Genomic DNA, 57,671 nt, shown 5'->3' with positions numbered 1-57,671 from the left:
GGGTTTGAGTATACCTTTGCTGTTGTTGCCCGGAATGTTCTCTGGAGATCTCTACCTATATATGTTCTATGGTAGGATAATAGCCAAGTACGGAGATAATCCCCTGATAGTTCCCCCTAATAATTACCCGGGAGACTTTCAGCTCTACTGGATCTACTGGAAATGGCTGCCATCGGCTTATGGCCCGGTCTGGTTGATGCTTTCAGGAGCTCTAAGTGCCTTTGGGGGGGATGGATTATGGTCAAATATATTCTCTTATAAGATAGCCGTTCTTATATTGCATGCTCTAACTACGGTGGTGGTTTGGTTATGTGCAAGATCGGTTACTCCCGAACATGCTAGTTGGGCTGCTGTATTTTATGGTTGGAACCCACTGGTGTTGCATGAAACTGTGGGCAGTGGGCATAACGATGTGATGGTAGCTCTGTTTGTATCTCTTGCCGTGCTTTCAGTGCTACGCAAGAGATGGTTGTTTGCTGTTTTCTTTCTAGTGGCAGGAAGCATGGTCAAGCTTACGACAATTGTTCTCCTTCCGCCTTTGCTGCTTGTATGGCTGATGGGGTTAGAAAGCAAAAGGGAAAGACTCCTCGCATTGAGTAAGGGGACTGTGGTCGCTCTTGTTTCTGGTTGGATATTGTACGCCCCATTATGGGCGGGTACAGCCTTGTTCACCAATTCTCTGAATAATCCTGCAGCCCAAAGATACTTGAATTCATTGTGGGAACTCATATTAATGCCCACTATGAGGGATTATTTCCCACCGCCCACCCTGGACACCCTGTTTGACATAATAAGAAACTTGCTGTTTGCTGCCTTCTTCTGTTGGATGCTCTTTCTAACTGCCAAGAAGAGAAGCCTGCAGTGGTCTTGGATCTGGCTCTGGTTTGGTTATTGCCTGACGCTTTCTTGGATATGGCCATGGTATTTCTTGCTCTTAATCGCCGTTATTGCGGTCTATAACGGGGATCTAGAGTCATCCCTCGGCGTTGCCTTGACACTTGGAGGCTTTCTGTTTTGGATGGGTTGGCCCGACCCACCGCTCCCAGCTGCTCCCTGGCTTTACTATTTTCGCTCCGTGATTCTGCTGGGTCCCGCTATCGCAGTGGTTATCATACCAAGGGTCCAGAGGTTTATGATTACCCTTCTAGGAACAAGACAAGTACAATAAGAGTATTAAAATCAGTTGAAAGTTTTTGTTAGATTGGCTAACGTCAACCTAATGTTTTAGCCTCTAGCTAGATTGGGTAAAACTAGAGAGACAGGAGGTTGGTTTTGTCTGAACAAACTTCTAATGGAAGGATTGGTGAGCCCATAGGCAGGTTGTCCAACAAGGGCTATCTGATAGCGATGACCGTTTACATGTTGGTTGTCTCGGCCTTTACCTTCAAGGCTGGAGGATTTCTCAGACTAGATACCGTGCTCCTCTTTATGCTCATAGGTGGGGTGATTATAGGTGGAGGGCGTACTTTCCTTCGTGACTGGGTGCCCTTCGTTGTGCTGTTTCTGGCCTGGCAGATGTTGGCTGGTTATGCAGATAATGTGGGATTCAAGGCGCATAATGAGATCCTTGTAAGGGCAGAGAGATTTATAGGGTTCGGGCATATACCTACTGTGGTGCTGCAAGAGCATCTCTATGTGCCAGGAAAGATCCACTGGTACGATATAATGGCAACTACTTTCTGGGCCTTTCACTTTGTTCTCCCTATTTTGTATGCGTTCATGCTTTGGGTAAACAGAAGAGATCTGTACTGGAAGTTTGTTAACTCGCTGTTGCTGCTATCTTTTGCAGGATTCTTGACTTACATGCTATTTCCCGCAGTACCTCCTTGGTTGGCATCCTATTGGGGAACTATTCCTCAGAGAATCTATCTGATCAGGGACATAGTGCTAAGTCAGCTCCACTTTGGTGGTATGTCCTTATCTATGCTGATCAAGCATGGTAACCCTAATTATGTAGCTGCTATGCCCTCTTTACATGCTGCCTATCCCACGCTGGTGTTCGTATTTAGTTTGTTCCATTGGAGGAAGTTTGCTCCTATAGCTCTCCTATATTGCTTTGGCCTGTGGTTCAGCATTATATATATAGGAGATCACTATGTTATAGACACTCTCGCAGGTATCGCTTATGCAGTAGCATCTTTCATAATTGTCTCGCTTATTTATCGCTACCTTGAGAAGAGGCGTGAGAAACTAGTCCTAGAGACATCACAAGCTGTGGAGGCTGCGGGCTAATAATGGATCCATTCGCTGACCTTATTGCTAGTCTAAGTACCGATCATGATGAGCGTGCAGGTCAACCTGCTCGAGTTGATCTGCATCGTCAATCACGTAAGGGCATACCCGAGGTCATATACGCTCCTGGTAAGACCATCGAAATAATATTTCGGAGCATGGAAGAGCTTCTTAGTCATTCAGGTAGAGCCATAGTTAGCAGACCATCATCTGAGATCAGAGAGAAGATAATTGCACGTTACAGCCATAGATATCATGTTATTGGTAATTGGTCTGTGGCTATTGAAGATCCCAATATTCCTCTCCCAACACTAGATGCCACAGTGGGGATAATCACCGCTGGCTCGTCTGATTGGCCTATAGCTGAGGAAGCTCAATTAGTAGTTCGACACATGGGATGCAGAATTATAGAGGCTAGAGATGTCGGAGTTGCCGGTATACATAGGTTGTTCCCTCCCTTGCGTGAGATGTTAGATCGAGGTGTAGATGTTATCATAGTTGTAGCTGGCATGGATGGCGCTCTACCCTCAGTTGTCTCGGGATTAGTAGATGTTCCCGTGGTGGGAATACCTACATCTACCGGATATGGAGCCGGTGGACGGGGATGGGGGGCACTACTGTCTATGCTTCAGACCTGTGCTCCTGGACTATCGGTGGTTAACATAGACAACGGGGTTGGCGGTGGCGCCGTTGCAGGAATGATAGCCAGACAAGTATCTAAAGCAAGGAGGGAAAATTCTAGCAATGGTAAATGAAGGTAATGTTGCACCCGACTTTACATTGCCGGATGAGAATGGTAATCAAGTTACTCTAAGTCAGTTTAGAGGACGCAAGGTTATACTGTATTTTTATCCCAAGGACGATACTCCGGGTTGTACAACCGAAGCCTGCGGTATAAGGGATAGTTTTCCTAACTTTGAAGCCTCCGGCGCCGTTGTACTTGGTGTCAGTCCAGACTCTGTAGAAAGTCACAAGAAGTTCAAGGAAAAGTACAATCTACCGTTTACACTCTTGGCAGATACTGATCACAGGGTGGCTGAGATGTATGGTGTTTGGGGCACTAAAAAGATGTATGGCCGAGAATTTACAGGTGTTCTTCGCACAACTTTCCTGATAGATGAAGAAGGCAAGGTGCAGAAGGTCTTCAAGAATGTCAAACCGGATGTGCATGCTCAGGAGCTAGTTGAAGCTCTGGCTTCCTAAGTGGGCATTAGTATAGTCCACCACAGCCACCAAAAGCTTCCTACCGCGTATAGTAAAGCTATGTATATTCGGTACCTTTCATTCCAGGATATAGCCAGCAAGGCAAATCCTGGAATGAGGTACCAAGGGTAAGCCGTAAGAAACAGCATCGGAAGAAGGGACATTGTACTTCCCCACGCAAATGCTTCTTTCTCTAAGCATGTTTTTTTGTCCTTATAAATGACAAAGGACTGTAGCAATACCCACAACATGAGTAATGCCACGCCTATCTCTGAAGCCAGTGTGCTGAAGTAGTAGGCCTTGTCAAAGTCGTAGAAGGGGGCTGTATACCTAAGCACCTGATCCCTGACTAGTAGAGGCACGAATCCTGTTACGAATAGCCTCTGCCTATCTAAAAATGCTGGAAAGGCTTTCCCCTGCCAGTAAGGCAAATATGTTGCTGCAGCCAAGAAGATGAATATACCCATAAGGAGGAATGTTCTCTTTAGTCTGTTTCTAGAGACCTCCATCTTGATTTGCGATACAAAATTGATCAGTAATAGAGGAGCAGTTGTGAATTTGGTCAGAAAAGATACCACCAGTAATATCCACCCAGTTAGGCAGCTTTTATGTTTATAGATTGCAAACAAACCTAGGACCACCAACAATCCTACAAATGCATCTAAGTGAGCATTAGCAGGACCCTCAAACAGGACCAATGGATTCCATGCGAACAAAGCTGTTGCAAATCTTCTGCTCTCACTGTTTTTGAGAAGATGCCAGATAAGGTAAGCGGTGGCGAGAACCGAAAACCCTCCCAAAAGCTTAAATCCCATGCTTGCCGCTAAGGGTGAGTTGCCAGTAATGAGGATAACTAACGCCGACAGACTAGTCCATATAGGTCCATAGACAGCTTTCAGATCTATCCAATAATTGAAGGGCAGTAATGGGCTGTTAGGTAGGTCTGCCGGAACCGTCAGGTACGGGTTAAGTCCGTGTAGTGCAAGTGATTCTCCGCTTATACCGTAGTAAAAGACGTCGGTAGAGAATAACGGTGGCGTAATGGTAGCAGCAAGTACCAGTAATACTATTGAAATCCAGAGCCAGATTCTGTTTATTCTGCTCGCTACAAAAATCAAAGATAGAACATATAAAGACCATAGGGCTATGTACATGCTCTCAAATAATGGCCAGAATTCCCACATAGAGCCAAAATCGATTGGAGGTATGAGCAGGCTACTTCGGTAGATACGTGAGATCTCTATAGAGTAGTACGGTAATCTATCACGGCCGGCCCAGGGCTCAATAAAGTCATAAGGTATATTAAACTGCATCAGACAGATTATCAGGAACACTAAGATGAAGAGAGAGAGGATGATCGTCCTTCTGTATCCTACTCCCCTGTAAGTATCTGCATATCTGCTATATCTACTGGGATAGCCAACTGTCACTTGATATCATCAAGATCCGGAGCTAAGTTTTGAGCATATAAAGTTCAAAAGCGTAGACGCTGCTGCCCTAGGCTCAAGTTCCCTATTTGCCACCTTAGCTACTAGGTCTATTGCTTCAGGATATTGAAGAGCTATCATCCCATAGTTTCTAACTGCTTCTTGGAGCAGCAAAAGCATCTCAGATTCTATCGAAGACTTGGCTCTGTTCGCTATCTCACCACTATTGTATAGGTGCTCCTTATGCTTCTGAATCTCATCAACTAACTCAGATATACCTTCTCCAGTCGTTGCTATCGTTTTCTTAATGGGTACCTTCCAGCCCCCGGGTGATGGCTTTGATAGCGAAAGCATCTGCCTTAAATTATTTGCCAGCTCCTCTACTCCTGGCATATCTGCTTTATTTATTACGAGTATGTCCGCTATCTCCAGGATACCTGCCTTGATTGTTTGGACATCGTCCCCCATTCCCGGCATATTCACAAGGACTATCGTCTGTGCTGTCTTAGCGATGTCCACTTCGTCTTGCCCGACCCCTACGGTCTCTATGATAACCACATCCTTGCCAGCTGCATCCAAGACACGTACAACATCCCTGGTGGATTTGGTTAGTCCACCTAGATTGCCTCTTGTAGCCATGGATCTTATGAATACGCCAGGGTCGGACTGCATCCGCAGCATTCGGATTCTATCTCCTAGGATAGCTCCACCGGTTATGGAGCTGGATGGGTCAATAGCTACTACTCCTACGGTGAGTCCCCGCTTTCTGTACTCTCTTATTAGCTCCTGAGTAATGGTGCTCTTTCCAGAGCCTGCAGGTCCAGTTATACCAACGATATGCGCTCTACCTGTGTGAGGATATAAAGCACTAATGATGGTCCTAGCCTGAGGAGCATCATCCTCGATCATGGAGATCAGACGAGCTATTGCAAGTCTGTCACCTTTAAGTACTCGATCAGCTAGCGATGTGTCTACGGTTCGTGTTGACGTTTGCTCTGATGAATTCAACTATCTCCCTCAAACTACTACCTGGCCCAAAGATTCCCTTTATGCCTATCTCGTGGAGCTTGGGTATGTCTTCTGCTGGAATAATTCCACCTGCAACCACTAATACATCTTCTAGGCCATTTTCTTTCAGCAGTTCCATGATACGAGGAAATAGGGTCATGTGTGCACCTGATAGTATAGAAAGTCCGATAACATCTACATCTTCCTGGATAGCAGCCTCGACTATCATTTCAGGAGTCTGCCTTAGTCCAGTGTAGATGACTTCCATGCCTGCATCTCTTAGGGCTCGAGCTATGACCTTAGCTCCTCTATCGTGACCGTCAAGTCCAGGCTTAGCTACGAGCACCCTAATACGATGTTCCTGTGAAGGTAACTCCTGATAGGCAAAGGAAGTTGCTGCTTCGCTCAATTTTATACTCCTTTACCTTGGTGGTAACTTTGGGCCTAGCTTTGTAGTATTTCTAGGCTCCTAATTCTACATTCTCTAGTTATAGAGATTGTTTTCTCTTTTGTAAAGCTTATCCCTTTACTTCTAGTCTTAGACTATTATCTGTTCGTTGTAAGTACCAAAGATATCTCTGAGCACGTCAGTGATCTCCCCTAGGGTAGCATCTGCATTGGCGGCTTCAATCAGGAAAGGCATAAGGTTCTCGCCTGTCTTGGCTGCCTTCTTTACTCTATCGAGCGATTCCCGCCATGCATTCTTGTCTCTACTACTTCTGATCTCCTTCAGCCTTTCTCTCTGTAGTTGCTCCCCCTTGGGATCTATTTTCAGGATAGGTGGTTGCCAGTTGTAGTCATCATCTTGGTATGCGTTCACTCCTACTATCTTCCGCTCTCCGGATTCCAATTCCTGGTTATAACGATAAGCGCTCTCGGCTATTTCCCGTTGTGGGAATCCTGCCTTTATAGCCTCGATCATTCCGCCCATGTCTCTTATCTTTTGTATGTACTCACGTGCTGAGAATTCTACCTGGTTAGTAAGCGTTTCCAAGAAATAGCTGCCTCCAAGAGGATCTACGGTGTTAGTCACGCCGCTTTCTTCTGCGATGATCTGCTGGGTTCTCAAGGCTATCTTTGCAGCTAGTTCGGATGGTAGCGCAAGGGCTTCATCCAAGGAGTTGGTATGTATGCTCTGTGCTCCGCCCAACACCGCCGCGAGGGCTTGTAGCGTGGTACGTACTATATTGTTTGCAGGTTGCTGGGCTGTGAGAGAGCATCCTGCTGTCTGGGCGTGAAATCTCAACCTCCAAGATCTGGGATCTTTGGCACCGTATCTATCTCTGACTTCATAGGCCCATATCCTGCGCGCAGACCTGAACTTCGCTATTTCCTCGAATAGATCATTATGTGAATTGAAGAAAAAGGATAATCTTGGGGCAAAATCATCTATCTTCAGTCCTCTCGCCAAAGCATGTTCTATATAGGTGAAGCCATCGCTTAGCGTGAATGCTAGTTCCTGGATTGCAGTAGAGCCTGCCTCCCTTATGTGATATCCGCTGATGCTAATGGTGTTCCATTGAGGCATCTCTTTCATGCCAAACTCTATAGTGTCAGTAACAAGCCGCATCGAAGGCTCTGGGGGGAAGATGAACTCTTTTTGTGCTATATACTCCTTGAGTATATCGTTCTGCAACGTCCCCCTTAGCTGAGATCTGTGGTAACCAAAGCGTTCTGCAGCAGCTATAAACATAGCCCAGATTATGGCTGCCGGCCCATTGATGGTCATGGATACACTTACTTTATCCAGTGGCAATCCTTGTAGGAGAATCTCCATATCACGTCTAGATGATATGGCTACTCCACATTTCCCAAATTCCCCTTCGGCCAGCGGATGATCAGTATCATAGCCGTACAGGGTGGGTAAATCGAATGCTATAGATAGTCCCGTCTGTCCATTCCTTAGCAGATAGTGGAATCTGCGATTGGTCTCCTCGGCTGTACCGTAGCCTGCAAACATTCTCATAGTCCAGAGCTTGGACCTGTACATTGTGGGATGTATACCACGCGTGTAAGGGAACTCACCCGGCAGTCCTAATGCCTGGTTATAAGAGATATCTTTGGTATCTAAAGGTGTGTAAGTGGCCTTGATTGGGATACCTGAAAGGGATATAAAGCGTTCTTTGCGCTCAGGTATTCTTCTAATTGACTCTGGGAGGGTTTTCTCAAGCCAGTGATTATATGCTTCCTCTAAGTCTGATTGATGCTGCAAGTCACCTGCTGGGTAAGTGCTACCTTCTTCCACCTTCATGTCCCCTCGCCCCCTTTCTTGCTCACTAAGGAGCACTTTACATAGGGTTATTTACACCTAAAAGGGGAATAAGTCCAGACTCAAGGAATGGTGGTCTTTATCTACAGGTAGTCATAGAAGCCACTACCTGTCTTTCTGCCAAGCTTACCAGCAGCAACCATCTGTCTAAGCAATGGACAAGGCCTGTATTTAGGGTCCCTGAATCCTTCATAGAGGACATCAAGTATATAGAGGCAAACATCTAAACCTATGAAGTCTGCTAGCTCTAGAGGCCCCATGGGGTGGTTCATACCAAGCTTCATGACCTTATCTATATCATCTCTCGAAGCCACCCCTTCGTAAAGGGCAAATATAGCTTCGTTGATCATCGGCATTAGTACTCTGTTGGACACGAAGCCCGGAAAGTCCCTCACTACTACTGGTTCCTTCCCTAGTCTATGTGCTTCATCTATGATCTTTTGGCACGTTTCGTCACTGGTCTTTAGCCCTCTTACTACTTCTACCAACTTCATTACGGGTACCGGATTAAAAAAGTGCATACCTATAAATTTGTCTTCTCTGCTGGTAGAAGCTGCCAATCGGGTTATCGATATTGAAGAGGTGTTTGATGCAAATATGGTATCAGATGGAAATAGCTCGTCAGCCAAACTAAAAAGCTCAAGCTTGGCCTCTACATTCTCGTAGATGGCTTCAATTAGCAGATCGGCTGAAGATACCTGTCTGATATCCGACAAGGCAACTATATTGGAGAGCACACTTTGCTTTTGCTCCGGAGTTATCCTACCCTTTTGTACCGACCTTTCTAGATTCTCAGAGATCGTCTCTAATCCAAGTGATAGTTGCTTTGGATCTACCTCTACTAGATACACCTTGTCTCCCGCTTGAGCAAAAACCTGGGCGATACCTCGCCCCATTGTGCCAGCTCCCACGACAACTATGTCTGCCACTTCTCCGCTCCTTACAGAAGTCTAGGTTTGCTCCTGTCGGCGGAATAGTATCACAGAAAGGCCACCAAGTATTACTACATACAGAATAAGCGTGATAACAGCTCTCTCCGTACTAACGGATAGCACAGATCCTGGCGCTGAGTTATCAGCTAGCTGTTGTCCAAACGTCGAGCTGACTTGGCTGGCGTTGATACCTATAAGTATCTTGACAAATTCCCTTATCTGTGAAACTGATTGAGCTACAAGCTGCATTATTGTCTCGAGTGCGAGTGAGTAGATTAGTCCAAGTCCTACAGCTAGGGCTGTTCCTTTGAAGAGGGTTGCAAGGAAAATGCCTATTGAAGTCCAAGCTCCCATAATCAACAACCCTGCCCCTATTGCTCTTATAAGCTCAGCTATAGAAGGCCAGTTGGCTTTTATTCCCTCTATCTGCATTACTACCAAGCTGTCAAGGTAGGCAGTTGCGATGGAGATAAGTGTATATAGTGCTACGACCGATGCTGCACCTAGCAACTTACCGAAAAAGACTTGCGACCTTGTGGGTTTCTGCGTTAGCACTGTTTTCCAGGTGTTCCACCCATATTCGCCACCTACTGTCATTGCTCCCAAGATGAGAGCAACCGCTCCACCAAACCCTGAGATGGATGTCAACGCTAGTCCAAGTACATTTTCAGGAGAAATCATCTGAGTGAAAACCACATTGCCCTGGGTGGTTTGCGCCTCTTGGGGGGTGATCTTTATTATCCAGTAAATCAGCAGCCAAAAAAGTGTGCTTACTATTGTCACAAGAGCCAGTACCCATATGGCTGGTCTTTTATAGAGCTTGATCAGTTCTGCTTTGAATGAACCTAACATATCTATATCTCTCCTAAACTACTTGTTCCTCGTTAACTTCCGTTAGGTTAAGGAAGACTTCTTCAAGGCTTTGACTAGTAGGATGCAGTTCACTAACAGCTACCCCGGACTGTACAAGAAGCCTGTTGATTTCGGCTGCCATGCTCGGGTCGGTAGAGATGAGCAATGCACCATCTCTCTCCTCTATCTTTTCTATGTAGTCTAGGTTCCTTAGCATGCTAAGAGCCAAATCAGCCGGGGTGGCTCGGACCAGCAGAACTCCAGAACCCTTTAGTTCAGAAATAGTTCCCTCGGCTATAAGTCGTCCTTGCTGGATAACGCCTACTCTGTCACATATCTGTTCCACCTCATTCAATAGGTGGCTTGATAGTAGTACGGTACGGTTACCTTGCCCAAGGTTACGTATTAGCTCCCTCATCTCTGCCATGCCTTTAGGGTCAAGGCCATTAGTAGGTTCATCGAGTATCAGGATTTGCGGATCCTTGAGCAACGTAGCGGCTACACCTAGTCTCTGTTTCATTCCTAGGGAGTAACCTTTGAATTTATCCTTAGCTCTATCCTTTAGATCAACTATTTCCAAGACTTCATCAATTCTAGATCTGGGAGCGCCGCTGTAATCTGCGATGACACGGAGATTGTCTCTTCCTGATAGATACGGGTAGAAGGCTGGTGATTCCACTAGTGAACCTAGTAAGGATAATGATTCGGGTGTTCCTGGGGCCTTTCCTAGTATGCTGGCACTACCTGATGTGGGTTTGATAAGTCCCAACAACATTTTTAAGGTAGTTGTCTTGCCAGCACCGTTAGGACCTAAGAAACCATATATTTCACCTGCTCTTACCCTCAGGTTGAGGTTATCGACAGCCTTGATCTTGTTATTGTAGATCTTGGTTAGGTTGTTTGTTTCTATTACGTATTCCATGTCCTGCTTCTCCAAGAGATCATATTTCGGCAAATTCCGAAATATACTGCTGATTATAGCATAGAAATGATGTATTTATGCATGCGATTGCAATTGCAATCGCTCTTCAGCATCATAATCTTTGGAAATAGAGTAAATCAAATTTTAGGCTATAAGGAGGTTCGAATCTTAATAATACTTTTATTGGGAATTTGAATACTCATCTTCAGCGTATTAGGAATATAATTAGCCCTTAGGTGCTGCTTCAATCGTTGGTAGATATAGATATTGTGTTTATGCACTTATAGTGGCTTTATTTAAAACAACTTATATGAGGTTGGTCCTTGTCCGATCAATCTAATGGATTCTCGAGAATTACCGACCATATATCTGTTCTTATAATCTCGGTCTCCATGGTACTGCTAGTTATATTAGCAAGGCCCAAATCTGAGAAAGTTGCTAACGTGATTGCCCAACCTACTTCGCCACCTACACCATCTACTGTAACTGTCCACATACTAGGAGCTGTACGTAATCCCGGGGTCTATACCTTGCCTGCTAGAAGCAGGGTTGTGGACGCCGTGAGGAGTGCAGGTGGTTTTACAACAAAGGCCGATGCTATGGGTGTAAATCTAGCTCAGATACTACGTGATGAGATGCAGATTATAGTACCTTTCAAGGCTCCTGATCCCAAGGTGGGTAGCAACCATGGGCAGTCAACAGCTAATTCAACTCCCTCCGGCAGGTTCGGTGCCCAAGAACCACAAATAGCACCTATAAACATCAATATAGCTACTAAGGAACAATTGGAAGAGCTACCAGGCATCGGCCCAAGTAAGGCAGCTGCGATCATAGAGTTTAGGCAGAAGCATGGGCCATTCAACAGCTTTGAAGATCTTCTCGACGTGCCGGGTATAGGTCCTTCAACACTGGAAAACATTAAAAGCATGGTTGTATTCAGGTGATATACGTCTTCGTCTTTGCGTGGTTATTAGGTCTTGTATTCGGTACATTCTTCAATCTGGACTATTTACCTATATCTCTATGTTTAGTTATGCTTGTAGCCTTTGTTTGGCGAAATAAGAATAAGGTTTATTTTTGTCTGGCAATAGCCATGCTTGCATCTCTGTTAGGTGTTCTAAGATCTGAGGTTTACTATTCCAGAGCTGACTGGGCAAACAGCGATGCTTTATCCTCCGAGTACAAGGGAAAGGTATTGGATGAAGGTTCTAATTCTGCACTTGTAAGTCTAAGTAGCCCTCATAGTGGTATCTGGCTTGTAGTGGGTAGTATTAGAAACCTGGCTCCAGGAGATCACTTGTACATTAGAGGCAGCTCAGTGCCTTTCTATCAGCTAGATGGTTTCCTGTTCAGATACTCGCTGAGCAAGGGTGCTCATGGGGTAATATTTGCTAAGTCCATCAAGGTGGTTGGTAAAGATCGGTGGAATCTTCAATCTATTATGGCGAAGATTCGCAATAGTACATCTTCTCTGATTGGATCTTACGTAGGCTATCCTTACTCTTCCGTAGCTGAGAGCATGGTTTTGGGTAATGTCGGCAATATTCCCGAAGATATTGAAAAGGACTTTCGTGAGTCTGGGCTTTCGCACATACTGGTTGCCTCCGGTTTCAATGTAACCATATTGGTGTTGATAGTTATAGCTTTCCTTCGGCCTTTAATAGGCATAAGAGGCTCGATGTGTTTTGCATTTATTCTCATCCCCATATATATGGGTATATCAGGTATGTCCTCCCCCGTGGTTAGGGCCTCCCTGATGGCTATAGTATCCCTTTGGGGCAGGTGGATAGGCCGTCAGAATGATTCTGGTAGATCCTTGTGCTTTGCTCTTGTGCTTATCACCGCTCTGCAACCCTTCTCCATCTACGATATAGGTATGCAGCTCTCTGTGTTGGCTACGGCTGGTATAGTATGGCTGTACCCGTCAGTAGCCAGAGCTATGGTTCGTCTTCCAGAATTGCTTCGGGAAACAGTTGCTATATCCTTTGTGGCTCAGGCTAGCACGATGCCATTACTGATCTTCTATTTCGGTAAGGTCTCTCACTTGGCCATACTGGCGAATGTTTTAGTGGCACCTTTTATTCCTTTGGAAATGGTACTTACCACCCTAACGGTTGTGCTAGGAGTATTATCGGCATCCTTGGGAAATGCTCTTGGGTGGTTAACTAGCAAGTTCGTGCTGGCAATTGTGTATATAGCAACCTCCATAAGCGAAATATCTGCTGCTAGTGAACTTAAGCTCATGGTTGGACCCAAGTCTCTGGTGATGTACTATCTAGTTTTTATTGCGGTAATACTAATTGCTCAGCCTGTTGCTCGTAGGTATGCAAGAGATTTCTGGGTATTCTAATTGGCGAATCTGCTTGACACAGGACTTAACCCCTGATATGCTGCCAGTAGTTAAGAAAACCTTAGGTTTTCCGTTTAGGGTAAAGGAGGTGATGCCCATGGACACATCAGGTAGTAAGGGCATCACCGGAGGAAGGCTAGCTTAGTCATCGTTCTCCGGTGATCCCTTTTTCTTTTAGGTCGAGCTTTAGTAGCTCGACCTTTTTTATTGCGACATAATATTTAACTTGTTAGGATTTCTTAGACCAAGTTTGTGGGGAACTCTTAAGTGCTGGCTGAGCTCCATATCAGAGATTTCGCGATCATTTCGGAGATAAATATCAGCTTTAGTCCTGGCTTCAACGCCTTCACAGGGGAGACAGGCGCTGGGAAAAGCATAATAATTGATGCTCTTGACCTTGTATTGGGCGGTCGCGCATCTCCTGATATGGTGCGTACCGGAGCCTCTTCCTCCCTTATTCAGGCTATGTTCGTGTTGGAGGGAGATGTACTTAGAGAAGTAAGTGAACTTCTGGAGTCTAATGGTCTTGCCCCCTCTGAGGAGCTTATTATTACCCGGGAGATTAGCTCAAGTGGCAGATCATCTGCAAGGATCAACGGCTCCCTTGTTCCCGTAACCCTTCTGAGGCAACTGGGTGAGAATCTGGTGGATATCACTGGTCAATCAGAACATCTAGTTCTATTGCGCCCTTCCGCCCAAAGGGATGTGCTCGATCACTATGCTGGTGCTATTGATCTACGCTCTGAGGTGAGCCAGCTGTATAACGAAATAAGGCGAGTGCGATCTGAGTTGGAGGCCCTGGTTTCCGGTCAACGTGAGGCAGAGCGCCGCGCTGATATGTTGCGTTACCAGATTGAGGAGATCAGTTCAGCCGGTTTACAGCCTGGTGAGGATGAAGAACTACTGAAACGAAGGAATTTACTGGCTAATGCTGAGAAGCTAGCTCAGCTAGCTGACGGTGTCTATCAGTCCTTGTACTCCTCTAGCACAAGTGCGATAGATCAACTTCAGCAAGCTCAGAGTCTTCTCGAAGAATTGGTACGTCTTGACAACTCCTTGTCCTCTAATCTGGATATGATATCTGAGGCGGTTGTTGCTGTTGAAGAAGCTTCGCTTGATATTCGTAGATATAGAGATTCTATAGAGTTTGATCCTGGCATGCTCGAGGTGGTTGAAGAACGCCTGGATCTCATAAACAGGCTAAAACGAAAATATGGGTCTACTATTGAGGAGATACTCCAGTATCGGGACAATGCTGAGGCTGAGCTTTTTGATATCGAGAACAGCGACGAAAAGATAAAGAAGCTAGAAACCCAACTTGAGAACCTTCGGCAGCAATTGGCGCAGAAGGCCAAAGCTTTATCTTCTATAAGGTCGAAGGCTGCTAAGGACTTGGGTAGAAAGATAGAGCGAGAGCTAAACGACCTGCTGATGACCAATGCTCGGATCGAGATAAGAGTCAGTTATAAGCAACCTTCTGACTATTCAATCTCTATAGATGGGATAGAGGTAGGCGTGGATCAAACTGGTGCTGACGACATAGAGTTGTTGGTATCGCCTAATCCTGGGGAACCGCTCAAACCTATAGCTAAGGTCGCGTCCGGAGGAGAGATATCTCGTATTATGCTGGCGATAAGGACTGTGTTGTCTGTGGCAGACAACACTCCTACATTGATATTTGACGAGGTGGACGTGGGCATTGGTGGTCGTAGTGGTAGGATAGTTGGTGAAAAGCTAGCCGGACTAGCAAGTAATCACCAGGTCATAGCTATAACCCATTTAGCGCAGGTAGCTGCTTACGCAGATACACACTTCAAGATAACTAAGGTTATTCAAGATAACCTAACAACAACAAGGGTTGATAAGCTTGACAGAGAGGGCATTAGGCATGAGTTAGCAGCCATGCTTGGTGGTATGCCTGTGACAGATAGATCCCTGCAAAGTGCTGATGAACTTATAGATTTGGCTAATAGATCCAGGCGACTATCTTTGGCTTCGTAGGATTATTTGACTATAGGTCATATAAACTGCTAATCTCCTTACGGCAGAAAGCTAAATATAGACAAGGCGCTGAAGGGGAATAGTAGGCACCAGCTGAGAAATACAGAGATCTGGAACACGGTGAGAACCAGACAGTAGGCTGTGCTGAACCCGCCCTGGAGCTTCTGTCGAAGCGTCTCATGGACGATAAGGCAGTGCGCTGCCCCCGTTAAAGGGCTGATCAGCGTTCGCTGGTCACTGAGGTGGGAGTTTCAAGCTCCAATCGAGGTGGTACCGCGGGAAATTATAAAACCCGTCCTCGAAGTCTTGCGCTTCGAAGGGCGGGTTTTTTATTACAACCTGCTAAGAAAAATTACCTGGAGGTGGATAATGTCAAGCACTAGTTCTGAATATGTGCAGAAGATAACAAAGAGGAGCGAGGATTTTGCTGCATGGTACAACGACGTTGTGCTTGGGGCTCAGCTTGCTGATTACAGCCCTGTCAGGGGAATGATGGTCTACAGACCTTATGGATATGCTATATGGGAAAACATACAGAAATTATTGGATGCAAGATTCAAAGCGACTGGGGTAGTTAATGCCTACTTCCCTCTGCTTATTCCCGAGAGTTTACTCAAAAAAGAAGCAGAGCACGTTGAAGGTTTTAATCCTCAGGTAGCATGGGTGACACATGGAGGGAACGAAGAGCTTGAGGAGAGGTTAGCGGTACGCCCTACTTCTGAGGCGATAATAATGCAGATGTATTCCAAGTGGGTGCAGAGCTATAGGGACCTGCCAATATTGATCAACCAATGGAACAGCGTAGTGCGCTGGGAGCTACATACTAGGCTGTTCCTGCGTACAGCTGAGTTCCTATGGCAAGAGGGCCATACTTTACATGCTTCGGCTGAGGAAGCCACAGAACGTACTTTGCTTATGCTCGAGATCTACAGGTCGTTCCTTGAGGAGGATCTAGCTATACCGGTTATCCCTGGTCGCAAGACTCCTTCTGAGAGATTCCCTGGTGCCGCGGAGACCTATACCGTGGAGGCGCTTATGGGAGATGGTAGAGCGCTCCAGTCTGCTACTAGTCACGACTTTGCCGATCATTTTGCTAAGGCTTTTGACATAACATTTCTTGATAAGGATGGCGAGCGCAAGTATGGGTATACCACTAGTTGGGGGCTTTCTACTCGCACCATAGGTGGAATAATAATGGTTCACGGGGATGATTCTGGTTTGATAATACCTCCTAAAGTCGCCCCAATTCAGGTGGTAGTAGTTCCTATATGGAGAAGTGAACAGGACAAACAGAAGGTCTTGGAGCACATAGATAGGATAAAGGAAGTTCTAGGAGATTCTTTCCGACTGCACATAGATCTGAGTGAGGAGAAGACTCCTGGTTGGAAATTTAATGAATGGGAGCTCAAGGGTGTGCCAGTAAGGCTTGAGGTTGGTCCAAGAGATGTTGCCAATAACGCTGTTATGCTTGTGCGTAGAGACAATAGGGATAAATCTCAGGTACCTCTGAATGACCTCGTTGTAAATCTGCAGCAAACTTTAGCTGATATACAGCAGTCTCTGTTCGACCGTGCTAAGCAGTTCAGAGACGAGCATACGTTTGAATGCGATAGTGTTGCTCAAATGTTGGAGGTTCTAGATAACAAGAGAGGGTTCATCTATGCGGGATGGTGCGGCAGTGATGAGTGTGAGGCTGCGGTCAAGGAGGAGACTCGTGCGACTATCAGAGTGGTGCCTTTGGCCCAGCCCGAAGACCCTGGCACTTGTATTAGGTGTGGAAATAAGGCACAAGTAAAAGTGTACTTCGCACGAGCTTACTAGTATCAGCGGAGTGGTGAGAATGTTACCTCACCACTCCGCTATTGATCCATCCAGGTTTCTCCATATTGGACTGCGCCAGTTATGGCCAATCCTGGAAGCGCTCTTGACTTTTTCCTCGTCAAGCGTTATTCCCAGTCCAGGTTCACTAGGCAGTGATACATATCCGTCTGAGAAATTGAATACCTCTGGATTGGCCAGATAAGAGAGTAGCTCCGACTCCTTATGGTAGTGTATTTCTAGGCTTTGCTCCTGTATGAGTGCGTTAGGAGTACAAAAATCCACCTGTAGAGATGCGGCAAGAGCTATTGGGCCTAGTGGGCAATGGGGGGCAAGGGCGATATCATAAGCCTCTGCCATAGCAGCTATCTTCTTGACTTCTAGGATACCTCCAGCATGGCTTAAATCCGGCTGTATAACGTCAGCCAATCCCTTGGAGATGATTTCCTTGAACCCCCATCTAGTGTACAGGCGTTCTCCAAGTGCTATTGGGATACCAGTGATAGCTCTCAAGTCTCTTAATGAGTCCTCATGCCCGGGAGGGAAAGGCTCCTCGATAAACATAAGTTTGAATGGCTCGAGCTCTCTCATGAGGCTTCTTGCCATACCTTTATGTATTCTTCCGTGAAAGTCTACTCCTATAGCTACATCTTTACCCACTGACTCCCTGACTACAGCGACGGACTCTATTATTAGATCCAGCCTCTGAGGAGTATCTATCCAGGTATTTGGACCTGGAACACCCATCTTGATGGCCTGATAGCCTGCATTAACACGTGATAGTGCTGATTCTGCCAGCTGTTGGGGGGTATCTCCGTGGATCCAAGAGTAAACCTTCATGCGTTCTCTCACAGGTCCACCCAATAGTTCATATATGGGTAGACCCAAAGATCTGCCCCTTAAATCCCATAAAGCTTGCTCTATTCCAGAGAGTGCACTGGTGAGTATTGGTCCACCCCTGTAGAATCCTCCTCTGTATATTGCCTGCCATATATCCTCTATGTGGTTCGCTGCCTGGCCCACAATGTAATCAGCCATCTCACTGATAGCTGCCGCCACGGTATCAGCTTTCCCTTCTACAATTGGTTCTCCCCAGCCCTCCAGACCTTCGTCCGTGCGGACCTTCAGGAAGAGCCATCTGGGTGGGACTTTATAGAGGGTGAGGCTTTCTATTTTCATATGCAACCTTTACAGCTTCTACCTGCGATAGTCATAATTCCAACTGAGATCAGAATCCTCTTCATCTTCAGAGTAAGGTTCTGTTTTCGAAATCAGGTCATCAGTAGCTGCATATTCGGAGGCCTCTTCCTCTATCTGTCTGAGCCTAAGTTCAGCTTGCTGGAGTATAGAGTTGCATCTAGATACGAGTGCGTACGCTTCCTCATAGCAGGCGAGAGCGTCATCAAGGGTTAGCCCTCCGACATCCAATTTGTGAATAAGCTCCTCCAATCTAGAGTAGGCTTCTTCAAAATTCAGCTGGGATGTATCCCTATCCGTACTCATAGTACCTACCTCTCTACCTGCTTTACTACGTGATCTACCGTAGATTTTATAAAGCCATCAGCAAGCCTAGTTGTTAGCGCTTTAGCATTCCTTACATCATCGATTGATCTAAGAACCTTACCGTCCTCTGTGGTAGTTACAGAATATCCTCTGCCAAGTACAGCCTTAGGATTTAGAGCGTTCAAGCTAAGGGCCATAGTTTCCAAGTTGCTTTTCTTGAGTTCTATCAGGTGTCTTACCCTGCTAAGTGCGTTATCATTGAGCAGAGATAGCTTCTCTCTATGTCTATGTATGGCATGTATAGGACTTGTTCTCTTGAGATGAGAGTGCATGTGTTGCACATCCTCCATACACTGCCGCAATTTTTGTCTCATGTTCATGCTAGCTATGTTCAGCATGTGATCGAGGGATTGCCTTAGCTCCGATACGTTAGGTACTACCAGCTCAGCGGCTGCGGATGGAGTTGGGGCTCTTAGATCAGCTACATAATCGGCTATAGTGTAGTCTGTCTCGTGCCCTATGGCGCTGATCACAGGTACTGGGCAAGCATATATAGCCCTAGCCACGCACTCTTCATTGAAGGCCCAAAGCTCTTCTCTAGACCCACCACCTCTTGCCAAGATTATCACATCTACTTTTGCAGTCTTATATAGCTTCTCAATAGCAGCTGCTATCTGTAAGGATGCACCATCTCCTTGGACTTGAGTGTGAGACAGTATTACCTCTGCAAGTGGATACCTACGCCTAAGTATGTTGAGGATGTCATGCAGTACAGCACCCTGCTTACTAGTAACTATACCTATCGCTGATGGGAACTTGGGAAGGGATCTTTTCCTGCTCTCATCGAAAAGCCCTTCGGCCTCGAGCTTTGCTTTGAGAGCCTGGAACTCAAGCTCCAATCTACCAGTACCTTCTGGTTGTACTATATCCACATAGAACTGTAACTTGCCTGATTGCTTCCATATAGAGACTCTGCCATGGGCAATAACTGCTTGGCCGTTAGCAAGCTCGGCCTGTACGTGTATTAGATCCTGCTTGAACAGCACACAAGAAAGCTGAGATTCCCCATCTTTGAGTGTAAAGTAAAAGTGTCCTTTACTCGACTGGCTTAGGTTACTGATCTCACCTTGGATCCAAACATCGTTCAGTAGACGATCAGTCTCAAGCAGCTGCTGGAGATAGAAATTTATATCGCTAACGGTCAGCAGGTACAACTGACATCTCCTATGAGCTATTCAGGCGTGGCAGAAGTATCTACCAGCATCAGAGGCTGGCCATATTCTACCGCTTGTCCGTTTTGGGCAACGATCTCCACCACACGTCCACCTATTTCAGCAGGCACATCGTTCATGATCTTCATTGCCTCAATAATACCTATGGTTTGTCCTGGACGGATGAAATCCCCAACTTTGACGTAAGGATCAGCATCTGGGCTTGGTGAGGTATAGAAAGTACCTACCATAGGTGCAGTAATGGGCACTATGTGTTGCGATTCTATCTGTTCTGTGGGGGCTGGAGCTTGAGTAGGTTGAGTTACTTGCTGAGGATGTGGGGTTTGTACCTGGTAAGTTTCTACTTGTGCATGAGGTGCAGGCTGTACTTGATGGACTATATTAACATCGTTTCTTAGCCTTAGCCTGAAGCCTCCTTGCTCTATTTCCAGCTCAGTTACCTTGCCCTGACTTACTAAATCTATTAGGTCTCTAAGTCCTTGATCTAGTAGCTTGGAAAGATCGAATTCTTTGTGTTCCGGACTCATACTATCCCACCCGCTCTATATATTCCCCAGTTCTAGTATCAACTCTTATGATATCTCCCTCGTTGATGAACAAAGGCACCTGTACTACTAGTCCAGTTTCCAGTCTAGCAGGCTTACTACCTCCTGCTGCCGTGTCTCCTCTAACTCCTGGGTCAGTTTGCACAACCTGCAGTTCAACCGTTGTGGGAAGTTCTACTCCTATCGGCTCATCGCCATACATAAGTAGGTCAATGTTCATACCCTCTTTTAAGTACTTGACTGCATCTCCTAAGAGGTCAGTGCTCAGAGTGGGCTGATCAAAGGTCTCGGTGTCCATAAAAGTATAGTTCTCGCCATCATTGTACAGATATTGGACGGTACGCCTTTCAAGCCTCGCAGTTTCAAACTTAGTACCCGCCTGGAAAGTGCGCTCTGTAATCGCGCCAGTGCGTAGGTTTTTGAGCTGAACTCTTACAAAGGCAGATCCTCTTCCGAGCTTTACGTGCTGGAAATCCAACACCCTCACAAGATCACCATCGATTACAAGTGTGTTGCCTTTTCTAAGTTCGCCAGTCGATATCATATGAAGTAAGACTCCTTTACCTGTTTTTGAATATAGGTGCTTGAGAAAGTATGGATGGACCGTTGCTGTCCACAAGAACTAGGCTCTCTATTCTGACCCCTCCCCATTCGGATATGTAGATGCCTGGCTCAACAGTCACCACCATCCCCTCTTGAAGTACGTCTTCACTATTCTTCCTCAGACTTGGCTTCTCATGAACCTCTAATCCTACACCATGTCCCAGACTGTGATTGAAAGCTTCTCCATAACCAGCTTGATTAATTATTTCTCTAGCTATAGCGTCGATTTCTGCGCCGTTAAGCCCTGCCCTTATTGCTGATCTAGCGGTATCGTGTGCTTTCAGTACAATGTTATAAACCTCTTCAAACTTAGAGTCTGGTTTACCTAAGCAGAATGTGCGGGTCATATCTGAGCAATAGCCACGATAAAGAGCTCCCATATCTACTATTATGGGTTCTCCTTCTCGGATTGGTCTATCAGTGGGTTCATGGTGTGGTCTGGCGGCATTTGTACCAGCAGCAACTATTGTCTCAAACGAAGGACCTTCGGCTCCCAGCTCTATCATGAGATTATCTAATAACCTAGCGACCTGCTTTTCTGTCATTCCTGGAGATAGCTGATCTAGCATCTTGCTAAATGCAGCATCAGCTATCTTGGCAGCTTCGCTGATCATACTCTGTTCATAGGGATCTTTAAGGACTCTCTGAGATTCTACCAGTCCCTTTATCGGGAGAAGCTCTACTTGGTCTTCGAGGCGGGATATAAGATCATCTATAAACCCATATGTCACATAGTCTCTTTCAAAGCCAACCTTTTGTAGTCCCAGATCCCTTAGCAGATCGGATATAACGACGTCTGGCTTATCCTTTACTAGAAACGGCTCTACTGCTGTGACCTCTTTTTGAGCATGCTCAATATACAAAGGGTTGACAAGTAGCAATGCTTTTTCTTGAGTAATAAGTACGTATCCTGAACTTTCTCCTATGGCTACATCTCTAGCCGTAAATCCTGTCAGGTAACGCCGGTTTGCCTGACTGAAGACCAGTAAAGCATCCAGCTCGTGATCAGTTAGTGTTTCCCTTAGCTTATCTATTCTTCTAAGGTAATCTGGTGGAAAGGAGATGTTCATCCAACGTACTCCGCTCTGGGGTGCACACAAGCGGCATTATAGCATATAGTCTTATTGCCTTTCTCTACGGGGTTTGTTCCTGAGTCTCGAAGCTACCCCTAGAAAGGCGAATAGAGTGCCTATAGCTGCGCCTATTCCGAGTGCAGGTGTAAGCTTTACACCCTCCTTCCAGACCCTGAGACGTAGCAGGAGTATCTCCGCCATTGCCTGTAGTACCACGGAAGGTTTGGCACCAGTAGATACGCCAGCAGTACGAGGATAGTGATGTACACCTACTTCTACTATTGATGCCTTGCGTTGCTTAGCGAAAGAAAATATCTCTAGATTTATCAGAGCCCCAGGTGCCTTAAGAGGCAGGCTTCTTATAAGGCTTGCCCTAAAGATCTTGAAACCGCAGTCTATATCCTTAAGGTGTATGCCAAATAATAACTTCGATGCTAGATGAAATATAGCTGCGTTGACTTTGCGATGTGCTGGATCTTGCCTCTTTGTCCTGTATCCAGCAACTATGTCGTAGTGGTTCACATAAGGCAATAGTAGGGATATATCGGATATATCGAACTGGCCGTCAGAATCCATACACATAATATACTGACCCTGCGCGGCAGCGAATCCGCTTCTCCACGCCGAGCCGTAGCCTAGATTCCGGGGATGATGTATTACTCTTATCCTGCTATCCCTTGCTGCAAACCCTTCAGCTATCTCTCCAGTTTTATCCTGACTGCCGTCATTTACGACTATTATTTCCCAGTCAGGAAGAGTCTCGTTGAGGACTTCTATGCATCTTCCCAATACCCGCGGAAGGTTTGCCTCTTCGTTGCGAGCGGGCAGTATCAATGAAAGCTTTCCATTAATGTTCAAAGATTCCTTTAGATTTGAATCAAGCATTGCTTCGCTATTTTCCCTCGATCTATTTATTCCCACTAACTAAGTATAGGATTCCACCTATGAGTAAGACACTCCAGTAAGTTATGCCGCGGTCTATTAGCGCTATAGAGCCCGCCAGAGATTTCTCAACGTATACCCATTGTAGTACTGTTATCACCGCACCCTCTACTACGCCAAATCCTGCAGGTGTAAAGGGAATGGTCGTAAGCAGAGAGGCAGCAAGTGCCAAGAAGATTACCTGTGATATTGTAAGACTTGCTCCTAAAGCAACCGTTACCGCCCAGAATCTTGCGCTTTCCAAAATCCATATTAGAGCAGTGAGCAACAATATTCTATCTAGCCTTCTGCTAAATGCAAGTAGAATACCCTCCTCCAACCTGGAATAGAAAGGTCTTACCCTACTTGGAAGAATCTTATGGACATACACGCTGATGTATCTAACAGACGCCAATATGCCAAAGCTAGCCAATGCTAGTGTTCCTCCAAGTGTTATTAGCAATACAAAATGCGGTGGTAGCTTGGTTCTGAAAGCTATGATCCCTGATACTAATAAAAGGGTAAACAATACGCCTACATCCGCTACTCTCTCGGCAAATATAGTTCCCATAGTCTTGGAGAACGACACCTTGGCATTTCTCTTCAAAAGATACCCTCGGTAACCGTCTCCAAGCTTAGCGGGCAGTACAGAGTTAGCAAACCAGGAGAGAAAAATAATTCTAAGGAGACCTAGAGTACCTGGGAGCTGAGCATCATTTGTGCTGGAGTATCCAGAGTTGTTCAGTACTTGCTGCCATCTTATAGTACGCACATAGAAAGTAGCGTAGTAGAAAGCAAAGCCCAGGACTAAGAATAGTAGGTTGGCATCGCGTGCATTATCAATAACTTCCTTTACAGGAATGTTTTGTCTCGCAAATATGAGGATGAGTATTACTAAGGATATAAGAAAAGAAATTATTGTACGTGGACGAAGTATCTGGTCCCTTATGTTTAGGCCTTGTTCTGTTTGCTTAGTCTCTATTTCCGTCATGCTCTAGGTACTTTCACCTACCATCAATGGTTTCTTGTGTAGCCCACATCAAATGTTGCCGAATTATAACAGCGAGTGTAAACGTATGCCATAAACATGGCATATAGATAACGCCATTATTCATTATGACGTTCCGTTTGTGCAGTATGCACAAACATCTCCTGCTTATTCCGGCCCTATGACGTATATAACGCCCGTAGTTCAGGGCTAGTATGCAATCAAAAGAAATTGTGGAGGGTAAAGAGATGCCGGAAAAGTTACTTAGTGCCTTAGGTGATGGATCTATAAGTATAAGTGTCCCGGGAACTATTTGGGTTCTGCTGGGAGCTTTCTTGGTATTTATAATGGTGCCCTCAATAGGCATGCTGGAGGCAGGGCTAACACGACAGAAGAACGTAGTGCATGGCCTGATGAAGAGCCTGTCTGCAGCTTCGGTGATGATGGTAATATTTTTGATAGTAGGCTTTGGTCTAGCTTTCAGCCCATCAACCATCGCTGGCATTATAGGTAATCCGATCCATTACCTCTTTGGTGGTGATCCTCAATCTGCCTGGCCAACTATATTTACAGACGGAAGTGCAACTGGGGGTGTACCGCTCTATGCCTATGTGCTCTTCCAGATGATGTTTGCTACCGTCACGCTAGCGTTAATAGGTGCTGGTGTGTCTGAGCGCATAAAGTTCAGCGCGTGGCTGCTTTACTCGCTGTTCTTCTCTCTCGTACTCTACCCACTGGTTGCTCACCTGGTATGGAGTCCTAATGGTTTGTTTGCCACGCTGGGCACAAGAACAGGTTGGCTAGATGGTATGGGGGTGCGCGACTTTGCAGGCGGGGTTGTAGTTCATGCTCAGGCCGGATTTGCGGGACTTGCTATAACCCTAGCGCTTGGAGCTAGCTTGAAGCGGAGAGCTACGCTATCCTCGCATGCTCCATTTGTCAAGTTCAAGAGGTCCGCTGTAGTTCCAAGTGGCTACGAGGATTTGGCAGCCAAGGAAGCTGGTGAAAAATATGCCAACAACATACCTCTCGCTGTCATAGGTACCGCTCTCCTGTGGTTTGGCTGGTTTGGATTCAACGGCAGCAGCAGCCTTGAGCCTAATCTGCAGGGCGTATCTGCTGCCCTTGCTACTACTGTGGCTGCAGCAGCAGCTGGCCTTGTGTCTATGCTGATGAGCAAAGCTGTTGATGGTCGTTACGATGCAATTATGGCTATAAGCGGCGTTCTTGGTGGTCTCGTAATGATCACGCCCAACGCTGGTTACGTAGATCCCGGTGCTTCGCTTGTGCTAGGTGTCCTAGCTGGTGTAGTCACCTTTGGTGCTACCAAGATCATGGAGAAATACCTTTATCAAATAGATGATCCTATAGGAGGTTTTCCAGTCCATGGCGTGAATGGTGTGCTAGGCTCCGTGTTAGTGCCGATATTTGCTCGTCCCGACGTCAGTGGCTTGCCTGTAGCCGGGCTTCTGTATGGTGGAGGTGCCGATGCTTTGATCTGGTTGGGTATTCAGACTCTGGGCATAGTTGTCGTGTGTACGCTAGTCTTCTTTGCTTCCTATGCTTTTATCAAGGTAAGCTCTACTTTTGTCAAGGTGAGAGCTGCATTCGAGGAGGAGGCTGCAGGACTAGATCTAGTCGATCATGGTGTATATAAGGAGGAGATACCTGCCAAGACTGTCGGACCTCTTGCTAAGGAGTCTACTGCTTAGTCCTAGTCCAGATCTGATTGCAAGTATGGGAGGTGCTTTGCTATAGTACCTCCCATTTATTTTTTTGCTCTAGAATATGGCGGGAGCGCGTGGGAGTCGAACCCACCGGAGACCAGCAGTGCTAGCCTCCCAACGGTTTTGAAGACCGCGGAACCCACCGGGACCCTTCCGCTCCCATGAGAATACTAGTAACTGTTCCAATGTGTAGTCAAGAGAATAATGTATTCCAAGTAGATGTTTTATATATTGGCTGTTGATGATTGATAATAGGCAATTTGGGACTTTTAAATATGTCCGATGATAAAGCAAGGTTGTTTTTAGCTATAGATCTCCCCAAAAACATTCGGAGCGTATTGTATGATCTAGGACGCTCCGGATTAGCTGGGTCTAAGGGCCTTAAGTGGGTGGAAGAGTCTAATATCCACCTAACCTTGAAATTTCTAGGGGATATCTCGAGATCATGGATAGATGATGTTGAAGATGTCTTGGGAGATATAACCTGTCCTAACAGCATAGAGTTGGAGATCAGGGGGTTAGGCATATTCGGGAGCTTGCGAAGGCCAAGAGTTCTATGGGCAGGAGTTTCTGGAGATGTTGAGGCTTTGAGGTTACTTCACCGAGAGGTGGAAAATAAATGTATTCGATTGGGTTTTGATCGAGACGTCGTAGAGTATAAGCCTCATGTAACCTTAGCCAGGTTCAAAGATTCTTTTAACGACGTGTCTGCTCTAAACAGGCTCTTGCGAGCAAATGCTGATGTATCACTAGGAAAGTTTGGTGTGGATAGTATGGTACTCTATCAAAGCAAACTCTTGCCTAGCGGACCCATTTATACACCTATAAAGACTTTCAATCTAACTCAGGATTAGGATTGATATACTATGAGCATGATGCTAGAGAGATTGGATAACATCGAGAAGAGATTTGATGAGTTGGATCGGATGATGTCCGATCCTGAAGTGTTCTCAGACCCCTCTCGTCTCATGGAGGTTGCACGTGAGAGGTCTGAATTAGAGGATATTGTTTTTCTTTACCGCGAGTACAAGAGAGTTAGGGCGACTAGGGAAGAAGATCGACGTCTTATGGAGGATCCGGACCCTGATATAAGAGAGATGGCTGAGGAGGAATATGAACAGCTTGCTGATCGTGAGAAGGATCTGGAAGAGCGCTTGAAGATAGCACTACTTCCTAAGGACCCTAACGATGAGAAGGATGTTATAGTCGAGATTCGTGCTGGCACAGGGGGTGAGGAAGCGGCTCTGTTTGCTGCCGATCTTTATCGTATGTATACGCGCTATGCTGAGAGGCATGGTTGGAAGACTGAAGTACTCTCGACTAGTGAGAGTGATGCTGGTGGTTTTAAGGAGATAATATTTGAGGTAAAGGGGAAAGGTGCTTACTCACGCTTGAAGTACGAAAGTGGCGTACACAGAGTGCAGCGTGTACCTGTAACGGAATCTCAAGGTAGGATACACACCTCTACAGCTACGGTGGCTGTGCTGCCTGAGGCTGAAGAGGTCGAGGTGGAGATTGATCCTGAAGATCTGCGCATAGATGTCTTTAGGTCTACAGGACATGGCGGTCAGAGCGTTAATACTACCGATAGCGCAGTTCGTATAACGCATTTACCTACTGGTCTTGTTGTCACCTGTCAGGATGAGAAGAGTCAGCTAAAGAACAGGGCCAAAGCTATGGCAGTTCTTAGAGCTAGGCTCTACGAAATGGAGAGAAGGAAGAGAGAAGAAGAGTTGGGCCAAGTGCGCCGATCGATGGTTGGAACCGGAGAAAGGAGCGAGAAGATACGCACTTATAACTTCCCCCAAGACAGGGTTACAGATCACAGGATAAAAGAATCTTTCAGCAATCTACCAGCAATACTTGATGGTGAGATAGACAGGATAATCGAGTCTTTGCAAGTTGCTGATAGAGCTGAGCAGTTACAATCAGCGGGGGTGTAAGGCAAAGGAGGAACATGCTCGAGTGGGTACCCACTCGAGCATGTGATGCTTAAGCGGCTGTAGACTCGGCCTTCTTTGCCAAGGTTCTTAGGCACCTAGTGCAAATGTGTATCTTCACAAGCTCCCCATTTAGCATAACTGTTTGCCTGTGTACGTTCGGCTTGAAAGGCCTGTTGGTTTTCTGAGCCCTTCTTGCCCACTTTCCTCCATGGTGATACTGTATACTTCTTCCAAACTGGGTTCTCTTCCCACAAACCTCACATCTAGCCAATGCTGTTACCTCCAGATTTGAGTCTTGCACTAAATATCAAGTATTATTCGCTTCGAGTAGGAATAGCGGATTACACAAATAAGGCTCTGATTGATTTATTGACCTACTAGTTTATCACTCTATCTCGTAATATGACAACAAGCTTGAGTAACGAAGGACACAGCATGAAGCCTGAAATATCGCTAGAAGGTAAGAATACACAAACATGTGGGGTGGATGTACTTGTAGAATCACTGAAGTACTCATCCAAATGGCTTGAGCAGCATAGAGAGCGTATAAACCGTCTGAATGTCTTCCCAGTTCCCGATGGAGATACTGGAGATAACATGCTCATGACTATGCTCGGGGCAGTAAGAGCCATCGAAGAGCAATCTCCTACTACCATGGCAGCATTAGCGGATGCCCTTGAAGAGGGGGCTCTGATGGCCTCACGTGGTAACTCTGGGGTAATACTTTCCCAAATGATAGCTGGGTTTGCCTCTGTTATAAGAGGATCTGACAGTTTAGATGTAAGAATATTGGCAGAAGCCTTCAAGGTGGCTTCAGAATATGGATTCAGAGCACATTCCGAGCCTGTGGAAGGCACCATCATGACCGTTGCGCGAGATATCGCCAAATCTGCACTCCAAGCCGCAAGAAATACGAATAGTATTATAGATTTTCTCTCCATCATGATTGGGGACGCCAGGGAAAGTGTTAAAGCTACTCAGTACATGCTACCTAAGCTTCAGCAGGCTGGGGTTGTTGATGCTGGAGGTGAGGGGTTAGTAGTCATACTTGAGGGGGCATTGCGATATCTCAAGGGGGAGTCACTAGAGATAAACGAAGATAGCTTCGATGGGGCCGATTTCGCGTCTGTAGATCTCGAGGAAGAGGATATTTATGGGTACTGCACGAACTTCGTGCTTCGTGGACATAACATAGACGTTGAAGAGTTTCGTAGCAAGATGCAGTCTATGGGGACATCTGTGCTTGTAGTGGGCACTCCTGCGATCGTCAAAGTGCATGTACACACGGAACAACCAGGTGAGGTTCTTTCTTATGCTTTGAAGTTTGGCACACTCCATCAGATAAAGCTTGATAATATGGGAGATCAATATGAGCAGAACGTACTGCACACCAAGGCTCAGCCTAGTTCCGAGATCACTACTGGGTTAGTGATTGTGGCTGCCGGCCAAGGTTTCACACGTATGCTCCAGAGGGAGGATGGTGTAATTGTTGTGCAAGGGGGGCAGACCATGAACCCCAGCACTGGAGAGATCATCAAAGCTGTGAGGGAGTGTCCAGCAGAGGCTGTTATAATTCTCCCTAATAATCCCAACATAATTATGTCAGCTGAGCGGGCAGCAGGGTCTGTAGGGAAGAGAGTAGAGGTTGTGCCTACTAGATCAATGGCTGATGGGATTGTGGCTTCTATGGCTTATAATCCATCCTTGCGAATAGAAGAGAATCTAGAAAATATAAGATCTGCTATCAGAAACGTAAGATCGATAGAGGTTACTAGAGCTGTGCGGGATGCTCAAGTCGAAGATATACCGGTGCGGGAAGGGGATTATATCGGCTTGCTTGATGGGCAAATAGTCGCGGCTGGAGCAGAATTACCTGATGTAATGAGGCATATTCTGGAGGCTATAGATCTTGATGAGTATGAGCTACTTACCATGTATAGAGGACATGATCTTTCACAACGGGATGCAGAGAGTTTGTCTGAATTCTTGAGGGAGACATTTCCAGATCTAGATGTGGAAGTCTACGATGGGGGTCAGCCACATTATCAAATAATTGCTTCTTTAGAGTGAGGTCAGAAATTGAGCCAGGTTAGGGTGGTAGTGGATAGCACATCAGATATACCTCGTGATCTAGCTTCTTCTTTGGGTATAGCGATAGTGCCTCTTAGAGTGATTTTTGGAGACCAGACCTATCTGGATGGTGTAGATATTGATGTCGATGAGTTTTATAAGAAGCTTGTTTCGTCCAATGTTCTTCCACGTACTAGCCAGCCTCCTATCGAAGACTTTAGAAGAGTGTTCAAATCCTTGTCCGGGGATGCATCGGGTATCCTATGTATAACTATTTCAAGTAAGGTAAGTGGTACATACAATTCGGCTAAGATAGCTGCTAATCAGGTGGAAGAGGTTCCCATAAAGGTTATAGATAGTAAAACTGTATCAATGGCGTTTGGTTTTGCAGCTATCGCTGCCGCTGAGGCTGCTAAAGAAGGAGCTTCCTTAGAGGAGGTTGAAAGAGTAGCTCTCGATACTCTTTCTCGTACCGACCTACTAGCCTTTGTTGATACTTTGGAGTACCTTCAGAAGGGAGGTAGGATAGGCAAGGCTGCTAGCCTTTTAGGGACTTTTCTACAGGTAAAGCCCCTGATCACGCTACGCGACGGAGAGGTTGTTCCCGTTACCCGTACGCGTACTAGATCTAAGGCGGTATCAGCCTTGGTGGATTGGGCACACAAGTACAAGCCTCCAGAACGTATCGCCGTTATATGGAGTACTAACGAGAATGAGCTAAATACCCTCCTTGAAGGTTTGAGCGATCTATCTCCTGACCGAGAAGTAATCATTACCAAGTACGGCCCAGTGATCGGTGTGCATGCAGGACCTGGTGCCATGGGGGTGATCGTGGTTAGTAGGTCAAATGAAGACTGAGGAGCTAGCAGCAAAACTAAAGAATATTCTTCTACTGGAGCAGCGCCGAGGCTACAACAACAAAGCCGTAGTCGGTGGTGTAGAAGCTTTTATTCAGAAGGCAGTTCTCCCTCAGGCTTCTGATAATGACCCACAGTCTAAACATATTCTTAGGGCATCTGAGAAGCTATTAGGGTATTCAACTTGTACACCAGAAGAGCGCTCAATCAGAGTAAAGGAAGCGCTGGATCTACTGGATGGTAAGGCTCCTTCTGCGTTCCCACTTCCCAATATAAGACAAGCTCCGTCAAGAAGTGTCCCCGATCTCGATAAGCCGATATCATCGATGCCTGGAGTTGGTCAAAGAAGAGCGGCTTTATTTGGCAGGTTGGGAATTCATCTTATAAGAGATGCACTCGAGTATTATCCACGTGAGTACCATGATAGATCCAACCTTCGAAAGATAGCAGAATTGCAATTTGGAAACACGGAGACCTTTATAGCAAAGGTTAAGGATGTTTCTGTTCGCAAGCTATCGAACAACCTTAATCTCTTAACTGCCCGACTTCAGGATGAGACAGGTTTTATCGACGCGACGTGGTTCTCACGGGGTTTCGTGAGGCGTGACCTTGAACCTGGGATGGAGATAATTGTTACAGGCAAGGTTGGTCAGTTTCTTGGGAAGCTAAAGGTTGAGTCTCCAGAGTATGAGCATTTGGACAAGAGTCTGCTCCACTCAGGCAGAATAGTGCCTATTTACAGATCCACAGAAGGGTTAAACAACAAGTTACTTCGAAGTGTGATCCACGACATCGTTGCCTATCACTCTGCGCGCATAGAAGATCATATGCCTCAACATCTTATTGATGGGCTCTCGTTACTGGATCTTGGAGACGCACTTTACCAAATACATTTCCCCGATTCCTGGGATCATCTCGAGGCCGCACGCAGAAGGCTTGCGTTTGATGAATTCTTGGAGATACAGCTTGGTGCCTTGATGAAACAAGCAGTTAGGCGTAGATCTAAGGGGGCTATTGCCCTCGATGTTCACAAGCCACAGATAGGAGAATTCATAACTAATCTACCATTCAGACTTACTGGAGCGCAGGAACGAGTCATACAGGAGATCATGCATGATCTTGAGTCAGATGTACCTATGAACAGGTTACTCCAGGGCGATGTTGGGTCAGGGAAGACAGTGGTGGCCGCTTCGGCCCTGATAACTGCTTTTGCTAATGGTTATCAGGGGGCTATCATGGCGCCTACCGAGATACTAGCTGAGCAGCATTATAAGGGTATATCTAGACTCGTCTCGGTTCTAGGAGAGGTTGCTCCTAAGGTTTCCTTGCTTACCGGTAGTGTCAAGGGCAAGGAAAGAGATGATCTATATCAAGCTGTTGAACAGGGTGAGATCGATATCCTTATAGGAACTCATGCTCTGATACAAGAAGGGGTGAGGTTTAACAACCTCGCAGTATGTGTAGTCGATGAACAACATAGATTTGGAGTCGAGCAAAGAGCGGCTTTGAGAGCCAAGGGCGTGAACCCCCACCTGTTGGTAATGACAGCTACCCCCATACCTAGAAGTCTTGCCCTCACCATATACGGAGACCTGGATCTCTCTGTATTGGATGAGATGCCTCCGGGAAGACAACCAATACAGACTTTTGCTCTAACTCCTGAGCAGCGAAGCTGGGCTTATAACTTCCTCAGGGAAGAGGTGGAGCGAGGAAGGCAAGCATACATAATATGTCCGCTAGTCGAGGAATCAGAGAAAATAGAAGCTAAGGCCGCAATTGAAGAATATGAGCGCTTGCAGAAATATGTTTTCCCCAATCTTCGTCTTGGTTTGCTGCATGGGAGAATGAAGTCTAGGGAAAAGGATGAGGTGATGGAGAGGTTTCGCCTTGGCGAGTTGCAGGTGCTGGTTTCGACCGCAGTTGTCGAGGTTGGGATAGACGTGCCCAATGCCACAGTCATGCTGATAGAGGGAGCAGACAGATTTGGACTTGCTCAATTGCATCAGTTCAGAGGCAGGGTTGGGAGAGGTACCGAGAAGTCTTACTGCTTGCTGCTATCAGATTCACCCTCTGAGGATGCTCGGAAGAGACTCGAGATAGTTCAAGAATGTAGCGATGGTTTTGTGTTAGCTGAGGAGGACCTGAAGATGAGAGGTCCTGGTGAGTTCTACGGTATAAGGCAATCAGGGCAGATAAACCTGAAGGTAGCTAAGTTGTCAGATTTCGGTCTCTTGGAGGAAACCCGAAGAATAGCTGCTGAGCTTCTGGAAGATGATCCTGATCTTAGTCATTACCCTAAACTGAGGAGTAGAGTTGTAGAGAGAATGAAGACCCTTTCAGAGGCCAATTGATGCGTGTTACAGGTGGAGAGTTAAGGGGAGTAACTCTAAAGTCTCCACGTAGCCTTAGTACCAGACCAATGACCGACCGCCTTAGGTTGGCTCTCTTTAGCATTATTGCTCCTATGGAGCAGCCCAGGGGCAGAGTGCTAGATCTATATGCAGGCACAGGAGCGCTTGGAATAGAAGCTCTTTCAAGAGGAGCCAACTTTGTAGATTTCGTAGATCAAAACTCTTCAGCTTGTGCCGTTATAAGAGCTAATTTGGAACAAACTAAACTAGTAAATAGAGCCAAAGTACACAAGCGGTCTGTCAAATCCTTCTTGGCTTCATATGATGGGGAGCCGTTCGATCTTATATTTATGGATCCGCCATATGCTGACGCCGATATTGAAGAGGTGTTATCATTTATATCTCGTAAAGGTGTACTGGCGACTGACGGTTTGCTTGTGCTAGGGCACACCTCAAGGCGGAACTTTGCTGAAAGAATAGGTGCATTGGAGCTACTGATAAAAAGATGCCATGGTGATTCGTGCCTTAGCATCTATAAAGTAGCGGAAAGAGATCATAGTACGGACTAATCTGATAGTTGTACTTTAGAGGCTTATCCTGGTATTGGGTAACCTCTGTGCTTAATAGCTATGAACAGGGTAGAATTGCCGGTATCGGAGTTGAAGGCAATGCGGTAGCCCTATCGGAGGGATGTGGACTGTGGATATATACGCATTACTAGATCAACTAGAGCAACTGGCTAATAGCTCTAAGAAAATGCGTTTCACCAACAAGATACTAATTGACGAGGATGAGTTACTCGAGTTAGTAGATCAGTTACGTACTGCTATTCCCGATGAGGTTAGACAATGCAAGCGTATGCTGGCGGAACGTGAGAGAATCATATCCACTGCTCAAGCTGAAGCTGAGAGGTTGAGGGAAGAGGCAGAGAAAGAAGTCGGCAGAATAATAAATGATCAACAATTGGTTGAGCAGGCTAGAAGCCAAGCTGAGAAAATAATCAGCGACGCTGAAGAAAGGGCTAGAGCTATAACCGAAGGCGCAGATGAATATGCCCGTGATGTCCTTAGAAGTCTGGAAAATATGTTGTCATCGCAGCTGAACACTGTGAGAAATGGCTTAGCTCAGCTGGAGTCTAGAGAGGGAACAAAAGCCTAATTTCAATGGTTATAAACTTTGGTTAGCTAGATATTCATTAGGGATATAAACTCTTATTGCTACATGGGATGACTGCGATGAACGCTCATAATTATGATCTAGAATTCAACGTATCAGGATTACTTAAGCAAACTACTGGAGCTTCTCGCACCTATCATTTCGAGACTCCTGACCTGCAATTGTACGAAGAGTCCGTAGCTCACCAGATAGTAGGTGATGCTGGAGCTCTACGTATCAAGACAGGTATACTCGTTCAAGGTACTGTAACGGCAAATGTTGAGATGGAGTGCTCACGTTGCCTGGTACCTTTCGTTGGTAAGATAGAAGCCTCCTTTGAGGAAGAGTTCCGGCCAACTGTGGATGTAATTAGTGGTGTGTCGATGCACGAGATTAGAGAGGGTGAGTACGAAGGCGATTATTCGTGGCTTACTCATAATCATATGATGAACCTTACTGAAGTCATCAGACAAGCTATCATAGTCAATATGCCTTATAATCCTATATGTAGCCCTGACTGTGCAGGCCTTTGTCCGGAATGTGGCGCGGATCTCAACGTAGAACATTGTGGCCATATGACGGCAAAACTTGACAACCGCCTGTCAGTTTTGGCATCTCTACTTGAGCAACTAAAAGACTAATGAGAAAAGGAGTGTGTTGAGAGGTGGGTGCATTACCCAAGCAGAGAGTATCTAAGGGCAGACAAGGGCGCAGAAGAGCTCATCATATGCTAAAGAGCATCTCATTGACTTCCTGCCCTCGTTGTGGAAGCCCCGTTAAGACTCATCACGTATGTCCCAACTGCGGCACTTATAGGGGCATAGCGGTAATCGACGTTGAAAACTCGCGCCGTTAGCGGCATCTTTACGGCCTAAGTCGACATTCTAATTTCTGGAGATACTTAATGTGTAGGCATGCTGCTATAACAGGCTGGGGCTTCTGCGTGCCAGAAAAGGTCCTCACTAATTACGACCTTGAGAAGATGGTCGATACTAGCGATGAGTGGATAAGGACTCGTACTGGCATAGTTGAGCGCAGGATAGCCAACAGTGATCAGACTACTTCAAGCATGGGGGTAATAGCTGCACAAAGAGCCTTGGATAAGGCTCATCTTGCAGCAATAGATCTGGACCTCATACTATGTGCCACCTGTACTCCAGATCATCTAATCCCCGCCACAGCATGCCTAATACAGCATGAATTAGGGGCTGTAAACGCGGCTGCCTTCGACATCAATGCGGCTTGCTCGGGATTCGTCTACGCATTGGTGACAGCCTCTCAGTTCATAATGTCAGGCACATATGATAGAGTGTTGATAGTTGCCGCCGAGACTCTGAGTAGGTTCGTCAATTGGCAGGATCGTAACACTTGTATCCTGTTTGGCGATGGTGCTGGTGCTGTGCTGCTCGAGGCGACCGATCAGGAGGGTGGTCTAGTAAGCTCAGTTTTAGGCGCTCAAGGAGATGTGGGAAGGCTTCTTACTATAGAAGGTGGAGGATCGGCTAAGCCAGCTAATCCCGATACTCTTGCCAATGGCGAGCATTGTATCAGGATGAAGGGGAACGAGGTATTCAAATTCGCGGTCAGATCAATGGGGCAGACTGCGAAGCAAGCCATAGATAAGGCAGGTCTAACTCCAGAAGATATACGGAAGGTCATCCCGCATCAAGCTAACATAAGGATCATTAAGGCAACCCAGGAAGCTCTGGGTATACCTTGGGAAAAGGTGTTTGTAAATGTCGATAGATATGGCAATACTTCGGCAGCATCTGTTCCTATAGCTTTATGTGAGTTCCTCGAGACAGAAGAGGTATCCCCAGGAGATAATCTGTTATTCGTAGCCTTCGGGGGTGGTCTTACTTGGGGAGCTGCAGTGGTTAGATGGATAGATGTAGAATCTCACATATCTGAGAGGGTTGAAGGCCCGTATGCAATCTAATCATTCGATATGTGCTTTCCTCTTTCCCGGCCAGGGATCTCAATATGTAGGTATGGGATTAGATCTATATGAGGCATATCCTGAGGTTCGTCGCATTTGGCAGGAAGCAGACGATATCTTGGGATTTAGTCTGCGATCACTTGCCTTCGAGGGGCCGGCCGATCGATTAACGCAGACGGAGAATGCCCAGCCTGCTATCCTCGTCAGCAGCTATGTAATGTACAAGATCCTGTCTGACCTTAATCTGATTGAAAATCCAAGTTTCCTAGCTGGGCATAGTCTAGGCGAGTACAGCGCGCTTCTCATTGCAGGTAGCCTAACTTTTACGGATGCGGTTAGGCTTGTGCGTACAAGAGGCGAGATCATGGCTCGTTACGGTCGCATTACTGCTGGCAAGATGGCTGCAGTTATTGCTATGGACGAGGATAAACTTTCTGAGATATCCAAGGAATATGGTGTTGATGTAGCCAACTACAATAGCCCTGATCAATTGGTGATATCAGGCCCCGCAGAGGCTATTGATAAGCTTGTAGAGATTCTGCCTTCATTGGGTGCTCGAAGGGTAATTCCCCTTCCAGTGAGCGGTGCGTTTCACTCCTACCTTATGAAACCTGCTGCGGAAGAGTTTGCCCCTCATATAGACTCTGTTGATCTCAGTGCTCCTCAGGTACCTGTAGTGGCCAATTCCACGGCCGAGTTATTGCTGACTGCAGAGGATGTTCGTTCCGAGCTCAAGAGGCAACTCTCCTCTCCAGTGGTATGGCACAAGTCTATCACCAAGATTTGGGAAAATGGTGTTCGTAAATTCGTGGAGATCGGCCCAGGAAAAGTATTGACTGGACTTAATCGGAAGATTATACGTGAAGCCGAAGCTATAGCTTCGGAGGATCTAATAAAATCGGTTCTGGGGAATGGATAGACATGTTTAAGAAGATCCTGATAGCTAACAGGGGTGAGATAGCAGTACGTGTAGTCAGGGCATGTCGAGAATTAGGTATAAGGTCTGTAGTTGCTTACTCTGAAGCAGATAGAGATTCCCTGGCCGTACGACTTGCTGACGAGTCGGTCTGTGTTGGTCCTGCGCCCAGCTCCAAATCTTATCTAAATATCCCATCTATTGTTAGTGCAGCGTTGATTACTGGTTGTGATGCTATACATCCGGGATATGGTTTCCTATCAGAGAATACATATCTTTGTGAGATATGCGAGCGTATAGGTATCACCTTTATAGGGCCGCCTAGACACGCCATCGAGCAGATGAGCGACAAGGCAATGGCTCGCCAGGCTATGAAAGAGGCAGGGGTACCGATAATTCCTGGAACGGAAGAACCTGTTTCCAATCTCGAAAGAGCAGCTCGGATTGCGAGAGATATAGGTTATCCAGTACTTCTCAAAGCGGTGGCTGGAGGTGGAGGCCGGGGCATGAGGGTTGTGCATACTCCCGAAGAACTCGCCTCAACCTTCGAAATAGCTAGCAGTGAAGCCGACGCTGCTTTCAAGGATGGGCGCCTATATATCGAGAAATACCTTGATAGACCTCGGCATGTAGAGGTGCAAATAATTGCTGATAAATACGGGAAAGTGCTTCATCTTGGCGAGAGAGACTGTTCAGTTCAGCGCCGCCATCAAAAACTCATAGAGGAGTCTCCGGCTCCCAACCTGTCTAATCGCACTAGAGAAGCTATACATAAGGCGGCTATCAGGGGCGCTAAGCACATTCGCTTCCATAATGTTGGTACATTTGAGTTCCTAGTTGACCAGCAAGAGAAGTTTTATTTCATTGAGGTAAACACCCGCATACAGGTAGAGCACCCAGTTACCGAGATGGTAACTGGTATAGATCTGGTTAAATGGCAGATAAGGCTGGCCGCTGGGGAGCCGCTTAGCTTTGATCAAAAAGATGTTGAGTTTCGAGGTCATTGTATCGAGTCTAGAATAGTGGCTGAGGATCCTTACAAAGATTTTGCCCCTCAAGCCGGTGTAATAGATTTGTATATACCTCCTGGGGGACCGGGGATAAGGGTGGATTCTCATCTTTATTGCGGCTATAGAGTCCCGACCTACTATGACTCCCTACTGGCTAAGGTTCTTGCTTGGGGAGATGACCGGGATGAAGCTATTGCCCGCATGCTAAGGGCTCTGGACGAGTTCGTGATAACTGGTGTCCAGACCAGTATAGAATTTCACAGAGAGGCGATAGATCGTACGGATTTCAGGGAGGGAAACGTGCATACTAAATTCGTTGAAGAGATGTTTAGTAATAAGGTCCCTTCCGAGAGATAACTGAGGGAATGGATTCTCGAAGAGAAGAGTTTATACAACAACGACACCAAGCCAGAGCACTTGCCATGCAAGTGCTATATGAAGCTGAGACTACACGTAAGCAGCCCTACGAGATTCTCCAGCGCAGACGAACCGAAGAAAACATACCTGAGCAAGTACATGCTTATGCCTCAGATTTGGCTATAGGCGTATGGCAGAATCGTAGAGAATACGATAGCCTGATTACCAGATTTACCCCTACGTGGACTATAGATCAGATGGCAAAAGTTGACAGGAACATATTACGTATAGCTGTGCACGAGATGCTCAGGAGGAATGATGTCCCTATAGCTGCAGCTATCAATGAAGCTGTTGAGCTTGCTAAAGAGTATGGGGCAGAGGCATCACCTAAATTCGTCAATGGAGTTCTAGGAGCTATAGCTGATGCTATAGAATCTTCAAGCGGAGGGATTGCACCTGTGAGAGAATGACATTATTATTCGTGATAAGTAGTTTTTATCTAAAATCAAAGTCTTCAAATCAAAATCATGGAGGGATGTCGTGCAAGAGGAAACCTACGCAAAGCTAAAGGCAATGGTCGCAGATAGGCTTCATGTACCCGAGGATCAAATTACACCAGAAGCCTCCTTTGTAGAGGACCTAAATGCTGATTCTCTTGAAGTCGTTGAGCTTGTTATGGCGCTGGAAGATGAATTCGGGATCAGCATACCTGATGAGGATGCCGAGAAGATTGTAACTGTCCAGGATGCTCTTAATTACATCGAGCAGCATGCTGGCAGTAAGTCATAGGAAAGGTCTATGATACTTGGAGCGCCATAGCTCTAACCTGTTGGGGCTATGGCGCTCCAAATTTTTGGTGTAAACTCATAGTATGAAGACAGACCAGGACATGTACATCCCAGACAATCAGGGTGAAGAGGAAGAATACGAAGGGCCTGAAATGACCCTAACCGAGCATCTGGCTGAGCTCCGGTCGAGGTTGATTAGGGCTGGCTTGGGTGTAGTTGTGGGTATGGCTATTAGCTTCCTCTTTGTCCAGCATATAGTACAAGCCTTACTAGAGTTAATTAAGCCTCATACTCCACTGGCTACTGGCATTACGGAAAAGTTCACCACCTACATGAAGGTAGCCTTCATTGGTGGGATAGCTATCGCTATGCCGCTGATAGTGTATCAACTTATTGCCTTTATTAGCCCTGGTCTGACTAAGAGAGAACGAAGGTTTGTATTGCGTGCTCTACCTTTCGTTACGCTGCTGTTTGTTACAGGCGTTATATTTGGCTATTTTATAGTGCTACCTACGGCCCTGCGCTTCTTGTTAGGATTTGGTTCAGAAGATATCGCTACTATGCCTCGCTTTGCAGACTATATAGGCTTCGTGAGTAACTTGTTGTTATGGGTCGGGCTTAGCTTTGAAACCCCTGTAATAGTTTATGTGCTTATCAAAGCCAATATAGTTTCCGTTCAGAGGCTTACCAAATTAAGAAAATACGCTTTCGTAGTAATTTTGATTGCAGCTGCCATAATCACCCCTACTCCTGATCCTATGAATATGATGATAGTAGCTACTCCCATGTACCTGCTTTATGAACTCGGTATACTTATGGGAAGGATCTGGTAAGTCTGGCTTAGACCATAGGTTTTTCAGGCTTTACGTTTATACTTTTCTCATTCCTATAGGTAACTTGCCCTGGCCCTGCACCCTTTATTTTACGAACGTACCTCACAGGGCAATATACCACCTCAACTGAGCTAGAATTCCTTGCGCTGCTGTAGTAGGCAGCGGTTTTAGCGGCGATCTCAATTGTAGATTTATCTAGATTATGGGTACTGCTTCTTACAATCACATGTGAGCCTGGTAGGTTCCTGGCGTGAAACCACCAATCATCCGGTTTGGCTTGCTCGAGAAGGTGATTGTTTTGGTCTGATGATCTACCCACCATAATCTTTACACCAGGAAGAGGAGAGAAGCTCATTATCTTAGAAATGCTTGGGGGTTTCTTGCTCTGTTTGCTTTCCGCTCGATGCCCACTGAGAATCCCCGACCTCTCTAGCTCCTTTCGTAGCTGAGAAGCTTCAGCATCTGTTTCTGACATTTGAGCGAATGCCAAGGCCTCCTCCAGTGTAGAAACCTCCATTTTTGCTTGTTCGATTAACTTAGGTATTTCTTGGAGAGCTCTTTTTCGCCTTTTATATTCCTCAAATCTCTTTTGAGCGTTTTCCGAAGGAGAAAGCATTGGATCTAATTTGATCACTTGGTTTCCAACAACAAGTTCTGTCTGTCCTGGCTGTATCTCATAGAGATGCGACAATATAGCTTCTCCCTCTTCCCTTAGCTTCTCCATAGAGGCTAAATTTGATTCTTGTTCTTGTAGGGAGCGAACCTTCTGCCCAGCTCTAGCCAACAGTTCCTGTAGATCATCTATTAGTTTTGTCTTAGCTACTCCAGTGGATTCCTTTCTAGCTGGGGCCTGCTGATAGGCATTAATCGCTTCACTCATACTGCTTAGTACACGTATCTCGGCCTTCTCAGCAAGATGGAACATGCGATATGGAGCATATGTGAGGACTTTGTCGTTGCTTACAGCTATGCAAGGCTCCCAGTTGCGGGTCCTCCATAGTGATACCATGTCCTGTACCACTTGGATTACTGCGTGAATATCCTTAATCTGGCTGACTTTGACTTCCACATCGCCTGTGCTTCGATAAGCTATTTCTTTACCTAGTAGTGGACTGATCCCTACTACCTTTGCAACCAACAATTGCCAAAGAGGAGCTTCGTCTTCGGCTGATTTGAATATGTCTTCTAGCTTGTCTCCGGTTAGGTCGTTTGGATGGATGCCAGCTCTTGCTGGAGGAGGGATGTAAGGGTACTTAGGTAGTACGACCCTGACCTTGCTCATATCTGAGGTCACCCTCTTAAGGCTTTCCACTATAGTCGTGCGGTTCTCATCTAACATTATTAGATTGCTATGTCGTCCCATCAGCTCAGCATAAAGCCAGTGCTTAGAGTTGAGTTCGGGAGATCTTTTCGCTATACTCAATCCAATAACTCTTTCTGCGGCGGGCTGGAAGATTTCTTCTATACGTGCCCCTAGGGCATGTTTTCTCAATAAAAGGGCTATAGGGGTGACGAGCAGTGGGTTATGGGGAGGTTTTTCAGGGAGCAACGTTATCCTAGGATGAGAGGCTTCTATGCTGATAAATAGGTAGAGTCTTTCCCTGTGGTTATAAACTTCGAAAGCTAAGCTTCCCTCGTTTGGGATATAAAGCTTTTGTATAAAGCCTCCGATGATCGTCTCTTCCAGTTCGTCACTTATAGCTGCTGTTGTTAGAGCATCAAAATACATAAGGTTTACTCCATATTCTCTTGTGTTATCTACATTCAGGAGGGTATTTGAATTGGATTCTAACCTCCCATGTAACAAACCACTTTTGGTAGTGCTATCTGGCCCATCCGGGGTGGGCAAAGATACTGTCCTGCAGAAGATGCGGGAAATGCAGATCCCTATGCATTATGCCATTACTGCTACTACCAGGCCCAAAAGGCCTGGAGAGATAGATGGTTATCATTATTACTTTTTATCCGTAGAGGAGTTCAAGAAGAAGATAGAACAGGGAGAATTTCTAGAGTACGCCAACGTATATGGTAACTGGTATGGATCTCCCAAGTCGCCGGTTATCAGGGCGCTGAAAGAAGGCAGGGACGTACTTCTTAAGCTTGATGTCCAGGGTGCACGTTCTGTACGCAAGGATTTTCCTGAAGCTTTACTGCTATTTCTAGCACCGCCAAGTATAGAGTGGCTGAAATACCATCTAAGAGCTAGGAAAACAGAGACCCCGGAGAAGCTACGTGCCAGGGAGGAGGCAGCTCTAGAGGAATTGAAAGCTGCAGATGAATTCGACTATGTGGTGTTAAATCGTGATAATGATGTTGAGTCGGTAGTACGGGAAATAGTGGAGATAATCAACAAGGAGAAATCGTCTCGTTGCTTAGGAAGACCGCAGGAATCCAGCGTCAGCCGGTAGGATTTACTGAGAGCATATATCCTATGCCAGGGTGATTAATTATCTCGATGGTAGGGTCTTGCGCGCACAGCTTCTGTCTTATTTGCCTAATATAGACTCTTAGCTTCTCCGAATTGCCATTATAGTCCTCACCCCACACAGTGGATATGATATCTGCGTGAGGGACTATCCTATCAGCGTGCAACATCAGTTTTTGGAGTATCTTACACTCTGTAGGAGACAAATTGATATCCCTACCCTTAACGGTCACTTTATGGCTTTGGGTATTGAGGGTAATACTACCTACTGTTATACGTGCACATTGTGAGTCCCAGGATACGAGACCGTACCTTCTCAACACCGCCTTGATCCTGGGAACCAGCTGTGATCTAATCTTATCTGCAGGCAGGACGTCATCAGCTCCGGTCTCTAAGAGGGTTACTCTGATCTCGGGGTCATCGCTATCTATGATGGCAATAATAGGAAAAGATGCCCCCAGTTCTTTACAGTAGCTAAGTAAGTGTTGATATTGCTCATTCTTTGAAGTGACAACTATCAATCCTTTATCAGGAAAACAATTCTCTAAGGGATACAGGCTATCTAATACCTCAGGTCTAATTCCATACTTGCTTAGTGCCTGTACACAACTATCTCTTATCGGTGATTTTGGTCCTAGGATCACGATCGGAGTTATCTTGAGCACAGCGGAAGTTTAGCCCGCTGATATTATATTGTCAACCCATGCACCTTGGACAATCTCGTTGATGCCTTGGTAGAATGCTCAGCAATGAATTGGGTCAAGCTCTCCCGGTTAGTGGCTATATTTTTATTTGCTTTTGCTGCAGCTTGTTCCGAGCTGCAGGTATCTGTGCCTCCTAATTCTACTCCTGTGGTAGTGATTTCCGTCTCCACTCCTGAAGGTGCGGGGGCAACGCCCACCCCGCTTCGGATCGCCACTAAAAAATACGTCGTTAAATCCGGTGAGACTCTTACAGAGATAGCTAGCCGCTATGGACTAACCGTAGAGGAGCTAGCTGCCTTAAATGGCATAGACAACCCTAATACCATAAGGGCTGGTCAAGTTATTAAGGTGCCGGTAAGACCTCTAAATAGATGAAACAAAGACCCGGAGATTGACCGGGTCTTTGTTTCATCTTGATAGACAATGATTAACAGGCTATTCCTCTTCCTGTTCTTCTTCCTCGGCTTCTTCGGCTACCTCTTCAGGCTCCAGCTGCACTGGTACTATCTTCACTACCATTTCCTCTGGGTCTGATGTTATCTTGTAGTTTCCAGAGGGTTTAATGTCGGCCACATATATGGTCTGATCTATTTCTGCTAGATCCTCTACATTTACCTCTATTTCATGAGGTATATCCGCAGGTTTTGCCCTAACGGTAAGTGTCTCCAAACCTCTCTGTATAACTCCAATGTTATTGCGTACGGCAGCTGGTTCACCAACTAATAGTATCGGTACCTCGGTCTCGATCTCCTCCTCCAAGTTGACAGCATGGAAGTCAGCGTGGAGGATGTTAAGCTTGACTGGGTGGATCTGTACATCCTGGATGAATACTTTTACGGTCTTTGAGTCATCAATTTGCAGATCAATTAGTGAAGTCCTGCCTGCTCTCTTGAGGGTGTGTTCAAACTCCCTAGCATTGACCTGGACTGGAGTTGGATCTACTCCGTATCCATAGACTATAGCAGGCACCAAGCCTTGCTTGCGAAGTGTATTCAAGCTGCGACCTACAAGCTCTCTCTTAGAGGCCTTTATAGTAAGATTCTCCTGAGTCATATTTCTCCTCTTTGGAGCTTAATTTTATCTGTCTTCCAAACTCATGCATTTTAGCAGAACATTACTAAGTATCTCAAATTGAGATAAGTATCCTTGCTGTGACATAAAACTGTTGGTTATAATCACTGCTGTTCGAGAATTATAATCTTAAATTCGGAGGGTTGAATTGGTTAGAATAAGGCTTCGCCGTATGGGTGCAAAAAAGAAGCCATTTTATAGAATAGTTGTTGCTGATGCCAGATCACCACGTGATGGTAGGTTCATAGAGTCTATTGGCTACTACAACCCGCTTACCGAACCTACGACCATCGTGATTGACGAAGAGAAAGCCAAGCTTTGGTTATCTAGAGGTGCTCAACCTACCGTCATCGTGAAGAAGCTGATGCGTCGCCAGGGTATTCTACCTTCTAGGGAATCTTCTGATTCAGAACAATCAGAGCAACAGGCAGGTGAATAGCTAGAGTGATAGAGGAGCTTGTAGAGTATGTAGCCAAGTCTTTGGCTGATAATCCTGATATGGTTCAGGTCACTAAAACTTCTAAGCCCAGGGGAGTAACTTATACACTCTTCCTGGATCCTAATGACATGGGTAGGGTAATAGGTCGCAACGGTAGGGTTGCTAAGGCTATACGCACTCTTGTATCCATTGCTGCTACCCGCGAGGGTATAAAGGCAGAGTTAGAAATACGTGAGTCTGGCAAGGCTTAGGAGACGTCCACATCCACCTGATAACTACGTGATAGTTGGCCGAATCCTCTCACCCCATGGAGTGAGGGGAGAAGTTAAAGTTGAACCTATAACTGACAATCCTGAGAGATTCAAACAGCTTAGACAGGTGTATGTTGGAGACGCGCTGCACAAGGTGGTATCAGTACGTGTGCTGCCTAAGTTTGTGCTTGTCCGATTCGAGGGTATGGAATCACCCGAACAGGCTAAAGCTCTCTCTGGTATGTACCTGTATATTCCGAAAGAACAGGTCATGCCCTTGCCAGAAGATACCTTTTATCATTTTGATCTCCAAGGTATGGAAGTGGTTTCTACATCAGGAGAGCCCCTGGGTACGTTACGCGAGATTTTGGTCCGAGAGGCTAATGATGTATTTGTTGTGGATAATCCAAGGGGAGAGATTCTCATACCGGCCATTAAGGACGTAGTGAAGGATGTGGACCTTGAGAATAGACGTCTAGTAGTAGAATTGATTCCAGGGTTGTTGCCTTGGGAGAGCTAATTATGAATCTGAATCAGTTGCGTGTCTTGGTTGCACTTATCAATCGAGGTTCTTATACTGCAGCTGCTGAGCAACTGCATTTGAGCCAGCCTGCCGTTAGCCAACAGATCAAGGCCCTTGAGACTGCCTGCGGTGTACCAGTGGTGGAGCGGGTGGACGGAAAGATTGTGCCCACCTATGCAGGGGAAGTGCTCTATCGTTACGCTCAATCTATGCTCCATATAGAGGAAGAAGCGCAGCATGCACTTGCCGGTATAAAGGCAGGTGTCAAGGGTAGGTTCGTTGTAGGAGCTAATACTACCGGCGGCATGTATATAACCCCACCCTTAATAGCAGCGTATCGCAAGGATCACCCAGAAACTGAGATCATATTTCGTATCGAAGGGACTGAGAACCTGTTGGCAGCTCTTGCCAATAGGTTGCTTGATCTGGCCATAGTTGGGGGACCAATAACTGATAAAAAGCTCAAAGCTGAACCCATACTTCCAGACCGCGTGGTACTTATAACCTCTCCTCACCACCCGCTTTCTAGTAGACAGCAGATAAGAGCGCAGGATCTTGCAAATGAACGCTTTATAATAGCTCGTTATGGTTCCACTACTCGGAGGCTTATTGAGAGCCGTCTCAGGCACAAAGGGGTCAATCTGCGTATAGCGATGGAAATGGCTGGTACAGAGGACATCAAGAAGGCCGTTGAAGCTGGACTTGGTGTGGCTATGGTGAGTCAGTGGAGCGTACTCAGAGAGGTGGCAGCTGGGCACCTAAGGCAGATAGAAATAGTTGATCTTGATATTAGACGAGATTACGTCATGGTGACTAATCCAGCTCGTTACTATACGCCAGCGGCAGAAGATTTTATGGATTTTGTCCGCCAATACGCGCCTCAGCTTAAGCCATCAAACATCCTCAAATCTACTCCTGTGACTGTTCCCTAGTTCTTGTACCTTTGGTTTAGGTGACAGGTAAGTTGCTTTACCTGAATCCTAGATGCCCTCTCCTCATAGATGTGTAGCTGTTACGGCCTACGACTATGTGATCAAGCACTTCTATGTCCAGCAGCTTACCTGCCTCGATTAGTGATTCAGTTGTCCTTACGTCCTCGAAGCTGGGAGTTGGATCTCCTGATGGATGGTTGTGAGTTAGAATAATACTCGCAGCGTTGTTGCGTACCGCAGGTTTAAACACGTCTGCTGGTCTTATTAGCGCCGAATTCAAGCCTCCTTTGTAGACCTCGGTTATAGCTAATATTTGATTCTTGGTATTTAGTTGCACTACTCTCAGATGTTCCTGTTCAAGATGCCCCATCTCTAACATGAGCAGGTCTGCTATGTCTTCTGGCGAAGTTATTCTTCTTCTCTGCTCGGGCATTTCCCTTAGATAACGCCTTCCCAGCTCTAATGCTGCCTTGATCTGACAGGCCTTAGCTTCCCCTACTCCCCGCTGAGAAGCTAGAGAGTTAAAGTCAATCGAAGCTAGCCCGGTGATGCCCTGGTTCTGAGCTAGTAGCCTCCTGGCAAGGTCGATGACGTTTTCTCCCTTTATTCCCACCCTGAGTATTATGGCTAAAAGTTCAGCATCACTGAGATAGGACGGTCCTAGAGCCTTTAGTCTTTCTCTAGGTCTATCAGTCTCCGGGGTTTCCTTAAGGGTGAAACTAGTGTAACTATCTGTGCTCATGCTGCGTTGAGGATAACAGAGATTCTTCCAACCTATCAAGGGGTAAGTCATACCCTCATTGAGTGACAATTTTTGACGTTATTTTGGGCCATAACACTATGCTACAATTGCCGCGGATTGATTTATTGAATTTACTCTGATTATTACTTTTGCTTATAACTAATATTAGTACTACAACTATGAGAACGATGATGGGAGTAATATGAGGTCTCCTATAAACGCACTATTCGGATTATTCAGTAGAGATCTTGGCATAGATCTAGGAACTGCAAATACTTTGGTTCACGTAAGAGGTAGAGGGATAGTGATTTCCGAGCCCTCTGTGGTAGCTATAGATAAAAAGACACGAGAGGTGCTTGCTGTAGGGGCTGAAGCCAAGGCAATGGTAGGCAAGACGCCAGCAAATATAGTTGCTGTACGACCGCTCAAGGATGGTGTCATCGCTGATATTGATATCGTAGAGAAGATGCTCAGGTACTTCATTGAAAGGGTACACAATGGCAGCATCTATCCATCAAGACCAAGAGTAGTGATCGGGATACCTAGTGGTGTCACGGAAGTTGAGAAGAGGGCAGCTAAAGATGCCGCCATCGCTGCTGGTGCTAGAGAGGCCTATACAATCGAGGAACCTATGGCTGCTGGAATTGGTGCCGGCCTTCCTGTAAACGAGCCCACTGGTAGCATGGTGGTGGACATAGGTGGAGGAACTACTGAGATAGCCGTCATCTCGTTGGGAGGGATTGTCATCAACCACTCTATAAGAGTGGGCGGAGATGAGATCGATGAAGCTATCATACAGTTTGCCCGTCATGAGTGTAATCTTCTAATTGGTGAGAGAATGGCTGAGGCTGCCAAGATTGTTGCTGGTTCAGCTTATCCTTTGGAGGAAGAGCGTAGGGTTACTCTTAGAGGCAGAGATATACTTACTGGTCTACCAAAGGCCGTGGAGGTTTCTAGTATAGATCTTAGGGAAGCTATAAAGGGCCCAGTGGATGAGATTGTTGAGCTTGTCAAGTTAGCGGTCGAGGAGACACCTCCAGAGCTCATAGCTGACATTATGGAGCATGGGATAACTTTGGCTGGTGGAGGAGCCCTACTTCTCGGGCTCGATAAGAGGATAGCCGCTGAGACACAGATGCCTGTACGTATAGCTGACGATCCACTTACATGTGTAGCCCGAGGAACTGGTAAGGTAGTTGAAAGCTTGATGGAATACCAAAATGCTTTAAGGGCTGGTCAGCAGATGCGTCGTGCCGCTGTCTCTCAGTAAAAGAGAGGGGGTAGTATGACTGATGCTCGCAAGGGTGTAACAGCGCTTGCCTTGCTTGCTATAGTTGGTCTGACTCTGATTTTGGCCAGTGGCCCTAGACTTACTTCCCCTATTATAGATCTTGCTGATACGATCATAGTCCCTGTTCAAAGGGCTGTATCCTCTGTTGGCTATTTTGTAGATGACTTTAGTACCTCTATCATCTCTGCTGGAAGGCTCGAACAGGAGAACAGAAGGCTACAGCAGGAGATACTGCGGCTCCAAGCCGAGAATGCTAAGCTGCAGGGCCTTCAGAAGGAAAACGAGGAGCTGAAGCAACAACTTGGATTTGCTCGAGCTAGGACAGATCTAAAGATGCTAAATGCCATGGTCATAGCTCGTGATCCAACGGCTATGCATCAATATCTTGTTATTGACAAGGGCTCTGCCGATGGTGTACGAGTGGGGCAAGCTGTTGTGCACCCTGGAGGAGCTCTTGTTGGTCAGATCATGAATGTAGAACAGCATCGATCTCAAGTGCTTTTGATCACGGATATAGATAGTTCTGTAAGCGCTGAGATAGCTAGAACCCAAGCTGATGGCGTTCTAGAGGGTAGGTGGCAGAGAGGAGGACTATTGGAGCTAAGGTATATCGAAGTTGGTAAGATGCCTGATGGTCAGCCGAGAGTAAAGGCGGGTGATTGGGTAGTTACGGGGCATCTAGGGGGGATAGTTCCTAGTGGCCTTTTGATAGGGCAGGTAAAGTCAGTCAAAAGCTCTGACTCAGGGTTAGAGCAAGTAGCGGAAGTTATACCTGCGGTAGACGTGCGATCGGTTGATCGCGTGCTCGTAGTGGTCAATACGTAACCTCTAGGGAGACAGGCATTTGGATTTGAGGCTATCTGTAGCCATACTTAGCGCTAAGCTTGCCGGCAGGTTGATTCGTGCCTCTGGTAGAGGTGGTGGTACAGCTTTACCTGGCCTGGTGGCACAAAGGATATATCCTGATGTCGTTGGCTTTGTATCGAGTCGTTTAGAGAATGGCGTTTTCTTAGTTAGCGGTACGAATGGCAAAACTACAACCAGTAGAATAATTGCCGAATGCTTTGAGACGGATGGCTATAAGGTTTTACATAATAGGTCTGGGAGCAATCTAGTCAGAGGGATAGCTTCTTCCTTAGTGGACAATTCCAGTATTTCGGGGATGCCTGCCGCAGATTTGGCTGTGTTTGAGGTAGATGAAGCTTCTCTGCCTGGAGTCCTCTCCTGCCTGAGACCGAGGTCTATTCTGCTCACTAACTTATTCCGCGATCAGCTTGATAGGTATGGTGAGATCGATACAGTGCGTAAGCGTTGGGTCGAAGCTATATCCAAGCTACCAAGCGAAGTTACACTTATAGTCAATGCTGACGATCCTTCGCTTGTATCGATTGCCCGTCAAGTAAACTGCAAAGTTGTCTACTATGGTCTCAATGACAATGACGTAGCAATGCGCGATCTACCGCATGCGGCGGATGCAGTATTTTGTCCTGACTGTGGCGGAAGTTTACTATATTCCTCTGTATATGTGTCCCATATGGGCAATTACTGTTGCCTCAATTGTGGTTTTAGCAGGCCTGCCCTAGATTATGAGGCGAGAGGAATAAAGTTCAACGGTGTAAGAAGCGTAACTTTTGAGTTGCACCATTCTCAATCTGTCTTGCATCTTGATCTGCCTCTTCCAGGTTTATACAACGTCTACAATGCACTGGCAGCGTGTTCACTCGTTATGGAAGCAGGTGTAGAGGTATCTTTGGTTGAGCAAACAATACGCTCCTTTGAAGCAGCATTTGGTAGGTTCGAGAGAGTCAAAGTAGGGGACAAACAAATAGTGCTTGCATTGATCAAGAATCCGGTGGGCTGTAACGAGGTCCTTAGAATGTTCTCTTACGATGATTCAGATGATCCAATATTGATTGCGATAAATGACAACTTTGCAGATGGTAGAGACGTATCTTGGTTATGGGATGCTGATTTTGAGATGCTGGCTTCCAGAAATAGTCCTTTCGTAGTCAGTGGGATTCGTGGTGCAGATATGGCCCTGCGCCTAAAGTACGCTGGTGTAGACCCCTCCAATATTCGATTGGTAAAACGTTTAGAGGATGCTCTGGATAAGTCGCTTAGTCTGACCTCTTCGGGAGGGGAGCTTAGGGTGATGCCTACCTACACTGCCATGTTGGACCTCAGGAAGATAATGTCCTCCCGAGGGTGGGTTGATCCTTATTGGGAGGATTGAATATGGAGCTAAGGATCTGCTTTCTTTATGGTGGTCTAATGAACATCTATGGGGATAGAGGTAATGTTATTGCGTTGGCAAAACGTGCTCAGTGGAGGGGAATAGACCCCATTGTCAAGATTATAAATCCAGGCGACCCTATAGATCCTGATTATTTTGATGTATTCGTGTTTGGTGGTGGGCAGGACAAGGAACAATATGTAGCGGCTCGTGATCTTCAAAAGTTAAACGGTGAGAGGCTAAGGGCGGCGGTAGATTACGGTGCAGTTGTGCTAGCAGTTTGTGGAGGATACCAACTGCTCGGATTATATTATCAGCCTTGGAATGCCCCTCGGATCGAGGGCGTTGGGCTAATAAACTCTTACACAATCGCTGGTAACGAGAGATTTATAGGCAATGTTATCGTCGATTCACCTTATGGAAAAATTGTGGGGTTTGAAAATCATAGTGGATTGACCTATCTGGGTGAAGGAGCTAAACCTCTTGGTGAGGTTTTAAAGGGTAAGGGTAATAACGGCAAGGATGGCACAGAAGGGGTGGTATCCGGAACTGTGTTCGGTACCTATATGCATGGTCCTATACTCCCTAAGAACCACGTACTTACAGACCATATCCTTGGCCTGGCTCTGAGCAGGAGGTATGGCAAAATAGATCTAAGTAAACTGGATGATACCTTTGAGGTTCTTGCTCACGATATTGCAGCTGCCAGACCAAGGTAAGTGCTTTTTATGAGATCATTAGGACTGCTCTTATTGGCCTTGCTGTCGTTTATAGTCATACACTCTGTCCTTATTCCTATTTTTCCTGTTTTTTTGCTCAACAACCTTTGGTTAGTGCTCACTCTATTGATAGTAGTAATGCAGACCCCATACTTGGCAGTTATCACGATTGCGTTGGTAAGCCTTCTAAGTGACTTGTCCACTGGATTTTCTGTAGGAGCTGGTTTCGTATCTTTGAGCTTGGCCGCCATGGTGATGTACGTGGTTTATCACATGCTATTACTCAGGTCTCCTTTTGCCGCGCCCGTAGGCGTCGTGCTAGCCACGATAGTTTATGGCTTTGCGAATGTGCTTATGGGCTATATATCAGGATGGAGTAATCTTTGGTTTGATTTCTTGGTTAGGTGGTTATTACCTTCCATAGCAATAAATGCGTTACTATCTGCGCCAATATACTTGCTAGTAAAGAAGTTAGGCGTTGGCGGTCAGAGGAAGAGGATATCTTCGATATGAGCCTCAATCCCAAGCTGTTCTACAAAGGATGGCTACATACCGGTCAAGATCCAGATGGCCCTCCACCGGATACCGGTAGACGGTGGACAATATTCAAACTGCTCATCGTTTTAGCCTTCGCTATCCTAGCTGTTAGGCTCTGGTATCTACAGGTAGTCGATGGTCCCCAGTATAGGGAGATGGCTAGAAATAATTCCATAAGGTTGATCCCAATAGAACCCCCGAGAGGGCTCTTCTATGACCGAAACGGTAAGCAATTAGTATATAACGTCCCAAAGTGGAAGGTTTATATAACGCTTTCTGATATGCCTGAGGATGAGTCGCATTACCAAGAGGTACTAAGTAGGCTTGAGAGTTGGCTGCATCTTGGTGCGGTAGTCTATGTAAATGGTAGTACGATCTCAAACAACAATATAGATGCTGTGTCTAGATTGGTAGCTCAGAAACTGGGGTTGGCACCAGAAGACGTTGCTGGTGTTATTAAAGCTTCAAAGAAAGATGAATCGCCTAAAGTTCTACTGGAGGATATACCATCTGACAGGTTGGCATCTATTAGGAAGTCCCTGGAAGGTGTACAAGGTTTCAACGCGGTCTTGAGGTTACAGTGGCTAGTTGAGCATAGCGGGGTGCCTCCATTTCAACCTGTGGAAGTCGCAGAGGGCGTTCCTCGTGATGTAGCCCTATCTATAGAATCGCAGAGGGTATTGTTACCTGGGGTGTCTGTAGAGTACTCATCATCAAGGGACTACCCTCAGGGGCCAGTATTTTCGAACCTGATAGGTTATACAGGCAAGATTTTGGCTGAGCAGCTTGATTACCTACAATCACTGGCAGAAAAGTTTGGTCAAGAGCCTTACAGACTAGATGCTACCGTAGGTAGAGCTGCGCTCGAGTTTCTCATGGAGCCTTATCTTAGAGGAGTAGAAGGACACAAAGAAGTTGAGGTAACCAGCACTAACAGGGTAGTTAGAGAGGGTGATATAACAAATCCTGTCCCAGGCGACAATGTAGTACTCTCGATAGATTCTGACCTTCAGAAGTTTGTATATGAGCAGATTAGCGCTGCTGTCAGGCAAAGCGGTGCTAGATCTGGGGCCGCGGTAGTTATAGACCCTCAAAACGGCGATGTTCTGTCCATGGTTAGCTTCCCAAGCTATGATAACAACGCCTTTATAGGTGGTATATCCTATCAGGAATACAACAAGTTACAACAGGACCCTGGAGCCCCACTACTGGATAAAGCAATCAGTGGTATGTACATGCCTGGCTCGGTACTCAAGCCATATATTGCTGCAGCTGGCTTGGCAGAGGGGGCTATAAGAGCAGACACTAAGCTGCAGTGCGGTGGTTATATAGATGTCCCAGTGGTAACCAGTGCTAGCGGTATAGTACGCCAGAGGGTCTATGACTGGAGCACTTCCAAGGTGACAAGCGAGAACGTGATTGGTGCTCTTTCCAAGTCTTGTGATGTCTTCTTCTACTTGGTGTCTGCCCCTTCGGGACAAATCGACATTATGGGCAGGCCACTAAGGTATTATCCTCCCGGTGCGGAACTGCCAGTAAATTTCCAGGGAATAGGTATAGATGCTGTTAATAAGTATCTTAGAGCTTTCGGTTTTGGACAGAGAACGGGAATAGATCTAAGCGGAGAGTCTTCCGGGTTGCTGGCAGATGCTCAGTGGAAGGAGAAGAATTATCCAGACACTCCTTGGACCATATTCGATACCCTAAGTACAGGGGTGGGAAGAGGTTACACTCTCGTGACGCCGATCCAGGTAGCTGCTGCTACGGCCTCTGTGGCTAACGAAGGTACTTTGTATAAGCCGAGGCTAGTCCTTAGGGTTGTGGATCCCAGAGGAAAAACCGTGAAGGAGTTTGCCCCTGAAGTCCGTAGCAAGAACATTGTCTCATCCAAATACCTAGATATAATACGCCAAGCCATGCTGCAGTCTCTACAAAGCGGTGCTGCGTCCTATTTACGGGCGCAAGGATTGCTGTCTAGAAATATCGATGCTGGGGTGATGGTAGGAACACCTCCAACGGTGTTGGCCAAGCACGGTATGAAGCCTATTTCTTGGTTCACTGCTTTTGCTCCCTATACAAATTCGAAGATATCTATAGCTGTAGTCATTGATAGTGTAAAATCAGGCTCGGATCCTGCCCCTGAAGTGGGAGCCAAGATAATCAATTACTACCTTGAAAGGAACAAGTAGTGATCCGTAAGTATTCTATAGACCATGTGGCTCTTGTCACCAGAGATGCTGAAATGGTAGCCCAGCATTACAAAGATATGCTATCTGCAACTGAGATCATGAGGAATGATATTCCAGAACAAGGAGTATTCGTGATTCTGTTGCAGGTTGGAGATAGCAGGCTCGAGATAATTACCCCAACTGTAGATGATAGTGGTGTGGCTAGATTTCTCGACAAAAGAGGAGAAGGATTTCACCATGTAGCTTATGTAGTAGAAGACATAGAATTAGAACTCGGCAGGCTGGAGTCAGAAGGTTATAGGCTAATAGATAGCAAACCCAGAAAGGGTATAGGCGGACACCTGGTGGCTTTTATTCATCCTGAATCCACTCATGGGATATTGATTGAGCTAGTACAGCACGTAGACGATAAGTCTAATTGACGGGCGGAGGTGAGGACTTGTCTTACCAGAAGGAATTTAGGACGGCTTCCGGTATAGAGCTTAGAAGCTTTTATGAGCAGGTATACACGCCCGATTCTAAGCCGGGAGAGTATCCATATACTCGCGGCATATATCCAGAGATGTATAGAGCCCGGTTATGGACTATGAGGCAGTATGCTGGGTACGGTAGCGCTGAAGAAACCAACGCCCGTTTCAAGTATCTGCTGTCCAATGGTCAGACAGGATTATCTGTAGCTTTTGACCTTCCCACCCAGATGGGGTACGATTCTGACCATCCCCTGGCTGCTGGTGAGGTTGGTAAGGTTGGAGTAGCTATATCCTCGCTGGAGGATATGGAGAGGCTATTTGACGGTATACCACTGGACAAGGTCAGTACGTCCATGACCATAAATGCCCCAGCGGCCATACTATTGCTCATGTACGAAATAGTAGCTGAGAAGCAAGGGGTATCTCCTGAACAACTCTCCGGCACTATACAGAACGATATTTTGAAGGAATACGTGGCACGTGGGACATATATATTCCCACCAGAACCATCTATGAGGCTTATAACGGACACTTTTGCGTATTGTCGCCAACACTTACCTAAGTGGAATCCTATTAGCATAAGCGGCTATCACATTCGTGAGGCTGGGGCTACAGCAGTACAAGAAGTTGCTTTTACCTTGGCTAATGCCATTGCATACTGTGAACGTGCCTTGGAGGCAGGGCTCAAGATAGATGATTTTGCTCCAAGATTGTCCTTCTTCTTTGTTGCTGACAGCGACTTTTTTGAAGAAGTGGCGAAGTTCAGGGCTGCCAGGCGTGTCTGGGCGAAGATAGTTAAGGAAAGATTTGGTGCAAAGAACTCTAGATCTATGCAGCTGAGGTTTCATTGCCAGACAAGTGGTGCGTCTCTTACGGCTCAGCAACCACTTAACAACATAGTAAGGGTAGCCTACCAGGCGATGTCTGCTATTTTAGGAGGTGCCCAGAGCTTGCACACTAATGCTTATGATGAGGCGCTAGCGCTCCCCACAGCTGAATCTGCAAGATTGGCCCTTAGAACACAACAGATACTCGCTTATGAGACAGGTGTCACATCGGTAGTTGATCCCTTAGGGGGGTCATACTTTGTGGAACACCTAACGGAGGAGATAGAAAATCGAGTTTGGTCTCTGCTCGATGAAGTTGAAAATCTAGGCGGTGCAGTCCGTGCTATAGAGACAGGGTGGATGCAATCTCAGATACATGAATCCGCCTACGCTAGACAGTTGGCCATGGAGTCCCAGGAACGTGTTGTGGTAGGCGTAAATAAATTTCAGACCGATGAAGAGGAGAGAGTGGAAACTCTCAGGGTGAATGAAGAGCTTGAGTATAAGCAAAAGCAGCGACTGAAAGATTTGAGGAATAGGAGAGATACTTCTCAAGTGGAGGAATCTCTATCGGAGATCAGGAGAGTCGCTGCATCTCAGGATAATCTTCTCCCAGTTATTAAGAGAGCTGTAGCTTCCTATGCAACTGTTGGTGAGATATGTGATGCTCTGAGGTCTGTCTTCGGCGAATATAATCCGCCTTATTAGATGAGGAGAGAGTATATAGTGAGTTTGGATTCTAGGATAAGACAACTGCAGGATATGAAAGCTCAGCTGCAGGAGCAACGAGAATCGAATGCCTCTAGGCAGCACGATAAAGGCAAGCTTACAGCCTGGGAGAGGCTTGATCTGTTGCTTGACGATGGAAGCTTTCATGAGATCGATGCTTTTGTAACTCACCGGACCGAAGAGATTCGTGACAGGAAACCGCTAGGAGATGCAGTGATAACGGGCTACGGAACTATAGGCGGCAGGCGGGTATTTGTATATTCCCAAGATTTCACGGTCTTCGGTGGATCACTTGGAGAGGTGGTTGCCGAAAAGATCTGTAAGGTAATGGATCTGGCAATGAAGGTCGGAGCTCCCATGATAGGCATCAACGATTCTGGAGGAGCCAGAATCCAAGAGGGTGTTGTGGCTCTTGGGGGATATGCTGAGATCTTCTGGCGTAATGTGCAGGCAAGTGGTGTTATCCCACAGCTGAGTGTGATAGCCGGCCCCTGTGCAGGAGGCGCTGTATATTCTCCAGCATTAACAGATTTCATATTCATGGTTGAAAACACCAGTTATATGTTTATTACTGGGCCAGAGGTTATAAAAGCTGTTACAGGAGAGGATGTGACTTTTGAGGAGCTGGGAGGCGCAACAACCCATAGTACAAAGAGTGGTGTGGCTCACTTTATAGCACCGGACGAGCCAACGGTATTTGAGCAGGTAAAAGAGTTATTGACCTTCCTGCCACAAAACAACCTTGAAGATCCACCATTCTATGAAACTGAGGATTCTCCTGAACGAGAATGTTTGGTGGCACTATCAGTATTACCGGATAGTCCTAATAAACCCTATGATATGCGAGACGTTATAAGGGACGTTGTCGATGAAGGTTATATGCTTGAGGTTCAACCCGAGTGGGCGCAGAACATCGTTACAGCTTTCGCCCGTCTTGGCGGATTTGCTGTAGGGGTAGTGGGTAATCAACCTAAGGTATTGGCTGGCACATTAGATATAGATGCTTCTGAAAAGGCTGCTAGGTTTGTAAGGTTCTGTGATGCGTTCAATATACCCTTAGTCACGTTCGTAGATGTGCCCGGATTCCTCCCGGGTACCAATCAGGAGTACGGGGGTATAATTCGTCACGGCGCGAAGCTGTTGTATGCCTACGCGGAAGCCACTGTTCCTAAGCTAACGGTTATAACCCGTAAAGCTTACGGTGGAGCTTACGACGTTATGTGTTCCAAGCATATAAGGGCAGATATCAATCTAGCGTGGCCTACTGCAGAGATAGCAGTCATGGGACCCGAGGGTGCTATAAGGATCCTGCATAGACGTCGTTTAGCAGAGGCCACAGATCCCGAAGCTCTTGCTCAACAGCTTATTGATGAATACAGGGCTCAGTTTGCCGATCCCTATCATGCTGCCTCTCGTGGCTATGTGGATGATGTCATAGATCCGAAAGATACAAGAAAGATGCTAATCAATGCTTTGAGGCTGCTTAGAACAAAGAGAGAGATACCTCCGAGCAAAAAGCATGGTAACATTCCGCTTTAAGACAAGAGATGTTCCACAAGAATACATGGTTGCAATTCTTGCTGCACTGATGACCATGGAAAAAGCTAAGCTACCAAGCCAGGAGCATGTAGCTACAAGTGCGTGGCAAACTTTTTCTAGGTTAGAAGCTATTGGGCTTAGAAGGGGAACCTACTATTTTGAGAGGTTAGCGAGACGTTATGTTCAAAAAGATTCTGATAGCTAATAGGAGTGAGGTAGCTATTA

The 57,671-nt window shown here is 46.2% G+C and carries 60 protein-coding genes, 1 tRNA gene and 1 other annotated feature (2 of these 62 running past the window's edge); of the genes, 40 read left to right on the top strand and 21 right to left on the bottom strand.

Annotation, left to right across the window (positions count from 1 at the left end; translation table 11 throughout):
• The 4 genes from N2245_RS02845 to bcp form a co-directional block, all read left to right on the top strand.
• Nucleotides 1–1,168, top strand: partial view of an MptA/MptB family glycosyltransferase gene (locus N2245_RS02845; protein WP_494535214.1) — the 3' portion only. The gene continues 386 nt to the left of window position 1, outside the view; the window shows 1,168 of its 1,554 coding nt (coding positions 387–1,554); the start codon falls outside the window, past its left edge; its stop codon occupies nt 1,166–1,168.
• A 104-nt stretch (nt 1,169–1,272) separates the two neighbouring features.
• On the top strand, nt 1,273–2,232 hold the full coding sequence (locus N2245_RS02840; protein ID WP_494535213.1) for a phosphatase PAP2 family protein: 960 nt from the start codon (nt 1,273–1,275) through the stop codon (nt 2,230–2,232).
• A gap of 2 nt (nt 2,233–2,234) precedes the next feature.
• Nucleotides 2,235–2,987, top strand: a complete 753-nt coding sequence (larB, locus tag N2245_RS02835) for a nickel pincer cofactor biosynthesis protein LarB (protein ID WP_494535212.1) — start codon at nt 2,235–2,237, stop codon at nt 2,985–2,987.
• Nucleotides 2,977–3,435 carry a thioredoxin-dependent thiol peroxidase gene (gene bcp, locus N2245_RS02830; RefSeq protein ID WP_494535211.1) on the top strand — a complete coding sequence of 153 codons (459 nt, stop codon included), beginning with the start codon at nt 2,977–2,979 and terminating at the stop codon, nt 3,433–3,435. The genes larB and bcp overlap by 11 nt, the downstream gene beginning before the upstream one ends.
• On the opposite strand, the gene N2245_RS02825 is transcribed toward bcp, so the two are convergent.
• From N2245_RS02825 to N2245_RS02795, 7 genes are all read right to left on the bottom strand, one after another.
• A complete protein-coding gene (locus N2245_RS02825) occupies nt 3,432–4,865 on the bottom strand; it encodes an MptA/MptB family glycosyltransferase (RefSeq protein ID WP_494535210.1) in 1,434 nt (477 codons plus the stop codon). The two genes, bcp and N2245_RS02825, sit on opposite strands and share 4 nt — an antisense overlap.
• 9 nt (nt 4,866–4,874) lie before the next feature.
• Nucleotides 4,875–5,870 (bottom strand): methylmalonyl Co-A mutase-associated GTPase MeaB, encoded by a 996-nt coding sequence (gene meaB, locus N2245_RS02820; protein ID WP_494535209.1) that lies wholly within the window; start codon nt 5,868–5,870, stop codon nt 4,875–4,877.
• Nucleotides 5,818–6,279 (bottom strand): cobalamin B12-binding domain-containing protein, encoded by a 462-nt coding sequence (locus N2245_RS02815; protein WP_494535208.1) that lies wholly within the window; start codon nt 6,277–6,279, stop codon nt 5,818–5,820. Before N2245_RS02815 ends, meaB begins: the two co-directional genes overlap by 53 nt.
• Before the next feature lie 129 nt (nt 6,280–6,408).
• A complete protein-coding gene (locus N2245_RS02810; RefSeq protein ID WP_494535207.1) occupies nt 6,409–8,121 on the bottom strand; it encodes an acyl-CoA mutase large subunit family protein in 1,713 nt (570 codons plus the stop codon).
• Nucleotides 8,122–8,222: 101 nt separating this feature from the next.
• Entirely contained in the window at nt 8,223–9,068 is an 846-nt protein-coding gene (locus N2245_RS02805; protein WP_494535206.1) for a 3-hydroxybutyryl-CoA dehydrogenase, read from the bottom strand.
• A gap of 21 nt (nt 9,069–9,089) precedes the next feature.
• The gene (locus tag N2245_RS02800) at nt 9,090–9,923 is read right to left on the bottom strand and encodes an ABC transporter permease (protein WP_494535205.1); all 834 of its coding nucleotides are present in this window, start codon (nt 9,921–9,923) and stop codon (nt 9,090–9,092) included.
• A gap of 13 nt (nt 9,924–9,936) precedes the next feature.
• Nucleotides 9,937–10,845 carry an ABC transporter ATP-binding protein gene (locus tag N2245_RS02795; protein WP_494535204.1) on the bottom strand — a complete coding sequence of 303 codons (909 nt, stop codon included), beginning with the start codon at nt 10,843–10,845 and terminating at the stop codon, nt 9,937–9,939.
• Nucleotides 10,846–11,168: 323 nt separating this feature from the next.
• Here N2245_RS02795 and N2245_RS02790 point away from each other — a divergent pair, with 323 nt between their 5' ends.
• The 4 genes from N2245_RS02790 to proS all read left to right on the top strand — a co-directional run bounded on the left by N2245_RS02790 (nt 11,169) and on the right by proS (nt 17,017).
• Complete coding sequence (locus N2245_RS02790; protein ID WP_494535203.1) at nt 11,169–11,789, top strand: helix-hairpin-helix domain-containing protein; 621 nt, start codon at nt 11,169–11,171, stop codon at nt 11,787–11,789.
• Nucleotides 11,786–13,195: a ComEC/Rec2 family competence protein gene (locus tag N2245_RS02785; protein WP_494535202.1), complete on the top strand. Its 1,410-nt coding sequence runs from the start codon at nt 11,786–11,788 to the stop codon at nt 13,193–13,195. Before N2245_RS02790 ends, N2245_RS02785 begins: the two co-directional genes overlap by 4 nt.
• Before the next feature lie 267 nt (nt 13,196–13,462).
• Nucleotides 13,463–15,196, top strand: a complete 1,734-nt coding sequence (recN, locus tag N2245_RS02780) for a DNA repair protein RecN (protein ID WP_494535201.1) — start codon at nt 13,463–13,465, stop codon at nt 15,194–15,196.
• 60 nt (nt 15,197–15,256) lie between these two features.
• Nucleotides 15,257–15,499 (top strand) — a binding site (T-box leader).
• Between the two features lie 66 nt (nt 15,500–15,565).
• The gene (gene proS / locus N2245_RS02775) at nt 15,566–17,017 is read left to right on the top strand and encodes a proline--tRNA ligase (RefSeq protein WP_494535200.1); all 1,452 of its coding nucleotides are present in this window, start codon (nt 15,566–15,568) and stop codon (nt 17,015–17,017) included.
• 27 nt (nt 17,018–17,044) lie between these two features.
• Here the strand turns inward: proS and dgoD are convergent, their stop codons facing one another.
• From dgoD to N2245_RS02735, 8 genes are read right to left on the bottom strand one after another with little or no spacing between them, the layout of a single operon-like run.
• The gene (dgoD, locus tag N2245_RS02770) at nt 17,045–18,193 is read right to left on the bottom strand and encodes a galactonate dehydratase (RefSeq protein WP_494535199.1); all 1,149 of its coding nucleotides are present in this window, start codon (nt 18,191–18,193) and stop codon (nt 17,045–17,047) included.
• 18 nt (nt 18,194–18,211) lie between these two features.
• Nucleotides 18,212–18,517, bottom strand: coding sequence for an exodeoxyribonuclease VII small subunit (gene xseB / locus N2245_RS02765; protein ID WP_494535198.1), 306 nt, complete (start codon nt 18,515–18,517; stop codon nt 18,212–18,214).
• A 5-nt stretch (nt 18,518–18,522) separates the two neighbouring features.
• Nucleotides 18,523–19,731 carry an exodeoxyribonuclease VII large subunit gene (xseA, locus tag N2245_RS02760; RefSeq protein ID WP_494535197.1) on the bottom strand — a complete coding sequence of 403 codons (1,209 nt, stop codon included), beginning with the start codon at nt 19,729–19,731 and terminating at the stop codon, nt 18,523–18,525.
• A 17-nt stretch (nt 19,732–19,748) separates the two neighbouring features.
• Nucleotides 19,749–20,276 (bottom strand): acetyl-CoA carboxylase biotin carboxyl carrier protein, encoded by a 528-nt coding sequence (gene accB / locus N2245_RS02755; RefSeq protein ID WP_494535196.1) that lies wholly within the window; start codon nt 20,274–20,276, stop codon nt 19,749–19,751.
• A 1-nt stretch (nt 20,277) separates the two neighbouring features.
• Nucleotides 20,278–20,838 carry an elongation factor P gene (gene efp / locus N2245_RS02750; RefSeq protein WP_494535195.1) on the bottom strand — a complete coding sequence of 187 codons (561 nt, stop codon included), beginning with the start codon at nt 20,836–20,838 and terminating at the stop codon, nt 20,278–20,280.
• A 16-nt stretch (nt 20,839–20,854) separates the two neighbouring features.
• A complete protein-coding gene (locus N2245_RS02745; RefSeq protein WP_494535194.1) occupies nt 20,855–21,967 on the bottom strand; it encodes a M24 family metallopeptidase in 1,113 nt (370 codons plus the stop codon).
• A 51-nt stretch (nt 21,968–22,018) separates the two neighbouring features.
• The gene (locus N2245_RS02740) at nt 22,019–22,855 is read right to left on the bottom strand and encodes a glycosyltransferase family 2 protein (RefSeq protein ID WP_494535193.1); all 837 of its coding nucleotides are present in this window, start codon (nt 22,853–22,855) and stop codon (nt 22,019–22,021) included.
• 22 nt (nt 22,856–22,877) lie between these two features.
• A complete protein-coding gene (locus tag N2245_RS02735; RefSeq protein ID WP_494535192.1) occupies nt 22,878–23,882 on the bottom strand; it encodes a lysylphosphatidylglycerol synthase transmembrane domain-containing protein in 1,005 nt (334 codons plus the stop codon).
• A gap of 245 nt (nt 23,883–24,127) precedes the next feature.
• On the opposite strand from N2245_RS02735, the gene N2245_RS02730 reads away from it, so the two are divergent.
• Nucleotides 24,128–25,591 (top strand): ammonium transporter, encoded by a 1,464-nt coding sequence (locus tag N2245_RS02730; protein ID WP_494535191.1) that lies wholly within the window; start codon nt 24,128–24,130, stop codon nt 25,589–25,591.
• Nucleotides 25,592–25,668: 77 nt separating this feature from the next.
• On the opposite strand, the gene N2245_RS02725 is transcribed toward N2245_RS02730, so the two are convergent.
• Nucleotides 25,669–25,767 (bottom strand) — tRNA-Sec (locus N2245_RS02725).
• A 114-nt stretch (nt 25,768–25,881) separates the two neighbouring features.
• On the opposite strand from N2245_RS02725, the gene thpR reads away from it, so the two are divergent.
• Nucleotides 25,882–26,460 carry an RNA 2',3'-cyclic phosphodiesterase gene (thpR, locus tag N2245_RS02720; protein ID WP_494535190.1) on the top strand — a complete coding sequence of 193 codons (579 nt, stop codon included), beginning with the start codon at nt 25,882–25,884 and terminating at the stop codon, nt 26,458–26,460.
• Between the two features lie 21 nt (nt 26,461–26,481).
• Nucleotides 26,482–27,549, top strand: a complete 1,068-nt coding sequence (gene prfA / locus N2245_RS02715; RefSeq protein WP_494535227.1) for a peptide chain release factor 1 — start codon at nt 26,482–26,484, stop codon at nt 27,547–27,549.
• Between the two features lie 49 nt (nt 27,550–27,598).
• Here the strand turns inward: prfA and rpmB are convergent, their stop codons facing one another.
• Complete coding sequence (rpmB, locus tag N2245_RS02710) at nt 27,599–27,850, bottom strand: 50S ribosomal protein L28 (RefSeq protein WP_494535189.1); 252 nt, start codon at nt 27,848–27,850, stop codon at nt 27,599–27,601.
• Nucleotides 27,851–27,984: 134 nt separating this feature from the next.
• Here rpmB and N2245_RS02705 point away from each other — a divergent pair, with 134 nt between their 5' ends.
• The 13 genes from N2245_RS02705 (at nt 27,985) to tatC (ending at nt 39,825) form a co-directional block, all read left to right on the top strand.
• Nucleotides 27,985–29,619 carry a DAK2 domain-containing protein gene (locus N2245_RS02705; RefSeq protein ID WP_494535188.1) on the top strand — a complete coding sequence of 545 codons (1,635 nt, stop codon included), beginning with the start codon at nt 27,985–27,987 and terminating at the stop codon, nt 29,617–29,619.
• A gap of 9 nt (nt 29,620–29,628) precedes the next feature.
• Entirely contained in the window at nt 29,629–30,477 is an 849-nt protein-coding gene (locus N2245_RS02700; protein ID WP_494535187.1) for a DegV family protein, read from the top strand.
• Nucleotides 30,467–32,827, top strand: coding sequence for an ATP-dependent DNA helicase RecG (gene recG / locus N2245_RS02695; protein WP_494535186.1), 2,361 nt, complete (start codon nt 30,467–30,469; stop codon nt 32,825–32,827). Before N2245_RS02700 ends, recG begins: the two co-directional genes overlap by 11 nt.
• On the top strand, nt 32,827–33,396 hold the full coding sequence (gene rsmD / locus N2245_RS02690) for a 16S rRNA (guanine(966)-N(2))-methyltransferase RsmD (RefSeq protein ID WP_494535185.1): 570 nt from the start codon (nt 32,827–32,829) through the stop codon (nt 33,394–33,396). The genes recG and rsmD overlap by 1 nt, the downstream gene beginning before the upstream one ends.
• A gap of 121 nt (nt 33,397–33,517) precedes the next feature.
• Nucleotides 33,518–33,985: a hypothetical protein gene (locus N2245_RS02685; protein ID WP_494535184.1), complete on the top strand. Its 468-nt coding sequence runs from the start codon at nt 33,518–33,520 to the stop codon at nt 33,983–33,985.
• Between the two features lie 77 nt (nt 33,986–34,062).
• A complete protein-coding gene (locus N2245_RS02680) occupies nt 34,063–34,623 on the top strand; it encodes a YceD family protein (RefSeq protein WP_494535183.1) in 561 nt (186 codons plus the stop codon).
• A gap of 23 nt (nt 34,624–34,646) precedes the next feature.
• Nucleotides 34,647–34,838, top strand: a complete 192-nt coding sequence (gene rpmF / locus N2245_RS02675) for a 50S ribosomal protein L32 (protein ID WP_494535182.1) — start codon at nt 34,647–34,649, stop codon at nt 34,836–34,838.
• A gap of 48 nt (nt 34,839–34,886) precedes the next feature.
• Entirely contained in the window at nt 34,887–35,921 is a 1,035-nt protein-coding gene (locus N2245_RS02670) for a beta-ketoacyl-ACP synthase III (protein WP_494535181.1), read from the top strand.
• Nucleotides 35,911–36,840, top strand: coding sequence for an ACP S-malonyltransferase (gene fabD, locus N2245_RS02665; protein WP_494535180.1), 930 nt, complete (start codon nt 35,911–35,913; stop codon nt 36,838–36,840). Before N2245_RS02670 ends, fabD begins: the two co-directional genes overlap by 11 nt.
• Nucleotides 36,841–36,842: 2 nt before the next feature.
• Nucleotides 36,843–38,204 (top strand): acetyl-CoA carboxylase biotin carboxylase subunit, encoded by a 1,362-nt coding sequence (gene accC, locus N2245_RS02660; protein ID WP_494535179.1) that lies wholly within the window; start codon nt 36,843–36,845, stop codon nt 38,202–38,204.
• Between the two features lie 8 nt (nt 38,205–38,212).
• Nucleotides 38,213–38,674: a transcription antitermination factor NusB gene (gene nusB / locus N2245_RS02655; RefSeq protein WP_494535178.1), complete on the top strand. Its 462-nt coding sequence runs from the start codon at nt 38,213–38,215 to the stop codon at nt 38,672–38,674.
• A gap of 70 nt (nt 38,675–38,744) precedes the next feature.
• The gene (gene acpP / locus N2245_RS02650; protein ID WP_494535177.1) at nt 38,745–38,993 is read left to right on the top strand and encodes an acyl carrier protein; all 249 of its coding nucleotides are present in this window, start codon (nt 38,745–38,747) and stop codon (nt 38,991–38,993) included.
• An 82-nt stretch (nt 38,994–39,075) separates the two neighbouring features.
• Nucleotides 39,076–39,825, top strand: coding sequence for a twin-arginine translocase subunit TatC (gene tatC / locus N2245_RS02645; protein WP_494535176.1), 750 nt, complete (start codon nt 39,076–39,078; stop codon nt 39,823–39,825).
• Between the two features lie 7 nt (nt 39,826–39,832).
• Here the strand turns inward: tatC and N2245_RS02640 are convergent, their stop codons facing one another.
• Nucleotides 39,833–41,554 (bottom strand): Rqc2 family fibronectin-binding protein, encoded by a 1,722-nt coding sequence (locus tag N2245_RS02640; RefSeq protein ID WP_494535175.1) that lies wholly within the window; start codon nt 41,552–41,554, stop codon nt 39,833–39,835.
• 52 nt (nt 41,555–41,606) lie between these two features.
• On the opposite strand from N2245_RS02640, the gene gmk reads away from it, so the two are divergent.
• Nucleotides 41,607–42,233, top strand: coding sequence for a guanylate kinase (gmk, locus tag N2245_RS02635; protein ID WP_494535174.1), 627 nt, complete (start codon nt 41,607–41,609; stop codon nt 42,231–42,233).
• Here gmk and N2245_RS02630 read toward each other — a convergent pair.
• Entirely contained in the window at nt 42,223–42,915 is a 693-nt protein-coding gene (locus N2245_RS02630) for a response regulator transcription factor (protein ID WP_494535173.1), read from the bottom strand. The two genes, gmk and N2245_RS02630, sit on opposite strands and share 11 nt — an antisense overlap.
• Nucleotides 42,916–42,999: 84 nt before the next feature.
• On the opposite strand from N2245_RS02630, the gene N2245_RS02625 reads away from it, so the two are divergent.
• Nucleotides 43,000–43,329 (top strand): LysM peptidoglycan-binding domain-containing protein, encoded by a 330-nt coding sequence (locus N2245_RS02625; RefSeq protein ID WP_494535172.1) that lies wholly within the window; start codon nt 43,000–43,002, stop codon nt 43,327–43,329.
• A gap of 60 nt (nt 43,330–43,389) precedes the next feature.
• Here N2245_RS02625 and N2245_RS02620 read toward each other — a convergent pair whose 3' ends face one another.
• The gene (locus tag N2245_RS02620; protein ID WP_494535171.1) at nt 43,390–44,007 is read right to left on the bottom strand and encodes a 50S ribosomal protein L25/general stress protein Ctc; all 618 of its coding nucleotides are present in this window, start codon (nt 44,005–44,007) and stop codon (nt 43,390–43,392) included.
• Between the two features lie 166 nt (nt 44,008–44,173).
• Here N2245_RS02620 and rpsP point away from each other — a divergent pair, with 166 nt between their 5' ends.
• Genes rpsP through N2245_RS02600 form a run of 4 tightly spaced genes read left to right on the top strand, consistent with a single transcriptional unit; the run spans nt 44,174 to nt 46,170 of the window.
• The gene (rpsP, locus tag N2245_RS02615; protein WP_494535170.1) at nt 44,174–44,464 is read left to right on the top strand and encodes a 30S ribosomal protein S16; all 291 of its coding nucleotides are present in this window, start codon (nt 44,174–44,176) and stop codon (nt 44,462–44,464) included.
• A gap of 5 nt (nt 44,465–44,469) precedes the next feature.
• Nucleotides 44,470–44,715, top strand: a complete 246-nt coding sequence (locus N2245_RS02610) for a KH domain-containing protein (protein WP_494535169.1) — start codon at nt 44,470–44,472, stop codon at nt 44,713–44,715.
• Entirely contained in the window at nt 44,696–45,235 is a 540-nt protein-coding gene (rimM, locus tag N2245_RS02605) for a ribosome maturation factor RimM (protein ID WP_494535168.1), read from the top strand. Before N2245_RS02610 ends, rimM begins: the two co-directional genes overlap by 20 nt.
• A 2-nt stretch (nt 45,236–45,237) precedes the next feature.
• Complete coding sequence (locus N2245_RS02600) at nt 45,238–46,170, top strand: LysR substrate-binding domain-containing protein (protein ID WP_494535167.1); 933 nt, start codon at nt 45,238–45,240, stop codon at nt 46,168–46,170.
• A gap of 37 nt (nt 46,171–46,207) precedes the next feature.
• On the opposite strand, the gene radC is transcribed toward N2245_RS02600, so the two are convergent.
• Entirely contained in the window at nt 46,208–46,912 is a 705-nt protein-coding gene (radC, locus tag N2245_RS02595; RefSeq protein ID WP_494535166.1) for a RadC family protein, read from the bottom strand.
• 202 nt (nt 46,913–47,114) lie between these two features.
• Between radC and N2245_RS02590 the strand changes: the two genes are divergently transcribed.
• The 10 genes from N2245_RS02590 to N2245_RS02545 form a co-directional block, all read left to right on the top strand.
• Nucleotides 47,115–48,182: a rod shape-determining protein gene (locus tag N2245_RS02590; RefSeq protein WP_494535165.1), complete on the top strand. Its 1,068-nt coding sequence runs from the start codon at nt 47,115–47,117 to the stop codon at nt 48,180–48,182.
• Nucleotides 48,183–48,197: 15 nt separating this feature from the next.
• Nucleotides 48,198–49,028 (top strand): rod shape-determining protein MreC, encoded by an 831-nt coding sequence (gene mreC / locus N2245_RS02585; RefSeq protein WP_494535164.1) that lies wholly within the window; start codon nt 48,198–48,200, stop codon nt 49,026–49,028.
• A gap of 19 nt (nt 49,029–49,047) precedes the next feature.
• Complete coding sequence (locus tag N2245_RS02580; protein ID WP_494535163.1) at nt 49,048–50,436, top strand: MurT ligase domain-containing protein; 1,389 nt, start codon at nt 49,048–49,050, stop codon at nt 50,434–50,436.
• A gap of 2 nt (nt 50,437–50,438) precedes the next feature.
• The gene (locus tag N2245_RS02575; protein WP_494535162.1) at nt 50,439–51,155 is read left to right on the top strand and encodes a type 1 glutamine amidotransferase; all 717 of its coding nucleotides are present in this window, start codon (nt 50,439–50,441) and stop codon (nt 51,153–51,155) included.
• 9 nt (nt 51,156–51,164) lie between these two features.
• Nucleotides 51,165–51,668 (top strand): hypothetical protein, encoded by a 504-nt coding sequence (locus tag N2245_RS02570; RefSeq protein ID WP_494535161.1) that lies wholly within the window; start codon nt 51,165–51,167, stop codon nt 51,666–51,668.
• The gene (locus N2245_RS02565; RefSeq protein WP_494535160.1) at nt 51,665–53,881 is read left to right on the top strand and encodes a penicillin-binding transpeptidase domain-containing protein; all 2,217 of its coding nucleotides are present in this window, start codon (nt 51,665–51,667) and stop codon (nt 53,879–53,881) included. Before N2245_RS02570 ends, N2245_RS02565 begins: the two co-directional genes overlap by 4 nt.
• Nucleotides 53,881–54,303: a methylmalonyl-CoA epimerase gene (gene mce, locus N2245_RS02560; protein ID WP_494535159.1), complete on the top strand. Its 423-nt coding sequence runs from the start codon at nt 53,881–53,883 to the stop codon at nt 54,301–54,303. Before N2245_RS02565 ends, mce begins: the two co-directional genes overlap by 1 nt.
• Nucleotides 54,304–54,320: 17 nt before the next feature.
• On the top strand, nt 54,321–55,886 hold the full coding sequence (locus N2245_RS02555; RefSeq protein ID WP_494535158.1) for an acyl-CoA mutase large subunit family protein: 1,566 nt from the start codon (nt 54,321–54,323) through the stop codon (nt 55,884–55,886).
• Between the two features lie 54 nt (nt 55,887–55,940).
• Nucleotides 55,941–57,446 (top strand): acyl-CoA carboxylase subunit beta, encoded by a 1,506-nt coding sequence (locus N2245_RS02550; RefSeq protein ID WP_494535226.1) that lies wholly within the window; start codon nt 55,941–55,943, stop codon nt 57,444–57,446.
• A 179-nt stretch (nt 57,447–57,625) separates the two neighbouring features.
• Nucleotides 57,626–57,671 carry the beginning of an acetyl-CoA carboxylase biotin carboxylase subunit gene (locus N2245_RS02545; RefSeq protein ID WP_494535157.1) on the top strand. It continues 1,700 nt past the right edge of the window, so 46 of the gene's 1,746 nt are visible here — the first part of the coding sequence; the start codon lies at nt 57,626–57,628; its stop codon lies beyond the right edge, outside the window.

The sequence above is a fragment of the Thermobaculum sp. T2p genome (assembly GCF_059335935.1).
Note: the sequence above shows the minus strand (reverse complement) of the source record. Positions and strands in the feature narration are given on the sequence as shown.

Coding starts and splice junctions, on each gene's coding strand:
- N2245_RS02740 (WP_494535193.1), bottom strand. CDS start 22,855: ATGCTTGATTCAAATCTAAAGGAATCTTTGAACATTAATGGAAAGCTT.
- radC (WP_494535166.1), bottom strand. CDS start 46,912: ATGAGCACAGATAGTTACACTAGTTTCACCCTTAAGGAAACCCCGGAG.
- N2245_RS02670 (WP_494535181.1), top strand. CDS start 34,887: ATGTGTAGGCATGCTGCTATAACAGGCTGGGGCTTCTGCGTGCCAGAA.
- N2245_RS02620 (WP_494535171.1), bottom strand. CDS start 44,007: ATGACTCAGGAGAATCTTACTATAAAGGCCTCTAAGAGAGAGCTTGTA.
- tatC (WP_494535176.1), top strand. CDS start 39,076: ATGAAGACAGACCAGGACATGTACATCCCAGACAATCAGGGTGAAGAG.
- larB (WP_494535212.1), top strand. CDS start 2,235: ATGGATCCATTCGCTGACCTTATTGCTAGTCTAAGTACCGATCATGAT.
- N2245_RS02590 (WP_494535165.1), top strand. CDS start 47,115: ATGAGGTCTCCTATAAACGCACTATTCGGATTATTCAGTAGAGATCTT.
- proS (WP_494535200.1), top strand. CDS start 15,566: ATGTCAAGCACTAGTTCTGAATATGTGCAGAAGATAACAAAGAGGAGC.
- N2245_RS02800 (WP_494535205.1), bottom strand. CDS start 9,923: ATGTTAGGTTCATTCAAAGCAGAACTGATCAAGCTCTATAAAAGACCA.
- accC (WP_494535179.1), top strand. CDS start 36,843: ATGTTTAAGAAGATCCTGATAGCTAACAGGGGTGAGATAGCAGTACGT.
- dgoD (WP_494535199.1), bottom strand. CDS start 18,193: ATGAAAATAGAAAGCCTCACCCTCTATAAAGTCCCACCCAGATGGCTC.
- N2245_RS02745 (WP_494535194.1), bottom strand. CDS start 21,967: ATGAACATCTCCTTTCCACCAGATTACCTTAGAAGAATAGATAAGCTA.
- N2245_RS02575 (WP_494535162.1), top strand. CDS start 50,439: ATGGAGCTAAGGATCTGCTTTCTTTATGGTGGTCTAATGAACATCTAT.
- mreC (WP_494535164.1), top strand. CDS start 48,198: ATGACTGATGCTCGCAAGGGTGTAACAGCGCTTGCCTTGCTTGCTATA.
- bcp (WP_494535211.1), top strand. CDS start 2,977: ATGGTAAATGAAGGTAATGTTGCACCCGACTTTACATTGCCGGATGAG.
- N2245_RS02705 (WP_494535188.1), top strand. CDS start 27,985: ATGAAGCCTGAAATATCGCTAGAAGGTAAGAATACACAAACATGTGGG.
- efp (WP_494535195.1), bottom strand. CDS start 20,838: ATGATATCGACTGGCGAACTTAGAAAAGGCAACACACTTGTAATCGAT.
- accB (WP_494535196.1), bottom strand. CDS start 20,276: ATGAGTCCGGAACACAAAGAATTCGATCTTTCCAAGCTACTAGATCAA.
- nusB (WP_494535178.1), top strand. CDS start 38,213: ATGGATTCTCGAAGAGAAGAGTTTATACAACAACGACACCAAGCCAGA.
- N2245_RS02680 (WP_494535183.1), top strand. CDS start 34,063: ATGAACGCTCATAATTATGATCTAGAATTCAACGTATCAGGATTACTT.
- N2245_RS02685 (WP_494535184.1), top strand. CDS start 33,518: ATGTGGACTGTGGATATATACGCATTACTAGATCAACTAGAGCAACTG.
- N2245_RS02565 (WP_494535160.1), top strand. CDS start 51,665: ATGAGCCTCAATCCCAAGCTGTTCTACAAAGGATGGCTACATACCGGT.
- thpR (WP_494535190.1), top strand. CDS start 25,882: ATGTCCGATGATAAAGCAAGGTTGTTTTTAGCTATAGATCTCCCCAAA.
- N2245_RS02730 (WP_494535191.1), top strand. CDS start 24,128: ATGCCGGAAAAGTTACTTAGTGCCTTAGGTGATGGATCTATAAGTATA.
- N2245_RS02600 (WP_494535167.1), top strand. CDS start 45,238: ATGAATCTGAATCAGTTGCGTGTCTTGGTTGCACTTATCAATCGAGGT.
- xseB (WP_494535198.1), bottom strand. CDS start 18,517: ATGAGTACGGATAGGGATACATCCCAGCTGAATTTTGAAGAAGCCTAC.
- N2245_RS02625 (WP_494535172.1), top strand. CDS start 43,000: ATGAATTGGGTCAAGCTCTCCCGGTTAGTGGCTATATTTTTATTTGCT.
- N2245_RS02570 (WP_494535161.1), top strand. CDS start 51,165: ATGAGATCATTAGGACTGCTCTTATTGGCCTTGCTGTCGTTTATAGTC.
- N2245_RS02810 (WP_494535207.1), bottom strand. CDS start 8,121: ATGAAGGTGGAAGAAGGTAGCACTTACCCAGCAGGTGACTTGCAGCAT.
- N2245_RS02640 (WP_494535175.1), bottom strand. CDS start 41,554: ATGTATTTTGATGCTCTAACAACAGCAGCTATAAGTGACGAACTGGAA.
- recG (WP_494535186.1), top strand. CDS start 30,467: ATGAAGACTGAGGAGCTAGCAGCAAAACTAAAGAATATTCTTCTACTG.
- N2245_RS02735 (WP_494535192.1), bottom strand. CDS start 23,882: ATGACGGAAATAGAGACTAAGCAAACAGAACAAGGCCTAAACATAAGG.
- rsmD (WP_494535185.1), top strand. CDS start 32,827: ATGCGTGTTACAGGTGGAGAGTTAAGGGGAGTAACTCTAAAGTCTCCA.
- prfA (WP_494535227.1), top strand. CDS start 26,482: ATGCTAGAGAGATTGGATAACATCGAGAAGAGATTTGATGAGTTGGAT.
- fabD (WP_494535180.1), top strand. CDS start 35,911: ATGCAATCTAATCATTCGATATGTGCTTTCCTCTTTCCCGGCCAGGGA.
- N2245_RS02795 (WP_494535204.1), bottom strand. CDS start 10,845: ATGGAATACGTAATAGAAACAAACAACCTAACCAAGATCTACAATAAC.
- N2245_RS02550 (WP_494535226.1), top strand. CDS start 55,941: ATGAAAGCTCAGCTGCAGGAGCAACGAGAATCGAATGCCTCTAGGCAG.